We start from the raw sequence: 53,991 nt of genomic DNA on the forward strand, positions 1-53,991 counted from the left end.
GGCGTACGCCACCGGGTGGCCGAGCGACTGCAGATGGGTCGGCGGCTGGGAGCCGACCCATCTGCAGTCGCTCGGCCACCCGGTGGCGTACGCCGCGTCCGCGACGGCGGTGTACTGGCTGATGATGACCGCGGGCCGGTTCCTCGTCGTCCCGCTGGCCCTGCGCTACCCGGCGCCGCGGATCCTGCTGGTGTGCTGCGCCGGGATGACGGGCTGTCTGGCCCTGGCGGCCGTGCCCACGCTCGCGCCGTACGCCTACGCGGGCGTCGGCCTGTTCATCGCCCCGGTCTTCCCGACGGGGCTGCCGTGGCTGGCCCGGGCCGTGCCCGGGGCGCGGCGCGCGGGGGCGTGGGTCATCGCCGCGTCGATGATCGGCGGTGTGGCCGTTCCGCCGGCGCTCGGCAAGGGCATCGAGGCCTCCGGCATCGGCGCTGTCCCCCTGCTGCTGCTCCTGCTGTCGGCGGCGAGCCTGGCGGCAACGGCCTGGCTCACGCGGGCGGCGGGCGACGGCTGACGGCTGACCGCCCGTGCGGGAGGGGACGGGTACGGCAGGCGCCCCGCCCCCTCCTCGCTCACGACCGGCTCACGACCCGCTCACGCCGGGGCGCTGTCCGGCTGCGGGGCGGCCGGCCGCGGGTCGTCGGTGAGCGCGGGCCAGGTGCGGGCGGCGGCCCCGTGCGCGATCGCCCGCCACCAGGGGTCGAGCGGTACCCCGGCCGCGGGCTCGAAGGGCTCCCCGGGGCGCGGCACGGCGACCCGGGCCCCCACGGCGCGCGCCGCGGCAACAGTGCCCTCGGCGGGCTCCTCCCACGGGTGCGGGGCCAGGTTGAACGTGCCCCAGTGGATGGGGAGCATGAGCCGGCCGCGCAGGTCCTGGTGGGCGCGGACGCCCTCCTCGGGGGTCATGTGGATGTCAGGCCAGAAGTCGCTGTACGCGCCGATCTGCACCATGGTGGCGTCGAACGGCCCGTAGGCCTCGCCGATCTCCGTGAAACCGGGGAAGTATCCCGTGTCGCCGCTGTGGAAGACGCGGTGCTCGGGCCCGGCGACGACCCAGGACGCCCACAGGGTGTGCTGGGTGTTGCGGATCGCCCGGCCGCAGAAGTGCCGCGCCGGGGTCGCCGTGAGGGTGAGCCCGGCGACCTGCGTCGACTCGTGCCAGTCCAGCTCGGTCATGCGGTCCGCGGGGACGCCCCAGCGTTCCAGGTGGGCGCCGACGCCCAGCGGCACGACGAAGCGGGTGCCGGTCCCGGCGAGCGCCTTGATCGTGGGCATGTCGAGGTGGTCGTAGTGGTCGTGCGAGATGACGATCGCGTCGGCCTCGCCCAGCTCCTCCAGCGGTACCGGCGGCCGGTGGAGGCGCTTGGGGCCGACGAAGGAGAAGGGGGAGCACCGCTCGCCCCAGACGGGGTCGAACAGGACGCGGCGCCCGTCGATCTCGGCGAGCACGGTGGAGTGGCCCATCCAGGTGAGGCGCAGGCCCGAGGCGGGCGGTGCGGCCAGGTCGGCGAGGGTCGTGGCGTGCAGCGGGATGTCCCCGGCGGGGGCCCTGCGGACCCGCTCCTCCTTGCGGAAGTACGTCCGGGCGAACCGCAGCATCGATCCGGAGGGCGCCGTACGTGCGCCCAGGGGGTTGGTGAACACCCCGTCGGCGAAGTTCGGCGACCGCCGGATGCGCTCCATCCTCTCCCCGTAGGGGTTGTCTCCGAAGGCGGGGATGAGGCTGGAGAGCAGGGAACGCTTCGGACTGGAGCCGGACACGGCACCTCCCGTTGGTCGGCGGTCACGAACGTGCCGTGAGCCGTCCGGGCCCCGGCAGAACCAGTATGTACAGCGACAACTCCTACACCGGTCATTCCGGTTCCGCGCCCCTTTGTGGGATCGGCCGCCGGCGGCCCACCGGCTCCCGCCCACGACCGGCGGGACGACTGTGACCAGGCGGTTCCCCGGTGCGGGAGACCGTCCCCGCAATGTCGCGCAGTCTCGCGCAGTGTCGATGCTGCCACCGTCGCGGGCCGCATGCCGCCCGCCCCCACGGGGAGCGGGCGGCGGGGGCGCACCGGAGGGGCGGCTACGCGCCGCGCGGCTGGCCGTACGCGCGCTCGACGTGGAGCTTCAGCACGAGGCGCTTGTCGGCGACCATGGCGCGGCGGTAGTCGTCCCAGTCCGGGTGCTCGCCCTGCAGGGCTCGGTAGAGGTCGACGAGCTCCTCGACCGTCGCGTCGTCCCGGTCCGCCGCGACGGGGGTGAGTTCTGCGGTGCCCTCCGCGACCGTCCAGGCCCAGCGGTCGTCCGTGGTGACGTGGTAGCTCGCGCGGGGGTCACGGCGCAGGTTGCGGGTCTTGGCGCGGTCGTCGGTGAGGGAGACCCGCAGCACCCCCGTGTCCGGGTCGTAGTGGTGGATGACGTTGGACATCTGGGGGCGGCCGTCACGCTTGATGGTGACGAGCACGCCCCCCTTGGTGTCGGCGAGCAGGCGGAGGAGGTCTTTGTCGCTCATGGCAGCCTCAACGAGCGTCCGGGGGCGAGGATTCCACGACCGCGTCCGCCGTGGTCAGCCGCGCCCGGTGCGTGGCTCCGTCGGCCCAGGTGACGGTCACCTCGTGGACCCCTGACGGCGACACGGCGACCTCCGACCGGACGAGGGCGGACAGCGGCTCCGCGTCGGCGGCGCTGGTGAGCCGGGCCGCGCAGAGGAAGAGGTCGCCGCGGCTGCCGCCGCCTTCGGTGGTCTCGCCGGTGAGGACGGGGGTGACCGCGCGTCCGGTGCACGCGGTCGGGGCGGGCGGCAGGCCGGGGGCGGCCCGCAGGCCGTGCTGGGGCAGCAGTTCCGAGGTCAGGCCCTCGCCCGCGGGCCAGCCGGTCTGTCGTACCTTCGAGCCGGGCGGCGCCCCGCTGACCAGGTGGGCGCGGATCTCGGCGGCACCCCTGGCCATCACGAGGCTCACGACGCGGACCCGGTCACCGGCGCGGGAGCGTGAGGCGGCCCATCCCTCGCCCGCGCCGAGCGGGGTGAGCCCGGTGCGCGCGGTGACACCGCCGTCGCCGTCCAGGAGGCCGAAGTGGTTGTCGGGGGGCGTGTCCCCGGTCAGCGGAGCGGTGGCCGTGGAGTAGGCGAACCGCGTGTAGTGGGCGGCGTAACGGGTGTCCTCGCTGCCGTGGTTGTGCAGACGTACGAGGCCGTCGGCGGTCGTCGACTGGATCAGCCAGTTGGGCGCGGGCAGCGTGGTCAGGGCGTCGCCGCGTTCGACGGGGGCGGGCTCCTCGGGCGCCGTCCACACCGCGTGTCCGGGCGGCAGCAGCAGGCCGAGGAAGCCCTTGCTCGCCCAGTACGGGGAGCCGGGCCCGGAGTAGTCCTGCAGGACACCCGCGTAGGGACCGTGCCAGCCCAGGGACAGCAGTCCGTCGGGGCCCGCCGCGCCGCGGTCCAGGAAGTGGCGTAGGGCGCCGGAGGCCAGCCGCCGTGTGGTGCCGGGGGCGAGCGGGGTGTGTCCGGTGAGGGCGCCGAGCCACAGCGGCGCGGCCGCGGCGACGCGGTAGGTCAGCGAGCGGCCCTGGTGGAGGGGCGAGCCGTCGGCGCCGAACAGGCGGGACTGATCGGCGAGATGGATCCGCAGCCGCTCGCCGTAGCGGTCCAGCAGGTCGGCGTCGCCTGAGAACCAGGCCTCCAGCACGGGGTAGAGGTGCAGCGCCCACCCGTTGTAGTGGTCAAAGGCGGGCAGGTCGCCGTCGGTGTACCAGCCGTCGCCGACGTACCAGCGCTCGATCCGCCGCAGTCCGCGCGCCACGGCGTCCCGGTCGCCGAGGAAACCGCCGACGGTGGCCGGGAACATCTCCCAGTTGTTGGGCCACGCCTGCGCGGCGGCCGCCCGGGCGAGCCAGGCGGTGGCGCGTTCGCGCACGGGCCCGTCGAGCCGGTCCCACAGCCAGCGGCGGGTCAGCCGGAGCCCGATGGCGATGGACGCGGCCTCGACCAGCGGCTGTGTGCGGTCGGCCACGACGGGCCAGTCCTCCGGCCCGTCCCCGCCGGGCCGCGCGGTGCCGGCGGCCAGGCCGTCGGCGTACCGCTGCAACAGTCCTGATGGATCGTCACCGTTCGCGCCCGCCACGCGGATCGCGGCGAGCAGGAACGTCCGCGCGTACCCCTCCAGGCCGTCCGAGCGGGCGCCAGAGGCGCTGTTGCGGTCACCGGGGAGGTGGTAGAGCGCCCCGCCGGGGGTGGCGTGCGGGGCGACGGCGGCGAGCAGCCCGTCGGCGACCGCCTCCCAGTGGGCGCGGGTCCACCCCGTGTACGGGCTCAGCTCCCGGTCCTCGGGGGGCAGTTGGAAGGGGTGCGCCGGCGCTTTCCGGGTCACGGTTCGCATACGGCCTTTCCGGGGTCGGGGAACGGCTTCTGCGCCGGACGCCGGGCCTCCCGGCGGCGCCCGGCCGGCGGGCGACTCTACCGCCGCGCCGCAAACGCTTTCCAGAGCGCGTCGGCCTCAGCCGGGGCCGTCAGGGCCCCTCCGGGTCCGTGGAGAGCGTGCCCGGACGGATCACGGCACGCCCCACGCCGAGGGCACGCAACAGGACGTCCAGTGCCTCCTCGTGGTCGTCCACGGAATGGTGGACCCAGGCGTATGTGCCGTACGAGCCCCCGTCGAACTCGTGCAGCGCGTACTCCGTCCTGCCGATGCGGAAGACGGCGACCCCCACGTCGCCGAGGTCCTGCCAACTGCGTTCGACGGACAGCCTCAGCCGCGCGGCGAACGCCTCCAGGGGCGGATCCAGCCTCGCGAGACATCGGAAGTCACAGGCGACCCAGTCCCACAGCCCGATCTGGAGGGCGGGGTTGCGCTTGCCGCCCTGGTACTGCGGCGCGGGCTCCCAGTCGGCCTCGGGGCCGGGCACCTCCATGCGACGCTCCTCTCCCACCGGCGGCACACCGCGATCCTCTCAGCCCCCGGCCGTCGCCGGCGCAGACGTCCCGCGTCCCAGGTACGTCAGGGGGCCGGGGTCCGGGACCGGGAGCTCACGGAAGCCCATCCGGTCGTAGAAGGCGCGGGCCGCGGTGTTGGCGGTCACCATGCCGAGGTGGACGGCGCCGACGCCCCGGGCGGCCAGCGCGGCCAGGAGACGCCCCATCAGTTCCCGCCCGTAACCGCGCCGCTGGTACTCGGGCAGCAGGTCGATGTGCAGGTGCGCGGGGTACCCGGCGAGTTCCGGCACGATCATGCGCTCCGGGCGGTGGAGCAGGTCCGCCATCTCCTCGTCCGGGGTGAAGGGCGGCCCGGACGGCTTGGGGTGGCGGTGTTCGAGCCGGGGCAGCCACTCGGCGCGGAAGCGCCGCACGAAAGCGGCGGTGTCCGCGGTGCCGACGATGTAGCCGACGGCGCGCGCGCCGTCGTCGACGACGAAGGCGAGTTCGGGCTCGAGGTGGGCGTAGGGCCCGGCGAAGTTGTCCGGCAGCAGGTCGTGGTCGGTGTAGAGGTGCCGCGCGTCGCCGCCCTCGTGGCCGGTGCGCACGCAGATGTCGTAGACGGCGGCCCGGTCCTCCGGGCGGTACGGGCGGATCACGGCGCGTGGGGTCATGCGGGCATGATGACGGCCATGGGAGCGCTCCCACAACCCCTGTGACGTACCGCGTTAGGCTGAACCACATGGGGGCCCACAGGCCGAGGGAGGTCGCCATGGCCCCGGCCGCCGAGGCGCTGCCCGTGTCGCACGGCCCCTACCGGTTGCACGCCGAGATCACGCCGGGCCCCGGCGCGCCCGCGGTCCTGATGCACGGCTTCCCCGACAGCAGCCGGCTGTACGACCGCCTCCTGCCCCACCTGGAGGGCAGGCTGCCGGTGGTGCGGTTCGACTTCCTCGGGTGGGGACGCTCCGACAAGCCGTCCGGCCACGCCTACACCGTCGCCCAGCAGGTGGACGACCTCGCCGCGGTGGCCGACGCCCTCGCGGCGGGCCGCACCGCCCGGCGCCTGGTGCTGGTGGCGCACGACGCCTCGGGACCGCCGGCGATCGACTGGGCGCTGGAGCACCCCGACCGCGTGGCCCGGCTGGTGCTGCTCAACACCTACTACCACTGGACCCCCGCGCTGCGCCGCCCTCCGGCGATCGCCCTGTACTCCACCCCGTTGCTGCGCTCGGCGGCCCGCGCCGTCGCCAGGCGCCGGCCCGGCCTGGACCGCAGGCTCTACGCCTGGCAGGTGGGTGCCTTCATCCGCGACCCGGAGCTGCGCGGGACGTACGTCGAGCGGCTCTACGCGCAGTACCCCGCCGCACGCCCGGCGTTCTGGGGGCTCAACGACGAGCTGCTGCACGCGGTGCTGAGCCGCCGGCGGCGCATCCCGGAGATGCGGGAGTTCCAGCCACCGGTCCGGGTGGTCTTCGGCACCCGGGACCGGTGGCTCAACACCCGCGTCGCCCGGCAGTTCTCCGTGATCTTCCCCCACAGCGAACTGCGCCTGCTGATGCGCGCCGGGCACTACGTGCAGGTCGACGAGCCCGAACGGGTCGCCGACGCGATCACCGCCCCGTGAGCGGGGCTGCCGGGTGACGCGGGCCGGGCCCCTTTCCCGCCCGGCGCCCGACCCGCGGGGCGCCGCGGGCTACGCGCCGGGGCACTCCTTCCACGCCAGGTGGTACGTGGTCCTGATGCTTCCGTCCGTGGAGTCCATCGTCATGAAGCTCGTGGTCCGCGACGGGTCCGAACTGCCGGCACTGACCCGCAGTTCGGTGTTGATGTTGAAGTTGCGCAGTTCGCCGCAGGGCGCCCAGACCAGCGCGGCGACGTCGACGCTGTCCGTGGTCTGCCAGTTGTCGTCCAGCGCGCCGCGGAAGGTGTGGCTGATGGCGTTGGTCTCGGGCGAGCCCTGGAAGTAGTAGCTGGCCTTCTCCACGCCGGAGGCGCCGCGCTCCAGGTGCGCGAAGCCGCGGTAGTCGGCCGCGGCGATCGCGTAGGTGAAGCCCTGCGGCACGTGCACGTTCAGGTTGAGCTGGCAGTTCTTGCGGAAGTCGGTCGGCTTGGAGCCGACGCCCACCTGGGCGACGTAGGCACTGTACGTGACGGTGAAGGCCTCGTTGTCCGGCGAGACGGCCACGGCGGCGGTGCCGGCCGGACAGCCGGAACCGTTGACGGTGGCGACGTCGATGACGATCCGGTCCGGCGGCGGCAGGGTGGCGCCGCCCGGCTCCCAGGCCTGCGGGCCGAGCAGCGAGGCGGCCGCCACGCCGCTCATGGCCAACGCACGTAACGTCATGGGGGGGATTCCCTTCAGGTCGTTGAGGGGTCGCGACACCGGGTCGTGCACCCCGTTCCGGTGTCGCGTACACGACACCATGCGTCACCGTTCACGTACAGGATCCCCACAGGTTCCCCACAGGAATGGCCGACCGCCGTCACCCCTGGCGCGGAAGTGACGCATGAGATCCGGACAGTCACCCGGCGTGACGAGAGTCGGCTTCCCGCCATTCCCCCGCCGCGGCCGCCTCGCGCGCGAAGCCGCCGAAGTCGCGCGGCCCGCGCCCGCCCCGGCACCCGCCGTACGTCGTCGGTGACATGGGCGTTGCGGCCGTCGAGCAGGTCGCCGAAGAGCCCGGTGAGGAAGCCGGCGACCTCGCCCGGCAGGCCGGACCGCTCGAGCAGCGCCCCGTGCTCCCGGGGCGGGACCGCGGTGTAGCGGACGTCCCGGCCCGTCGCCGCGCCGATTTCGGCCGCCGCCTCGCCGAACGTCAGCAGGCGCGGTCCGGTCAGCTCGTACGTGCGGCCCGCGTGGCCGTCCCCGGTCAGGGCGGCCACGGCGACGTCCGCGATGTCCCGGGTGTCGACGAAGGGTTCGCCGACCGTGCCGGCCGGGAAGACGATCCCGCCGTCGAGGACGCCGTCGCGGAGCACGCCCTCGGTGAAGTTCCGGCAGAACCGACTGGCCCGGAGCACCTTGCAGTCGGCGCCGCCGTCCCGTACCGCGCGCTCGGCCGGCAGCGCCAGGTCCTCGCCGCGGGCGGAGAGCAGGACGGCCTTGCGCACCCCGCGCGCGGCGGCGAGGGCGGCGAAGTCGCCCAGGGTGGCCGCGGCCGCGGGGTCGCCATGTCGGGGTGGTAGGCGAGGTAGGCCGCGTCCGCGCCGTCGAGCGCGGGCTCCCAGGTCTCGCGGTCCGCCCGGTCGAAGCGCGGCACGCCGCCGCGGGAGGCGGTGCGCACCGCGAAGCCGTGCGCCGCGAGGGCCGTCGCGAGGCGGCGGCCGGTCTTGCCGGTACCGCCGAGGACGAGTGCGGTCCCGGTCCGGTGCCGTGCGGATGTCGGTGTCATGGCCTCAGTCAAGCCGCGCCGCCTGAGACGGACCATGGGTGAACGGCCCGTTCCCATACGCGGATGTCTACGCTGGGGGACATGGACGCACTCTCGGGCCTGCTCGACGGACCCCGTGCGCGGGGTGCCTTCCTGCTGCGCATGGTCATGGAACCGCCGTGGTCGGTGCGGATCGAGGACCGGGCGCCGCTGTGCGTGATGACGGTTGCGCGCGGCGGCGCCTGGGTCGTGCCCGAGGAGGGCGCGCCGGTGCGGCTGCGGCCCGGGGACGTGGCCGTGGCGCGCGGCCCCGTGCCGTACGCGGTCGCCGACCTCCCCTCGACCCCGCCGCACGCCTGGATGCTCCCCGGTGCGGTGTGCCGCACAGCGGACGGCCACGACCTGGCCGACGCGATGGCGCTGGGGGTGCGGACCTGGGGCAACCGGGCCGACGGCTCCGACGTCATGCTGGTCGGCACCTACGAGGTGGACGGCGCGGTCGGCCGCCGGTTGCTGGACGCGCTGCCCCCGCTCCTGGTGCTGCCGGCGCGCGAGTGGGAGAGCCCGCTGCCGCCGCTGCTGGCCGAGGAGATCGTCAAGGACGATCCGGGGCAGGAGGCGGTGCTGGACCGGTTGCTCGACCTGCTGCTGATCTCCGTGCTGCGGGCGTGGTTCGCCCGGCGCGGCGAGGCGGCCCCCGCGTGGTACCGGGCCTTCGCCGACCCCGTGGTGGGCCGGGCGCTGCGGCTGCTGCAGAACAACCCGGCCCACCCGTGGACGGTGGCGGGGCTGGCCGCCGAGGCGGGCGTGTCGCGGGCCGCACTGGCCCGGCGCTTCGGCGAACTGGTGGGCGAGCCGCCCATGGCGTACCTGACCGGCTGGCGGCTGGCGCTCGCCGCCGATCTGCTGCTCGAACCGGACGCCACGCTCGGGGCGGTCGCCCGCCGGGTCGGCTACGGCAGCCCCTTCGCGCTGAGCGCCGCCTTCAAGCGGGTGCGGGGGGTGAGCCCCCAGGAGCACCGCGTCGGCGCGGCCCGGGCGGAGTGACACTGGAGAGAGGAGTCATGAACGGTTCGGTCGTTGTGGGACGCGTCTTCGGGGTTCCGCTCCGGATGCACTGGAGCGTCCCCGTCCTCGTCGTGCTGCTCGCCTACGGGCTCGGCCGCGAAACGCTGCCCGCCTGGGTCCCGGGCCTGTCGGCGACCGCCTACACCGTCGCGGCGGCCGTGGGCGCGGTCCTGCTGATGGCGAGCCTGCTCGCGCACGAGGTCGCCCACGCGGCGACGGCCCGGCGCGAGCACCTGTCGGTCGAGGACGTCACTTTGTGGGCCATGGGCGGCATGACGCGCATGGGGCGGCCCGGCTCCGCGGGCGCGGCCTTCCTGGTGGCGGTCAGCGGCCCGCTGGCGAGCCTGGTCATCGGCGGCGCCGCGCTCGGCGCGGGCATCGGCGTCGACGCGGCGGCCCACCGCTCGGTGCCGGGGGCGCTGCTGATCTGGCTGGGCTGGGCAAACCTGCTGCTCGGCGTCTTCAACCTGCTGCCCGCCGCGCCCCTGGACGGCGGCCGGGTGCTGCAGGCGCTGCTGTGGTGGCGGACGGGGGACCGTGACCGCGCCGACCGGGTGGCCGGGCGCGGTGGGCAGGTACTCGGCTTCCTCTTCGTGGTGGCCGGGTGGCTCGCCTTCGCCCGCGGCATGGCCGGCGGCCTGTGGCTCGCCCTGGTCGGGCTCTTCATGGCCCTCACCGCAGGCGCCGAGCGCCAGCGCGCGGTCATCAGCGCCGCGTTGCGCGGCGTACGGCTCGCGGACGCCATGTCGGCCCCCGTCGTGACCGGCCCCGACTGGCTGCCGGTGGACCGCTTCATCGACGAGGTCGCGGTGGCCGCCCGCCATTCCACCCTGCCCCTGGTCGACTTCGACGGCCGCCTCAGCGGGGTGGTGCAGCTGCGCCGGCTCACGTCGGTCCCCGCGGACCGCCGCGCCGACGTGCGGGTCCGCGACGTCGCCGTCCCGCTGTCCAGGACCACCACCGGCACGCCGGAGGAACTCGTCAACGACGCGCTCGACCGCCTCCAGCCCGGCGCCGGCGGCGTCCGGGTCGTCGTCGTCGACGGCGGCCGCCCCATCGGCATCGTCACCGGCACCGACGTCACCCGGCTCGTCGAGCACCGCCGCATGACGGGCGGACGGCCCCCCGTCTGACCCGCCCGACGGCTGCGCGCCCGGCGCGGGCGGTCCAGGATGGAGCCATGCTGCTCGCGGAGCTCGCCCGGACGTCCCGGGAGGTGGCGGCCACGTCCGCCCGGTCGGAGAAGGTGGCGGCGCTGGCCCGGCTGCTGCGTACCGCGGAGCCCGACGAGGCGCCCGTGGTGATCACGTACCTGGCGGGGCGACTGCCCCAGCGGCGCACCGGGGTGGGCTGGAGCACCCTGCGGGAGCGGCAGGAGCCCGCACCGGTGCCCCGGCTGACGGTGCACGAGGTCCACGGGACGCTCGATCGGATCGCCGCGGTCACCGGCATGGGGGCGGCGGCCGAACGCAAACGACTGGTGGCGGAGCTCATGGGTGCGGCCATGGAGGAGGAGCAGGCGTTCCTGCTGGGGCTGATCGGCGGGGAGCTGCGGCAGGGGGCGCTCGACGCGCTCGCGGTCGAGGCACTCGCCGTGGCGGCGGAGGCGCCCCCGCAGGACGTGAGGCGCGCGGTGATGCTGGGCGGTTCCCTGGGCGCCGTCGCGCGGGCGCTGCTGGCCGGGGGGCCGGAGGCGCTCGCGGCGTTCCGGCTGGAGGTGGGGCGGCCGGTGCAGCCGATGCTCGCGCAGACCGCGAAGGACGTGGACGAGGCCCTGGACCGGCTGGGCCCGTGCGCGCTGGAGGAGAAGCTGGACGGCATCCGCGTCCAGGTGCACCGCATGGGCGAGGACGTGCGCGTGTACACCCGCACGCTGGACGAGATCACCGGCCGGCTGCCGGAAGTCGTCGCCGCCGCGCGGGAGTTGGCCGTGGAGGAGGCCGTGCTCGACGGCGAGGTGATCTCCTTCGGCGAGGACGGCCGCCCCCGCGCCTTCCAGGAGACCTCCTCTCGGGTGGGCTCGCGGCTGGACGTCGCGGCCGCCCAGGAGTCGCTGCCGGTGGCCCCGGTCTTCTTCGACCTGCTGTCGGTCGACGGCCGCGACCTGCTGGAGCTGTCCACCGCCGAGCGCCACGAGGAACTGGCCCGGGTCGCCCCCGCACCGCGCAGGGTGCGCCGGCTGGTGGCCGCCGACCCGGCCGACCCGGCCACCCGGCAGGCGGCCCGCGACTTCGCGGAGCAGGTGCTGGAACGGGGCCACGAGGGGATCGTCGCCAAGGCGCTCGACGCCCCGTACAGCGCCGGGCGGCGCGGGGCGGCCTGGCTCAAGGTCAAGCCGGTGCACACCCTCGACCTGGTGGTCCTCGCGGCCGAGTGGGGCCACGGCCGCCGCACCGGCAAGCTGTCCAACCTCCACCTGGGCGCCCGCCGCCCCGACGGCACCTTCGCGATGCTGGGCAAGACCTTCAAGGGCCTGACCGACGCCATGCTCGCCTGGCAGACCGGGCGCCTGCGGGAACTGGCCGTGAGCGACGACGGGTGGGTGGTCCGGGTCCGCCCGGAACTCGTCGTGGAGATCGCCTTCGACGGCCTGCAGCGCTCCACCCGCTACCCCGCGGGCGTCACGCTGCGCTTCGCCCGCGTCCTGCGCTACCGCGAGGACAAGACGGCCGCCGAGGCGGACACCGTCGAGACGGTGCTGGCCCTGCGGCCCTGAGCGTGGCCCGGCGCGGTCGGGGTGACCGCGGCGGGCCGGGATCACCGGTGGGCCACCAGGGCGAGCCTCTCCACCAGTTCGTCGAGAACGGCGTCCACCGTCTCCCGCTGGGCGCGGCTCAGCCGGGGCAGCGCGGTCCGCTCGCCGTCCGGGGCGGACGCTGCGAGGGCCCCCTCGGCGTGGCCCGGCTCACGGTCGGGCTCCGGCAGGTCCCCCCGGGTGCCGTCGGGGGTCGCCCGGGCGGTGGTGCCGAGGTCGCCGCCGCTGCCGAAGCCGGTCCGTCCGGTCAGCTCGAACTGCACGTGTTCTCCAGGATCTCGTGTGCCCGCGGCCCCGGTCGGGCCGGACCCATGCGGGCCTGTGACCAGTCCGCGCCCAGGATCCGGGCGAGTACGCCCGGACGCGAGAGCCGCGGCCCGGGGCCGGACGACGGTATTGCGGGCCGCCCCCGGGGTCGTACGGTGCGTGATCACCTCATGCTAGGCAGGGCTTGCGGTCCCGGAGCTTTCCCAAAGGAATCGATGACCAAGAGTTCCGCCCCGGTTAACCCGCACCACGGGCCGGGCACCGCTCCGCGCTCCGCTCCCGGATGCCGAGGTCACCGTTCACCGAGCCCTTCTCCGGGAAGTCGCGCCGCGAACGCGGCGTAGGCCGCGTCGTCGAAGAGGACGAAGCGGACCTCCTCGACCTCGGTGTCCGTGTCCTGGACGGTGGCGACGGCGATGCGCGCGGCGTCCTCGACGGGCCAGCGGTAGACACCGGTGGAGATCGCGGGGAAGGCGACCGTCTTCGCGCCCACCTCGTCGGCGATCCGCAGCGCCTCGCGGTGGCAGGAGGCCAGCAGCTCGGAGCGGTCCTCGCCGGCGCTGTGCACGGGGCCGACGGTGTGGATCACCCAGCGGGCCGGTAGCCGGCCGGCCGTGGTGGCGACGGCCTGTCCGGTCGGCAGACCGCGCCCGTACCGCGAGGCGCGCAGCGCACGGCACTCCTCGAGGATCTCCGGGCCGCCGCGGCGGTGGATGGCGCCGTCGACGCCGCCGCCCCCGAGCAGCGAGGAGTTGGCGGCGTTGACGACGGCGTCGACGGACTGCTGCGTGATGTCGCCCCGGACGAGGGTGATGCGTGCCATACCCGTGATCCTGCCACCGCGAGGTGCCCGGGCGCCCGGCCGTTCCCAGCGGGTCACCAGTCGCAGGGCACCCGCAGGTCGAGCAGTGAGTCGCAGAACTCCGCGGCGGGCTTCGGCCAGCCCTCGCGGTGCCAGTGCGCGATGCGCCAGCCCAGCCGTTTGGGCCACAGCGGCAGGTGCCGCAGGTCGTCGACGGGGACCCAGACGGGGGCGGCGGCCTCGCCCAGGTCGAGGGAGGAGCGGGGGCCGATCTTGCCGTGCGCCTCGACGAGGAAGTAGTGCCCGGGGTGCGAGCCGCGGTGCACCCGGTTCACCCGGGCGATCTCCTGCCCGACGGTGCCGCTCAGTCCGGTCTCCTCCGCGAGTTCGCGCAGGACGGCCGTCTCGGGGGTCTCCCCCGGCTCGACCCCGCCGCCGGGGATCTCGTAGTAGTCGCCGCGCCGGTGGCGGTAGCGGATCAGCAGCATGCGCCCGTCGCGGATGATCACCGCGCCGGCCCGGGTCCGTTTGGGCGGCCGGCCGAGCGGCTCCTCCAGTACGAGGCGGCCCCGCCACCAGGGCGGGCCGTCCCAGGACCGCAGGATGGCCTCCCACGCCGTCCAGGGCGCGAGCGGCAGGTGCAGGGCCTCGGACCTGTTGAGCAGCCGGGTGGGCGCGGGGCCGGACGGCAGCGGCACGGCGGCCCGGTAGTACAGATGGGTGCCGCCGGTCGCGCGGACCTCCAGGCAGGGCCGGACATCGGTCCTGACGTCGATGCCGAGGCCGTCGCGCGCCGCCGCGCGGGCGGTTTCCGCGGGGTCGCCGCGAGGCGGGACGGGGGCCTGCGGCAGGCTCAAGTCGCTGTGTACGGCGAGGCGTTGGTCGTGGAAGAGGATCACTCCCGCATGCAGTGAGGACATCCCGCCGACGCTAGCAGCGCCCACTGTCCGGGCCCCGCGATTATTCCGGGACATTGCCCTGCGCTCCCCGGCGCGGGTTGCGGCGGCCGTCTGGTGGTCGGCCCGCGCGCGTCGCACCCTGGAGGGGAGGAGGCGAGCTGACATGACACGTCCGGTCGGTATTGACCTCGGCACCACCAATTCGGTGGTCTGCGCCCTGGAGGGCGGCGAGCCCACCGTCATCACCAACACGGAAGGGGCACGGACCACACCCTCGGTGGTGGCCTTCAGCAAGGGCGGCGAGGTCCTCGTCGGCGAGATCGCCAAGCGCCAGGCCGTGACCAACGTGGAGCGGACCGCCCGCTCGGCCAAGCGGCACATGGGCGACCCCGGCTGGCGGTTCCCCGATTCCGGCACCATCGACGGCAAGCGCTTCACGGCCCAGGAGATCTCGGCCCGGGTGCTGCAGAAGCTGAAGCGGGACGCGGAGGCGTACCTGGGCGAGGACGTCACGGACGCGGTGATCACCGTGCCCGCGTACTTCGACGACGTCCAGCGCACCGCGACCAAGGAGGCCGGGGAGATCGCCGGCCTGAACGTGCTGCGGATCATCAACGAGCCCACGGCCGCGGCCCTGGCGTACGGCCTGGACAAGGAGAACGACCAGACGATCCTCGTCTTCGACCTGGGCGGCGGCACCTTCGACGTCTCCCTGCTGGACATCGGCGAGGGCGTGGTGGAGGTCAAGGCCACCAACGGCGACACGGAGCTGGGCGGCGACGACTGGGACCAGCGGGTCGTCGACCACCTCGTGGAGCGCTTCAAGAACGCGTACGGGCTGGACCTGGCCAAGGACAAGATGGCGCTGCAGCGGCTGCGCGAGGCGGCCGAGCGGGCGAAGATCGAGCTGTCCTCGTCCACCGAGACGACGATCAACCTGCCCTACATCACGGCCTCCGCCGAGGGCCCGCTGCACCTGGACGAGAAGCTCACCCGCGCCCAGTTCCAGCAGCTGACCGCGGACCTGCTGGAGCGCTGCAAGGGTCCCTTCCACCAGGCGGTGAAGGACGCACGGATCAACGTCGCCGACGTCGACCACGTGATCCTGGTGGGCGGTTCGACCCGGATGCCGGCGGTGACGGAGCTGGTGAAGTCGCTGACCGGCAAGGAGCCGCACAAGGGCGTCAACCCGGACGAGGTCGTGGCGATCGGCGCCAGCCTCCAGGCCGGGGTGCTCAAGGGCGAGGTCAAGGACGTCCTGCTGCTGGACGTCACCCCGCTGTCCCTCGGCATCGAGACCAAGGGCGGCATCATGACCAAGCTGATCGAGCGCAACACGACCATCCCCACGAGGCGCTCGGAGATCTTCACGACGGCCGAGGACAACCAGCCGTCGGTGCAGATCCAGGTCTACCAGGGCGAACGCGAGATCGCGGCGTACAACAAGAAGCTCGGGGTGTTCGAGCTGACCGGTCTGCCGCCGGCGCCGCGCGGCATCCCGCAGATCGAGGTCTCCTTCGACATCGACGCCAACGGCATCATGCACGTGACGGCGAAGGACCTCGGCACCGGCAAGGAACAGAAGATGACCGTGACCGGCGGCTCCGGGCTGCCGAAGAGCGACATCGACCGCATGATGCGCGAGGCCGAGCAGTACGCGGAGGAGGACCACAAGCGCCGCGAGGAGGCCGAGACGCGCAACAACGCGGAGAGCCTGGTCTACTCCACCGAGAAACTGCTGCGTGACAACCCCGACAAGGTCCCGGGCGACCTGAAGTCGGAGGTCGAGTCGGCGGTGGCGGACCTGAAGGAGCAGCTGAAGGGCGAGGACTCCGCCGGCATCCGCCGGGCGACCGAGCGGCTGACCGCCTCGGCGCAGAAGATCGGCACGGCGATGTACGCCCAGGCCCAGGCGGAACGGTCCGCGGCGGGCGAGGGCGGGGCCCCACACGCGGCGCCGCCGGAGGGCGACGAGGACGTGGTGGACGCCGAGATCGTCGACGACGACAAGCGGGAGGGAGGCACGGCGTGAACCGGGCCGGTCCGCCTCCGGGCGGCGGGCTGCGGGCGCGGCTCGTCGAACGCACGGCGGACCTGCAACGGCTCAAGGCCGAGTACGACAACTACCGCAAGCGCGTGCACCGGGACCGGCTGGCGGTGCGGGAGATCGCCGTCGCGAACGTGCTGCACGGACTGCTGCCGGTGCTGGACGCCGTCGACCGGGCGCGGGAGCTGGGCGAGGTGACCGGCGGCTTCCGCGCCGTGGTGGACGTGCTGGAGGCGCGGCTGGCGGAACTCGGCCTGCGGTCGTTCGGCGAGCCCGGGGATCCCTTCGACCCGGCGCGTCACGAGGCGGTCGGCTCATCGGGCGCCTACGGCGCGGACCGACTCGTCTGCGGCACCGTCGTACGGTCCGGCTACCGGGTCGGCGGGCACCTGCTGCGCCCCGCGGAGGTGGTGGTCACCGGACCTGCGGGGGCACCGGCCCGGGTGCACCCTGGAGGCATGGAGACAACCCACAAGGTCGACGTGGCCCCGCTCGGGGCCGACCACCGTTACCGCAGGGTGCACATCCGGGGTGTGGGCTGGGAGCAGTTGGAGCGGGAGGAGTTCGAGCTAAGGGTGCGCGGGACCTTCCCGGACATCGACGTGTCGGACCCCGACCAGGTGCACTGGGCCGACCACCCCGGCGAGTGGCCGGACTGGCAGCCGGGCGAGGCCTGAGCACGGCGGTCCGGGGGCGGTCGGGCCGCGGCCCGGCGGCGGTTCAGCGGCGGTTCAGCGGGCGCCGGCGTCCAGGAGCGCGGCGATCCGCTCGACGGCGAAGGCGTAGCCCTGGACGCCGCAGCCCGCGATCACGGCGTCGGCCCGCGCCGAGACGTAGCTGTGGTGCCGGAAGGCCTCGCGCCGGTGGATGTTGGAGATGTGGACCTCGATCACGGGGAGGCCGTCGCAGGCGCCCAGGGCGTCCAGGATCGCCACCGAGGTGTGCGAGTAGGCGCCGGGGTTGATCACGATGCCCGCGTGGTGCTCGCGGGCCTCGTGGATCCAGTCGATCAGCTGTCCCTCGTGGTTGCTCTGCCGGCAGTCGGCGGTCCCGCCGAGCCGCGCCGCCGTCGCGGCGCACAGGGCCTCGACGTCGGCGAGGCTCTCGAAGCCGTAGATCTCGGGCTGCCGCCGGCCGAGGAGGTTGAGGTTGGGACCGTTGAGGACCATGATCGGCGCGCTCGCGAGGGTGCGGGTCATGGCCCCAAGGTCTACCACGTGATCACCCGAAGCTGACGGCGGCGTCCATCTCCCAGACCAGCACCTCGGCACCCTCGGCGCCGGCGGTGAGCCGCTGGCCCTCGGCCCCGGTGACGCGCACGGCGTCGCCCTTGGCGAGCAGGCCCGCGCCTTCGACGGCGACCTCGCCCTTGGCGACGTACAGGTGCACCAGGGGGGCGGTGGGCAGGGCCAGGGTCTGCTGCGGCGCCATGCGCGCGGCCTGCAGCGCGGCGTGTTTCTGGGCGATGGAGATGGCCCGCTCGTCGCGGTCGCGGTCCATTCCGGAGGCGACGGTGACCCAGCCGCCGCGGGCGAGTTCGTCGTTGATGTCGAGCTGCTCGTAGCCAGGCTTGATGCCCTGCTCGTCGGGGAAGACCCACATCTGCACGAAGTGCACGGGGTCCTTGTGCTCGGGCGCGCCGGTCAGCTTCCAGCTGTCGTTCTTCTCGCTGTGCAGGATGCCGGTGCCCGCGCTCATCCGCTGGGCGAGGCCCGGGTAGATGACGCCGTTGTGGCCCTCGGAGTCCTGGTGGACCAGGCCGCCGTCGAGCACCCAGGTGACGATCTCCATGTCCCGGTGCGGGTGCGTGTCGAAGCCGGTGCCGGGGGCGACGACGTCGTCGTTGGAGACCAGCAGCAGACCGAAGTGGGTGTTCTTCGGGTCGTAGTGGTGGCTGAAGGAGAAGCAGTGGTGCGAGTCGAGCCAGCCGGCGCGGGTGTGGAACCGCTGGCCGGCGCGGCGGACATCCAGCTGGGTGGCCATCGGGGATCTCCTTCTGCGGGGTGTGTCTCTGTCGCCCAACCTAACATGTTGAATCTCGAACTATATTCCTTGGATGCCGTAGCTCCGCAGCTTGCGGTAGACCGTGGCCCGCGCGATGCCCAGCGCCTTCGCCGCCCGCGCCTTGTTGCCGCCGTGGGTGCGCAGCGCCTCCAGGATCGCGTCCCGTTCGGCCCGCTCCAGGCTGCCCAGACGGCGGCCGCCGGCCCCGCCGCGCACGGCGTCCGGCAACTCCTCCGGGCGCACCGGACCGCTCAGCCGGCGCTCGTCCGCGAGGGTCCTGACGACCGTCGCCAGCTCGGCGACGTTGCCCGGCCAGGTGTGCCGCTCCAGGGTGCGCCGGGCCTCGACGGTCCAGGTCAGCGGCGGGTGGCCGGGAGCCGGTCGCGGGCTGAGGGCGGCGAGCAGCACCGGGAGGTCCTCGGGGCGCTCGCGCAGCGGCGGTACGGACAGCGAGCGCGCCGCCAGCCGGCCCAGCAGGCGGTCCAGGCACGGGTCCGTACGGTCCCCGGGGGTGTGGGTGGCGGTCAGCCGCAGGACGGGGCGCTGTTCGAGGAGCGCCACCAGCGCGGCCGCGGCACCGCCGTCCAGCGCCTCGACGTGGCGCACGAGCACCCGGCCCGGCACGGGGCGCACGGCCAGCCGCCGCACCCAGTCACGGGCCGCCGCACCGCTCACCAGCGCCGCGTCCAGCTCCACGTCGCCGGCCCGGACGGCCCGGGCCAGCGTCGTCTTGCCGGTGCCGGGCTCTCCCGTCACCAGCAGCGGCCCCTGCTCGCCCCCGAGCCGCACCGCGCGGGCCACCGCCGCGCGCCAGGACAGCGACGCGCCCACGAGCCCGGGCAGCCTCGGCTCGGGGACCGCCGGCGGCCCGCCGGAGCCCTCCGCCGCCGCGGACAGGACGGCGACGGCACCGATGACCTCGCCGGAGTCCAGGACGGGGCTGAGCCGGGCCCGCCAGCCGCCGTCCGGCAGGGGCAGCTCGTACCCCTCGGTCCGGCCGTCGCGGACCATGCCGCCGGCCCGGCGCTCCAGCAGCGCCAGCGACTCGTCGGACAGCCGCCGCGCGGCCTCGGCGCTCACGATCCGCGTCCTGCCGTCGGCCGCGACGACCGCCCGGCCGTTCGGCCGCTCGCGCAGGTAGGCGCCGAGCAGCAGCTCTTCGGGGGATGTATCGGATTGAGACACGCCGGCGGTCTCCCTCTGATCCACGATCGGTTCGTTGCCATTTCAATTATCCGTCAAGGAGCCGCGTTGATGGAGACCGTCGAGACCGACGTGCTGATCGTGGGCAGTGGGCCGGCCGGCGCGAGCGCCGCGCTCGCGCTGAGCACGTACGGGGTGCCGAACATCGTCGTCACACGCTACGACAGGCTGGCCGACACCCCTCGGGCCCACATCACCAACCAGCGCACCATGGAGGTGCTGCGCGACCTCGGCGTCGAGCAGGAGGTCGTCGCCAAGGCCACTCCCCAGCACCTGATGGGGAACACCGTCTTCTGCACCAGCCTCGCGGGCGAGGAGCTGGGGCGGCTGCGCTCCTGGGGCAACGACCCGCTGGTGCAGGCCGCGCACGACCTGGCCAGCCCGAGCCGCATGTGCGACATGCCGCAGAACTGGATGGAGCCGGTGCTGGTCGAGGCGGCCGTGGCGCGCGGCACCCGGCTGCGCTACGGCACCGTCTACACGTCCTTCGAGCAGGACGCCGACGGCGTGACGGCCGTGGTGGAGGACCGGCTGCGCGGCGACGAGTACGCCATCCGCGCCAAGTACCTCATCGGCGCCGACGGCGGACGCAGCAAGGTCGCCGAGGACGCGGGGCTGCCCATGGGCGGCAAGATGGGCGTGGCGGGTAGCGTCAACATCGTCTTCGAGGCCGACCTGTCCCGGTACGTCGCCCACCGCCCCAGCACCCTGTACTGGGTGCTCACCCCCGGCGCGACCGTGGGCGGCATCGGCGCGGGCCTGGTGCGCTGCGTGCGGCCGTGGAACGAGTGGCTGATCGTGTGGGGCTACGACGTCGAGGGCGCGCCCCCGGACCTCACCGAGGAGTACGCCCTGTCGGTGGTCCGGCAGCTGATCGGCGACGACGACGTCCCGGTGACCATCCGCTCCTCCTCGGCGTGGACGGTCAACGAGATGTACGCCGAGACGTACTCCCACGGCCGGGTCTTCTGCGCCGGCGACGCCACCCACCGGCACCCGCCGTCCAACGGCCTCGGCTCCAACACCTCCATCCAGGACGCGTACAACCTGGCCTGGAAGCTGAAGCTGGTCCTGGACGGCACCGCCGCGCCCTCGCTGCTGGACACCTACACCGCCGAGCGGGCGCCCGTCGGCAAGCAGATCGTCACCCGCGCCAACAAGTCGATCGGCGAGACCGCCCCGGTCTTCGACGCGCTGGACCTGCTCACCCCGCAGAGCCCCGGGCAACTGATCGCCAACATGGAGTCCCGCAAGGACGCGACCCCGGCCGGCGAGAAGCGGCGCGCACGGCTGCGCGAGGCGATCGACTTCAAGCGGTACGAGTTCAACGCGCACGGCGTGGAGCTCAACCAGCGCTACGCCTCGGCCGCGGTCGTCCCGGACGGCACCGCCGACCCGGGCTTCGACCGCGATCCCGAGCTGTACCACCAGCCGAGCAGCCGCCCCGGCGCCAAGCTGCCGCACGCATGGCTGACGGCGGGCACCCGCACGCTGTCCACCCTCGACCTCGGCGGCGGGGGCCGGTTCGCGCTGCTGACCGGCATCGGCGGCGAGGCCTGGGTGTCGGCGGCCCGCGCTGCGGGCGCCGAGCTGGGGCTGGACATCGCGACCGCGGTGATCGGCCCCGGCCGGGAGTACGAGGACCCGTACGGCGACTGGGCGCGCGTGCGCGGCATCGGCGACACGGGCGCGCTGCTCGTCCGGCCGGACCTGTACGTGGCCTTCCGGCGCGCCGACGGGGCCGCCGACGACGCCGAGGCGCGGGCCGTGCTCGGCTCCGCGCTGCGGCGCATCCTGGGACGGGACTGACGAGGAGAGAGCATGGACTTCACCGAACAGAGCGCGACGCCGGCCGTCGTGGAGAGCTTCGCGCGGACGCCCGACCCTCGGCTGCGGGAGATCCTGGGCAGTCTGACCCGGCACCTCCACGACTTCGTCCGGGACGTCGAGCCGACGATGGAGGAGTGGGAAGGGGCGATCGGCTTCCTCACCCGCACCGGCCAGGCGTGCACCGACACACGGCAGGAGTTCATCCTCCTGTCCGACGTGCTCGGGGTGTCGATGCTGGTCGAGACGATCAACCAGCGGAAGTCGGCCGGGGAGGGGGCCACCGACTCCACCGTGCTGGGCCCGTTCCACATGGTCGGCTCCCCCGCGCGGGAGTTCGGCGACGCGATCGACATGATCGGCTCGGGTGAGCCCTGCGTGGTCACCGGGCGCGTGGTCTCCGTGGACGGCACACCGCTGCCGGGCGCCACGGTGGACGTCTGGCAGGCCGACGAGCACGGCTTCTACGACGTCCAGCAGCCGGGCGAGCAGCCCCAGGGCAACGGGCGCGGGCTGTTCGAGGCCGACGGGGAGGGCCGCTTCCGGTTCCGCACCGTCGTGCCCGCGCACTACCCGATCCCGACCGACGGCCCGGTGGGCGACCTGCTGGACGCCACGGAGCGCCATGCGTACCGGCCCGCGCACATCCACTTCATCGCGGCCGCCGCCGGCCACCAGCCGGTCACCACGCACGTGTTCGTCCAGGACAGCCCGTACCTGGACTCGGACGCGGTCTTCGCGGTGAAGAAGAGCCTGGTCCAGGAGTTCGCCGAGGTGGACGACCCGGAGCGGGCGGCCGGGTACGGGGTTCCCAACCCCTTCCGGCTGGCGACCTTCGACATCGTGCTGCAGCGGTCATGAGCCTGGAGTTCGTCCACGAGGCGCTGCCGATGCGGGTCGTCTTCCGCGCCGGGGCCGCCACCACGGCCGTGGCGGAGGAGACCGGCCGGCTCGGCCTGCGCCGCGTGCTGGTGCTGTCCGGCCGGCACGGTGAGGACACCGCGCGCTCCGTCGCCGCGTCGCTCGGGGCGGTCTGCGTGGGCGTCCACCCGGGCGCGGTGATGCACGTGCCGGTGAAGGTGGCCGACGAGGCCGTCGCGGTGGCGCAGGAACTGGACGCCGACGGGCTGGTCGCGGTCGGCGGCGGTTCCGCGGTCGGCCTGGGCAAGGCGGTGGCGCTGCGCACCGGGCTGCCGCTGCTGGCCGTTCCGACGACGTACTCGGGCTCCGAGATGACCCCGGTCTGGGGCCTGACGGAGGACGGCGTCAAGCGCACCGGCCGCGACCGCCGTGTCCTGCCGCGCAGCGTCGTCTACGACCCGGAGCTCACCCTGTCGATGCCGCCGGCGCTGTCCGGCACCAGCGGCGTCAACGCCCTCGCCCACGCCGTCGAGGCGCTGTACGCCCCCGACGCCACCCCGATCGTGTCGCTGATGGCCGAGGAGGGGGTGCGCGCCCTGGCGGACGCGCTGCCCCGTGTCGTCGCCGACCCGGGCGGCCTCGACGCGCGCGGACACGCCCTGTACGGGGCATGGCTGTGCGGGGCGTGCCTCGGGGCCACCACGATGGGCCTCCACCACAAGCTGGCCCATGTGCTCGGCGGCGCCTTCGACCTGCCGCACTCCGCGACGCACACGGTGCTGCTGCCGTACGTCCTCGCCTTCAACGCCCCGGCCGCCCCGGCCGCGACGGCCGCGCTGCGCCGGGCGCTGGGCACCGGGGACGCGGCGCGCGCACTGTGGGAGCTGGGCGGGCGGCTCGGCGCGCCGCGCTCGCTGGCCGAGGTCGGTCTGCCGGCCGACGGCATCGGCCGCGTCGTGGAGCTGGTGGGCGCGGCCTCGTACGCCAACCCGCGCCCGGCGGACGCGGAAGAGCTGCGCGCGCTGCTGACGGCGGCGTACGAGGGGGCGCCGCCGACGGGCTGACCGGATTCCGGCCCGGGCATTCCCCGTACACACGCGAACACCTTTGCGCTTTTCGACCGTGCGGCCGAGCGCATTCCCCGGCAACGGTCCCGGAATTCCCGGCGGAACCCGTGTTCCGCCGGCGCGCGGGATTCCCTCAGCCCCGGCGCCGGGCCTCCCGGTCCGGCGCCGCGGGCGGCCCGCCGCCGTAGTCCAGCCGCTCCGCCGTCCTCACCAGCCGTTCCAGTGCGGCACCGTCCCGCGGCCCGCCGTGCAGGGCACGGCGGGCCCGCTCCACAACGCCGCACAGGCGTACGGAAAACAGGCGTTTCGCGCTCCAAAACGCCATCCCCCGCCACCCCTTCCGCCGGTTAGAAATATCTACCAAGGTTGAGCGTATGAGAAATGCGGCACCGAAACAGGCAATGGAGTGGCTGGCCGCCGCCGCGGCGGATCCGCGGGCGTGCAAGCGGGAATGGGAGCACGGCGAGAGCGGGACCGTCCTGCTGCCCGCCGGGCGTTTCTGGGACGTGCTCAGCGTGCCCGAGGACCTCGGCCTGCTGGCCCTCGACGCCCTGCTGCGCCTCCCCCGCACGGAACCCGGGCCCACCCTCGCCGACACGGCCTCCCGCCGGGTCGGCTTCTTCCTCCCGCCGGACCCCGTCAGCAGATGGGTGGGCACCGGAATCCGCTACGCCGGCAGGGGCGCCTGGATCGCCGTCCCGCCCCCGTACCGGGCCGCGGGGGCCCTGCGGTGGCTGGTACCCCCCGACGGAACGGGCACCCTCCACACCCCTACCGTGGTGGAACTGGCCCTGTTCCAGGCAGCAGTTGCGGCAGACTGCCGCCGCTGAAGGAGGCCGCGCGCGGTACGTCCGGCCCCGCATAGCCGGGGACGGCGCGCCCGTGGGCCCGCCAGTCGGCGAGGAGTTCCGTGTAGATGGGCGGGTCCATCCAATAGGCGCCGGTGAGTTCGGCGAAGGTCCGGTGGTGGTCCGGGTGGCCCTGGAGAAGGCATCCACGGGTCGAGGATGTGCTGCTGTCCATGTCCCCTTGCAACGCCGCTCGTGCGCCGGTGGTACGTCCGGAGCGGGCAGTGCCACTGGAACGAGTGAGCGCGCCCCCCTCGTTAGGGGCCTTCCACTCACCCTCTGACCCGCTCATCGTCTCATCGTCACGCGACGGCAGGTCCCGGCAGCCCGAGCGCGTGGGCGAGCAGCGGCCACGCCATCGCGAACTCCTGTCGCCAGTATGCCCATTCGTGTCGGCCGCCCTCGTAGTAGTGCGTCGTCACCGGGATGTCACGGAGTTCCAGCGCGGTGGCGAAGACGTGCGTGGCGGGCCACAGGGTGCTCTCCAGCACCTCCGGCAGCAGCTCGGTGCCACCGCCCGCGGCCGGGGCGGCGGCACCGCTTCCGCAGGACACGTACAGCGCGGTGCCGCGCAGCCCTCCCGCGCGCGCCGTCGGGTTGAAGGACCGCCAGGTGTCCCACCGGTCCACGGGGTCGCCCCACAGGGAGCCGGGGCAGAGGCTCTCGCGGAGCAGGAGGGCGTCGAGGGCGGTGGGCACCCCGGCGAAGGTGGTGTCCAGGACACCGCTGAAGGAGGCGGCGGCGCGGAACGCCCCCGGGTGGCGGGCGGCGTGGGCCATGGCGCCGTGGCCGCCGGTCGAGACGCCCGCCACGGCCCGTACGCCGGAGGCCCGGTAGTCGCGGCGCAGCAGCGCGTCGACTTCGCCCAGCTGGAAGGTCTCGTAGTCGGAGCCGTCGAGCCAGTGGCTGGACAGGCCCGCGGGGCCGCAGTCCGGCATGGCGAGGATGAGGCCGCCGCCCTCGGTGAGCCGCTCGACGCCCGCCTGCCGGCTCCAGGCGGTGTGGTCCTCGTGCGGCCCGTGCAGCAGGTACAGCACCGGCCAGGTGCGCCCGGGCGCACGCGCGAAGTCCGTGGGCAGGACGATCCGCACCGCCGCCGGGCGGCCGAGCGCTGCCGAGGCGACCGTCAGGTCCCAGGTGCGTGCGTCGACGCGGGTCGCGGAGGGCACCTCGGCGGCGGTCCCTCCGGGCGCGCGTGCGGTGCTGGGGGTCATGGGGTGGCTCCTCACAGGACAGGTGCGCGACGGGGCGCGCACGGACCGGGCGCACTCCCTTTACCCGGGGTAACGGACGGCGGCCGGGAGTGGTTCAACCGCCGCCGCGGTTCCCCTCGGCGCGCCGCAAGCCCGCGACGCACCGGGGGCGAAGTGCGATGACCGACCGGTAGGTTCGGTGCCGGGGGCCCCGCCGCGGGGGCCGGAACCGACGAGGGAGCACTCACGCATGACCTGGTTGCTGTACGGAGCCACCGGCTACACCGGCCGCCTCGTCGCACGGGAGGCCGTGGCCCGCGGGGAACGCCCCGTGCTCGCGGGCCGGTCGGCCGCCGCGCTGGCCCCGCTCGCGGCCGAACTGGGCCTGGACCACCGGGTGGTCGGCCTCGGCGACGCGGCGGCGTTGCGCGCGGCGCTCGCGGACGTGGACGCCGTGGCCCACTGCGCGGGGCCCTTCTCCGCGACGGCGCTGCCGATGGCCGAGGCGTGCCTGGACACCGGCACGCACTACCTCGACATCACCGGCGAGATCGACGTGCTCGAGGCGCTGCACGCGATGAGCGCCCGGGCCCGCGCGGCGGGCGTGGTCCTGCTGCCCGGGGCGGGGTTCGACGTCGTCCCCACCGACTGCCTCGCCGCCACCGTCGCCGCCGCGCTGCCCACCGCCACCCACCTGGACATCGCCTTCGTGGCCGGCGGGGGCGCGAGCCCCGGCACGGCACGCTCCGCGCTCGAGGCGCTCGACAAGGGCGCCGGCGGCCGTGCCCGCGTCGACGGGGTGATCCGCGACGTCCCGCTCGGGCACCCCCGGCTGACGGCGTCCTTCCGCAGCGGCCGGCGCCAGGTCGCCGGCATCGCCTGGGGCGACGTCAGCACGGCCTACCACTCGACCGGCATCCCCAACATCTCGACGTACACCTGGCTGCCGGGCGCCCCGCTGGTGGTACGCGTGCTCGGGGTCGGCCCGGTACGGCGACTGGCCCGCGCGGGGGTCGACCGTCTCCTGACGGGCCCCGGCGAGCGCGCGCGGGCGCGCACCCGTTCCCAGGTGTGGGCCCGCGCCCGCGACGCGCACGGCGGTGAGGCCCAGGCGGCGCTGTCGGCCCCCAACGGCTACGCGCTGACCGTCGATTCGGTGCTGCGGATCGTGACCCGGCTGCCGCGGCTCCCGCACGGCACCCAGACCCCCTCCTCGGCCCTCGGCGCCGACTTCGTCCTGGAACTGGACGGAGTACGCCGGGACGGACCCCACGTCAGCTGATCCCCCGCGGCTACGACGGACGCGGCCGAGGCGCGCGCCGGCCGAGGCTCCCGCTACGACGGATCCGCCGCCGCGGGACGCGGTCGCCAAGGCCGACCCGCGCCGCGGTCGGCCGGTCCCTGAAGGGCTACGGCAGAAGGGCGCCACCACGCGCCCACTCCCGCGACCGGGCGCACGCACCCGCGCCGCAGCAAGGTCCGGACGACGTTGGCCTCCGACAGCCCTGCGGTGAGTCGCAACCGCGGCCCCCGACCCTGCCGCCGAAACCGCGGCACCGGTCCGCGACCGGACCCCCGGGCCGGCCGTGGCTCCCGCTACGACGGACGCGCCGTCGAGGCGCGCGCCGTGGCGGCGGTGGCCGCCGCCACCGCCCAGCCCTCCAGGCTCGTGACGAACTGCGCCGCGCAGTCGGGCCAGTGCAGCCCGCCACGGGCGGCGGCGTGGCCGCGGGCGCCCATCGCGCGGCGCAGTTCCGGGTCGTCGCGCAGCCGTCGGACCGCGTCCGCGGCGGCCGCGGGGTCCTCGAAGGGGACGAGGAGGCCGCAGTCGTGCCCGCGGACCAGCTCGGCGGCGAGGGGGTTGGGGGTGCTCACGACGGGGATGCCGTAGGCCATGTACTCGACGACCTTGGTGGGCCGCGAGTGGCGGTAGTTCGCCTCGTCGCGCAGCAGCGACACCCCGGCGAGGGCGCCGCGCAGCCGGCCCAGGGCCGCGTCGTTGGGCAGGAAACCGTGCCAGCGCAGCGCGCCGTCGCGGTCGGCCGCCGCGAGCAGTCCGCGGACGTCCCCGTCGGCGGCGCCGATGAGCTCGACATGGACGTCCGGGGCCAGCAGCCGTGCCATGGCGACCAGTTCCTCGGCGCCGCGGGCCCGGGACAGCTGCCCGAGGTAGACCACGCGGTCGTCGCCCGGCGCCGGCGGGGGGTCCGTGGGGACGGTGACCAGGTTGGGCACCACGGGGTGCGCGCGGCGGAAGCGCCGCTGGTAGGCGTCCTCGGCGAGCAGCAGGTGCAGATGCCGCTCGGCGGCGAGTTCGGCCGCGCGGACCACGAGGCGCAGCGGCGGGCGCAGTGGCCGCGGAACCCAGCCCTTCATGGTGAGGGCGGCCGCGGTGTCCTCGTGCACGTCCCACACCACGGCCGGCCGCCGGGCGCCGGTGCGGTGCCAGTGCCGCAGCGCCCGCGGCAGGGCGAGCAGCAGTTCGGGGTCGTGGAGCAGGACGGCGTCGACGGTGGGCCCGCGCCGCACCAGCAGGCGCCGGGCCGCACGGACGGCCGCACGCCGGTCCCGTCCGGTGGCCCGGGGCAGGTCGACGCCCTCGACCCCGGGGCGGGGCGGGGTCGCCCGCGCGGTGAAGGGCGCGGCGTAGGTGACGGTGTGACCGTGGGTTATGAGGGCGGCTATCTGACGGTGCAGGATGCGCGCGTCCTCGGGGTGGTGCACGACGGTGACGACCAGTACGTGCATCACAGCACCTCGACGTCCGGCCGGAAGATCCGTCCGCGCGTGTCGAACAGCAGGCGGGCCCGGTCCGCCACCACCTGCAGGTCGTAGGCGCTGTGGTCCTGCAGGAGGACCGTCAGGTCGTGATCGCGCAGAGCGGCGGCCAGGTCGCCGGCCCGGGGGACGGGCTCGCCGTCGACCTCCCAGGCCTCCACGAACGGGTCGTGGAAGGAGATCCCCGTGCCGAGCCGGCGCAGCAGCCGCGCCACGGGGACGGCGGGGCTCTCGCGCCGGTCGGCGATGTCGGGCTTGTAGGTGACGCCGAGCAGCAGCACCCGTGAGCCGTGCAGCGCCTTCCCGGCCGTGTTGAGCAGGTCCTGCGCCCGGCGCACCACGTACTCCGGCATCCGGTGGTTGATCTCCCGGGCGAGTTCGACGAAGCGGAACTCGTAGCCGAGCGTACGGACCTTGTACGAAAGGTAGTTGGGGTCGATCGGGATGCAGTGGCCGCCCACGCCCGCGCCGGGCCGGAAGGCCTGGAAGCCGAAGGGCTTGGTGGCGGCGCAGTCGATGACGTTCCAGATGTCGACGCCCAGTTCGCGGCAGAGTATGGCCAGCTCGTTGACGAGCGCGATGTTGACGTGGCGGTAGGTGTTCTCCAGCAGCTTGGCCATCTCGGCCTCGCGGGTGCCCTTGGCCCGCACGACGGTGTCGACGAGCTTGCCGTAGAACGCGACGGCGCGCGCCGCGCACCCGGGGGTGTGCCCGCCGACGATCTTCGGGGTGTCGCGGAAGCCGTGGGTCCGGTTGCCCGGGTCGATCCGCTCGGGCGAGAAGGCGAGGGCGAAGTCCGCCCCGGCGCGCAGCCCCGAGCCCGCCTCGAGGAGGGGCCGGACGACCTCGTCGGTCGTGCCGGGGTAGGTCGTCGACTCCAGCACGACCAGGACGCCGGGGCGCAGCCGCGCGGCGACCGCCTCGGCGGCCCCGGTGACCGCGGTCAGGTCTGGTCCGCCGTCCTCGGACAGCGGGGTGGGGACGCAGATGACGATGGCCTGGGCCTCCCCCAGGCACTCCTGGCCGGTGGTCGCGGTGAACCCGGAGGCCAGCATGCGCCGCAGGTCGTCGTCGCGGACGTCGTCCACGTGCGAGCGGCCGGAGTTGAGGGCGTCCACGACCGCGGGGTCCAGGTCGTGTCCCACGACGCTCAGTCCCACCGCCGCGGCTTCCCTGGCGAGGGGCAGCCCGACGTACCCGAGGCCTACGACTGCGAGATCCACCGTCATGCCGCACCATCCAGAGCGCTATACGGCCCCCAGACCGCGGTAGGCGTCGCGCGTCCGCCCCGCGATGTGGGCCCACGTACGGTCGCGGGCCACTCGTGCGCGGGCGGCGTCGCCCATCATCCGCCGTTGATTTGGACTATAGAGCAATATTTCGAGCGTATCTGCCCAGGCATTTACGTCTCCTGACGGAATTAGCCGTCCGTTCACCTGGTCTTCGACCAGCTCCCCCATCGCCGTGACATCACTTGCTGCAAGGGGAAGACCGCTCGCCATCGCCTCCACCGGCTTGAGAGGGGTCACGAGATGGCACACCCGCTCTCCCGTCCGGGGCACCGCGAAGACGTCCAGCACGGCATGGTGGGCCCGCACCTCGGCGTACGGCACACGGCCCGTGAACAGGGCGCTCCCGCCGAGGCCGAGCCCCGCCGCCTGCCGCTCCAGCGCGGGCCGCTGCGGGCCGTCTCCCACGATCAGCAGGCGCAGCGGCACACCCCGGCGGCGCAGCACGGCCCCGGCGCGCAGCAGGGTGCCGATGCCCTCGTGGGGGGTGAGCGTGGAGACCGTGCCGACGACCAGCTCGTCCGGGCCGATGCCGAGACGGGTGCGCAGGTCACCGGGGTCGGGCAGCGGCTGGAGGAAGACGTCGTCCACGGCGTTGGGCACGACCCGCACCCGTTCCTCGGGGACCCCCCGGGAGACGATCTCCGCCTTCATCGCCTCGCCGAGGGTGAGCACCAGGTCGGCGGCCTTCATGCAGTGCGTCTCCAGGGCGCGCCGCTCCCGGTACGACGCGCTGTCACGGTCACGCCCGGGTCCCTGCGTCAGCCAGGTCTCCTCCAGGAAGCCGCGCACCTCGTAGACGACCGGCAGGCCGAACGATTCGCGCAGTGCGAGCGCCACTCGGCCGTTCGGGTGATCGGTGGCCGCGTGCAGGACCGCGGGGCGGAGCCGTTCGACGAGCCGGGCGGCGAGCTCGGCGTTGCGGGCGAGGGCGGCCGCGGGCGTCCCCGGCATCCGCACCGGCAGCAGGCGGTGGTACGGCACCCCGTCCACGACCTGCGCCGGCCGTCCGTCCCAGACGCCCTGCGCCACGGGGAAGCCCAGCCGTGTGACGACCTGCGGGTCCAGGCCCGCCTCCCGCTGGGCGCGCGCGATGGCGTGCGTCCTGACGGTGTAGCCGGCGTTGCGGTACGGCAGGGAGTTGGTGACCAGGTGCAGCACCCGCCCCGGCACCGCCGTCCCCGGCGCACCGGCCGGGGCGGGCACACCCCGCGGCCCATAGGCGGTGGCGCCGCCGCGCACGCGGTGCGGATCGCGCTCGGGCAGCCGGGCCAGCGCCCACCGGGCGGGTCGCCGGGCCGGCCCCGGGGCGACCCGCAGGGCCAGGGACGCCGCACGCACCGGGTCGTCCCGCAGATGACGGACCGCCACGGAGGCGGCGAGAATCAAGGCACGAAGAGTACGACGACGCACAATCCCACCCTAAGCACGGCAAGTGAACGGGAGGCACCGTGCTCGGCTCGGTAGTCCACGTGGTCGGTGCCCGGCCCAACTTCGTCAAGGCCGCCCCGGTCGTCGCCGCGCTGCGCGAGGCCGGGCAGCCGCAGTCGGTGGTGCACACCGGACAGCACTACGACGAACGCCTGTCGCACGTCTTCTTCCGGGAGCTCGGCCTGCCCGAGCCGGACGTGGACCTCGGCGTCGGCTCCGGCAGCCACGCCCGGCAGACCGCCGCCCTGCTGACCGCCCTGGAGGACGAGCTGTCGGCCCGGGCGCCCGCCCTGGTCACGGTCTACGGGGACGTCAACTCCACGCTCGCCGCCGCCCTGGTCGCCGCCAAGCTGGGGCTGCCCGTGGCGCACGTCGAGGCGGGCCTGCGCAGCTTCGACATGACGATGCCGGAGGAGGTCAACCGGCGGCTGACCGACCAGCTCGCCGACCTGCTCTTCGTCACCAGCCCGGAGGCGGTGGGCCATCTGGGGGACGAGGGCGTGGACACCGCCCGGGTGCACTTCGTCGGCAACCCGATGATCGACACCCTGATGGCCCACCTGCCGCGCTTCGACCCGGAGGCCGCCCGCGCCGCCCACGGGCTGCCCGGCCGCTACGGCGTCGTGACGCTGCACCGTCCCGCCAACGTCGACGACCCGGCCGCCGCGGCCGCCGCCGTGGCGGCGTTGCGCGGGGCGGCGGAGCACCTGGAGCTGGCGGTCCCGCTGCACCCGCGCGGGCGGGCCGCGCTGGAGGCGGCGGGGCTCGGCGACACGCCCGGCATCCGGATCCTGGAGCCGCTCGGCTACCTGGAGTTCATGGGGCTGCTGCGGGGCGCCGCCGCGGTGGTCACCGACTCGGGCGGGGTGCAGGAGGAGACCACCGTCCTGGGCGTGCCCTGCCTGACGCTGCGGCCCAACACCGAGCGGCCCGTGACGGTCACCCACGGCACCAACCGCCTCGTGGCCCCCGACGGGCTGGTCCCGGCCCTGCTCAAGGCGCTGGACGGCGAAGCCCGAGCCCCCGAAGGCCCCCCGTTGTGGGACGGGCGTTCGGGGCCCCGCATCGCCCGCGTCATCACCGAGTGGCTGGACCACCATGTCTGAGCCGCGCCTGGACGACCCCCTCGCGTACTGGGACAGCCGCCACCGCGAGCACGACGACCTCGCCTCCGGCGGCCACATCGGCCTCGACCGGCCGGGCAACGAGATCTTCTACGCGCTGCGCTTCGCGGAGGTACTGCGCATCACCGGCGACTTCGAACGGGCCAACGACCCGCTGCTCGTACTCGACGCGGGCTGCGGCAAGGGCCACTTCGCCCGGGCCCTGGCCCGCTGCGGCCACCTCGTCGACGCGGTCGACGCCAGTCCCTCGGCGGTGGACCACGGCCGCGCGCTCGGCGGCGGCCCCCGCTACGCGGTGGCGGAGCTGTCGGCCTGGCGCAGCCCGTGGCTGTACGACGTGGTGCTCGCCGTGGACGTGCTCTTCCACGTGCTCGACGACACCGCCTGGCGGGCCGCGCTGGTCAACCTCGCCTCCCTCGTCCGGCTGACCGGCCGGCTGGTCGTCACCGACGAGGACGCGCCCGGGCGCGTGGCGCGCGGCGACTACATCCTGCACCGCCCTGCCGCCGAGTACCGCGCCGCCGTCGAACCGCTCGGACTGCGGTACGGCGGCTTCACGCCGTACGGTTTCCGGGAGAACAGGGTCGGTTTCCACGTCTTCACGAGGACCTCCTGATGCGCCTTCTCGATCTGCTCCACCCGCACCTGGACGGGGTGACCGAGGTCGTCGACGCGACCGGCGGCGGCATCCCGCTCGAACCGTACCTGCACCTGCCGGGCGGCGTCCGGCTGTGCCCCTCCCCGGCCGGTGACCAGGACCCGGTCGGCGAGGGACGGCTGGCCCTGCTCAGTTTCGGCCCCGACCCCGCCCGGCACGGCGACGAGGACGCGTGCCTCGCGGCGCTGCGGCGCATGCGCCCGGGCGGCAAGGGCCTGATCGTGTTCGGCCACGCCGGTGCCGAACTGCCGTACCACCGGCTGCTCGACGCCCTGGTGGCGCACCGCTGCCAGGTGCTGCGGGCGGCCGGCCTTGACTACCTGCACCTGCACGGCGGCGCGGTGTTCACCTGCACCGAGGCGCTGCTCCCGCTCCTGGACCCGGCCGGGCGGCCCGTGCCCGGCCGGGAGACCACCGCGCTGCGGGTGGCCGGCGAGTACGTGCTGGCGGAGTTCGTCTCGCGTGCCGGGCGGGCGCGGGTGCTGGAGCTGGAGCGGCGGCACGAGGAGGACCGTCGCGCGCTGGAGGCACTGCAGGACGGCACGGACGGCGAGCGGACGGCGGCCGTGACGCACGAACGCGACCGGCTCGCGGCCGAGCTGCGACGCGCCAGGGAGCGGATCGGGGTGCTGGAGACCCGGGTCGCCATGCTGCAGGGCTCGACCTCGCTGCGGGTCGGCCAGGCGCTGGTCTCGGCCGCGCGCTCCCCCTTGCGCGGCTCGACGCGGCTGCCGCGCGAGCTGTACGGGATGTGGCGCGGCCGCGGCAAGGGCGGTCGCCCCGCGGCAGCCCGGCCGGGCGCGCCGGCCGCGGCCTCCCCGGCACCGGACGGGGGCGGTCCGGCGGCCGACGGACACCTGCACCTGGCCCACCGGGCGTTCACGGCCAGCCCCCGCGACCGGCTGGTGATCGCCGGCGTCCTGGACGCCACGACCGCCGCCGACTTCGCCCACGACGCCGTCGTCAACCGCGTGCTGCCGCACGACGCACGGCAGGTCGCCGAACGCACCGACCCGGACGTGCTCGTCGTACAGCTCAGCGCCTGCCTTGCCGGGCCGTGGGCGCACACCGGCACGGGCACCGCCCCCGACCTGGACCGGCGGCTGGCCGAACTCCTCGCCACCGTCCACGCGCTCGGCCGTACCGCCGTGCTGTGGCGGGACGCCCCCGCCTCCGCCGCGCCGGGGCTGGCCCCGTTCCCCTGGGACGCCGTGCTCGACGGGGACACCGGGGTGCAGCCGGCCCGGCTGGACCCGGCGTCGGTGGACCGCGGCGACCTGCGGGAGATCTTCACCTCCCGGGCCACCCGGGTCCGGCTGTCGGAGCTCGCCCGGATCGCCGGGGCGGCGGACCCGCTGGACGCCCGGCGGGTGGCCGTGGTGGCCGACCCGCGTGACGGCTCCGAGGTGTCACGCCTGGTCGCGCAGGTGCTGGCGCAGCGGCTCCGCCCCGCCGAGGTGCTGGTGCCCGTTCCCGGGGCGGCCTACGCGGAACTCACCGCGGGCGGGGTCACCGTACGGGCCACGGCGGACGGGCCGGGCGCACCCTGGGTCGCGGACTGGTCGGACCTCGCCGAGGAACGGCCGGCGGTCCACCTGCTGGACCTGATGTGCGCCCAGGAGTGCTCCGGGGCCGACGCGGTGGGCTTCAGCGCGGACGCCCCGGGCTTCGTTCCGCACGTCAACGGCTTCCGCCCGGCCCTGCTGCGCAGGACGCTCTGGCCGTCCCCCGGGGCGGCACGGCTGTTCACGATCCGCCCGGAGGAGGTCCGATGACGGGCACGCGCACGGTCAGGGCGATGGTCTACGGGGACGTGGACCTCAACCTCATCGACGGTTCCGCGGTGTGGGCCCAGTCGACGGTGCAGGCGCTGGCGCGGGCCGGCTGCGGGACCCGGCTGGTGCTGAAGGCTCCGGTGCGCACCGGACGGCTGGTCGATCCGCTGGCGCAGCTGCCGGGGGTGTCCGTCGTACCGACCGGGCACGCCTTGTCCCCCGTCCAGGCCTCGCGGGTGCTGCGCGAGCAGGACGAACGGGAGCCGTGCGACCTGCTGGTGCTGCGCGGTCGCCGGCTGGTGGCGCAGGTCGTCGCCGACGGCGCCTTCGACGGCCGGATCTGGGCGTACCTCACCGACATCCCGCAGTCGGCGGCGCAGATGTCGGACGAGGCGGTCGACGAGCTGACCCGGATCGCCGAGGCCTCCCGCTACCTGCTGTGCCAGACCGAGGAGTTGCGCTGCTTCATCGAGGCCTGGGTGCCGGCCGCGTGCGGCAAGTGCGTGCTGTACCCGCCGAGCGTGCCCGTCCCGGACTTCGCGGTGCCGGGGCACGACGCGGCGCGCGACCCCGTCCGCCTGGTGTACACGGGCAAGTTCGCACCGCGCTGGAACACCCTGGAGATGACGGAACTGCCGGCCGCGCTGGCCACCCGCGGGATCCGGGCCGAGCTGCACACCGTCGGCGACAAGGTCCACGACGACCCGCGGCACCCCGGCTTCCACGCGGCCATGGAGCGTGCGCTGCGGAGCGCAACCGGCGTGGTGCACCACGGCGGCACCCCCCGCCAGGCGGCCATGCGGATCGCCGCGGGATGCGACCTGGGGCTGGGCTGGCGTCATCCGGAACTGGACGCGAGCCTGGAACTGTCCACGAAGGTGCTGGAGTTCGGGACGCTCGGGCTGCCCGTCGTGCTCAACCGCACGCCCGCGCACGAGGCGCTGCTCGGCGCCGACTACCCGCTGTTCGTCCCCGGTCGCGGCACCCTCGACGACGCGGCGGAGGCGGTCGCCATCGCCGCCCGTTCCCCCGAGGCCTACCGCACGGCCGCCCGGCGCTGCCGCGAGGCCGCCGCGCACTTCTCACTGGACCGGGCCGCCGAACGGCTGCGCGGCCTGGTCGAACGGGCGCTGCCGGCGGCGCCGGTCGCGCTGGCCGGACGCGGCCGACCGCTGCGGGTCGTCGTCGCCGGGCACGACCTGAAGTTCTTCACCCGTCTGCTGGACCACCTCCAGGCCCTGCCCGGGGTCGAGGTGCGGGTCGACGCCTGGGAGGCACTGGCCCGGCACGACGCGGCCGCCGGCCGCGAACTCGCCGCCTGGGCCGACGTCGTGGTCGTGGAGTGGTGCGGACCGGCGGCCGTCTGGTACAGCCGCCACAAGCGCCGCGGCTCCCGCCTGCTGGTACGCCTCCACCGCTTCGAGCTGTACGCCGGTTACCCCGCGCAGGTCGACATCGACGCCGTCGACCGCGTCGTGTGCGTCAGCCCGCACTACAACCGGCTCACGCGGGAACGCACCGGCTGGCCGCAGGAGAAGCTCGTCACCGTCCCCAACTGGGTCGACGACCGGCAGCTGGACCGCCCCAAGGTCCCCGACGCCCGCTACCGCCTCGGCATGATCGGCATCGCGCCCTCGCGCAAGCGGCTCGACCTGGGCCTGGACGTGCTCGAGGCGCTGCGGGCCAGGGACCCGCGGTGGCGGCTGTCGGTGAAGTCCAAGATGCCCTGGGACTACTGGTGGATCTGGAACAAGCCCGAGGAGCGGGCGCACTACGACGCCGTGCTGCGCCGTGTGCAGTCCGGTCCGCTGGAGGACGCCGTGGTCTTCGACGACTTCGGCCCCGACGTGGCGAGCTGGCTGCGGCGCGTCGGCTTCGTGCTCTCCACCAGCGACGACGAGAGCTTCCACCTCGCGCCCGCCGAGGGCATGGCCTCCGGCGCGGTGCCCGCCCTGCTGCCCTGGCCGGGCGCCGACGCGATCTACGAACGCCGCTGGATCCACGACTCCCCCTCGGCCATGGCGGACGCGATCGCGGCGCTCGCGGCCGACGGCTGGCAGGAGGCGGGCGAGCAGGCCCGCGACTGGCTACGCGCGTCCTTCGGGCTCGACACCGTCCGCGCGGCGTGGACGGAACTGGTCACCGGCTCAGCGCCGTGACGCCCGCGGCGACCTCGCCTTCTACGGGCGGCTGACCCTGGAGTGGGGGCTGCGCTTCAGCAGGATGCAGCAGGAATGGGGCGCCTGGGCGGCCGAGCACATCAGTGACCGGACACCGGGGGACACCGGACGGCCGTAACATGGCGCCGGGGTGGTGACTGGAGGTGCACATGACCACGGAAGAGTCGCCGTACGACGTGCTCGTCGTGGGCGGTTCCGGGGTGGACACCGTCGTGCGGGTGGACAGCCTGCCCGTACCGCTCGTGGACTCCCTCGGGGTGGAGCCGGTCCGGGAGTGGCCCGGCCAGACCGGCGGCAACGTGGCGCTGGGCTGCCGCGCGCTCGGCATGACCGTGAAGTTCCTCGACTTCGTCGGCGACGACTGGATCGGCACCCTGCTCAGGGAGCGCCTGGCCAAGGGCGACGTCGACTTCGAGCCGCTGATCTCCCCCGCCGGGACCCGGCGGGCCGTCAACCTCGTGGACGCCACGGGCCGCCGGATGTCCTTCTACGACGGACGCGACCCGGAGCACCTGCGGATGCCGCGCGAGTTCTACCTGCCGCACCTGCGCCGGGCCCGGCACGTGCACCTGTCGATCTCGCACTTCACGCGCTTCCTCTACGACGACATCGAGGAACTCGGCCTGCCCGTCTCGACCGACCTGCACGACTGGGACGGACTGGCCGAGCACCAGCGGGAGTTCGCCCGCCGCTCCGACCTGGTCTTCCTCAGCGCGGCAGGAGCGGGCGAGCGCATCGCGGACATCATGCGCGCGATCCTGCGCGACGGCCGCGCCCAGGCCGTGATCGCCACCGCGGGCGCGGGCGGCGCCTACCTGCTCGCGCGCGACGGGGGCAGCACGCCCCGGCACATCCCGGCCGTCACCCCGCCCGGCCCGGTGGTGGACTCCAACGGGGCGGGCGACGCCTTCCTCTGCGGCTTCCTCCACGGGCGCATGCGCGGACTGGACTTCGAGTCCTGCGCCCGCCTCGGCGCGACGGCTGGTGCCCACACCTGCACCGCTGGCGGCAACCTCGCCCTCATCGACGCCGCGACGCTGGAGTCCGCTCAGGTCTCCCTCTCCGGCACGTAGTCGGCCTCCTCCAGTCCGAAGGTCCAGGCGACGCCCTCGCGGGCGGTCCGGGTCCGCGGCGGCACCCGCAGCCAGTAGGTGCGGTGGGTGCCGTCCGGCTCCGGCGTGGAGTTGACGACCTCGACCATCACCAGCGGCTCGTCCCCCTCCAGCTCGATCCGCCACAGCACGCCGGCGGCGTCCCGCTGCACGGGCTCGGCCCCGGACTCCTCCAGGTAGCGCTCGTAGCCGTAGTGCTCCAGCATCACCCGGCGCAGCTCGGCGTTCTCCTCCTCGCGTATGCGGCGCGGGGTCAGCCCGGCGAGCCCGTCGAGGAACTCGGCGGGGACCGGCATGCCCCGCCAGGCGTGCAGCGCGAAGCCGTCCGCGTAGGCCAGCGCGGGGCCGTCGCCGCGGTCCAGCCGGCCCGCCTCGTCCCGGTGCAGCTCCAGGGGGCGTTCGGCGACGACCGCCGTCCGCTCGTACGGCCACCACCAGCCGGCGTTCCGGGCGACCGCAGCGATCCCGGCCAGCTCCCGCGTGCCCTCCTGCCCGTCGAAGGCGGCCAGCCACGCCGCGTCGTGCTGCCCGAGCACGGCGTCGAGCAACGCGAGCCGCACGGCCTGCCCGCCGCCGGGCACCCTCGGTCCGGCGTCCACCACGGCGGTCCGTATCCGCTCGGTCAGCAGCACCGTCGTGTCCCACAACTGCGCGCCCGTGACGGCCCAGTGGTCCGCCCACCCGGCCGGTCCGAGCCGGTCGGCGACCCGCTCCCGCGCGGCCGCCCACGGCCGTGTCCGCACGGCGTCGCGGACGCTGCCGCCCGCCGTGCCGTCCGCCGTCAGGCGCACGGCCAGGACCACCGCCTCCAGGGGCGAGGCCGCCCACACGATCCGTTCCGGCTCGGGCAGCCCGGCCAGCCGGTAGGCCAGGCGCACCCCCTCCTCCGCCGCCGCCCGGTCCGCGGGTCCGGTCGCCGCGACGACCTCGCGCCACAGCGCCGTCGTGTCCACCGCCGGCTCCGTCGCCGTACCCGTGCCCGAACCCGTCACCGCGCTCGTCACCGCGCTCGCCACCGTCGTCATCGCTCCGCTCCCCCGTCCTGGTCAGTCCGCCACGACGCGGACCGCGCCGGGCACGTACTCGCGCTGCCGCACCACCCGGTACCACCCCTTCGGCAGCGGTATCGCGGCGTGCTCCTCGTGGACCACCCGCCCGCCGTCCGGGAGATGGAGGTACGCCGCCCCGAACGGCCCGGGCTCGCGCACCAGCGTCCCCGGCCCGACCACCGCGTGGGCGTGCCCGGTCACCTCGCCGAGGGCCAGCACGAGCCTGCCCCGCGCGTCCCTCGCCTGCCGCGGCATCCGGTCCGTGCCCGGCGGCACGGCCGCTTCCGCGACGGGCACGATCAGGACGTCCCCCTGCCGGTACATGCGTGTCTCCCTCCGCCGTCGGCACCCGCCGACCCGATGTCCACGACGCTACGCGCGGGGTGTGACAACGCCCCCGACGGCTTGTGCACAGCCCGCGGCAGGCACTGTCGGAGCGGCTTGGTAGAACTCTTCGCGAGCGAGGCACCACCGCCTCGAAGCACCTCCACGTCAAGGCACCACCACGTCAAGGCACCGCGTCCGTCCACCTCGGGAGACCACCGATGTCCCACGTCGAACATCTGCAGGAACTGAACGGCCTGCCGGCCTTCGACTTCCCCGCGCCCGGCGCGCGGCAGGAGCTCCCGGCGGCGGGCGCGGTGGCGTGGCGGCTGGCCGTCAACCCCTGGGAGGACGACGCGAAGGAGACCTTCGCGCAGTTGTGGGACCGCTTCCTGGAGACGGTCGAGCCCGCGGGCGTGCGGGCCCTCGTCCTGGGCCAGTGGGGCGAGCCGTACGACAACGACTCCGGTGTCCTCGTGCGGCTGCTCGTGGACGCGCGCGAACGGCTGACCGCGCTGGAGGCCGTGTTCCTCGGCGACCTGGAGATGGAGGAGGCCGAGATCTCCTGGATCGAGCAGTCCGACGTGACGCCGGTGCTCGAGGCCTATCCGCGGCTGGAGGAGTTCGGCGTCCGCGGCGGCACCGGACTGCGCTTCCCTGCGACCCACCACCAGCGGCTGCGCACGCTCCGTTTCGAGGCGGGCGGCCTGCCCGGTGAGGTGGTCCGCGGTGTCGCCGCGAGCGAACTCCCGGCGCTGGAGCACCTGGAGCTGTGGCTGGGCGTGGAGGAGTACGGCGGCGACGCCACGGTCGCCGACCTCGCGCCGGTCCTGGCCGGCGGCCGCTTCCCTGCGCTGCGCCATCTCGGCCTGCGCAACAGCGAGATCCAGGACGAGATCGCCGCCGCCGTCGCCGCTGCCCCCGTCGTGGCCCAGCTCTCCTCGCTCGACCTGTCCCTGGGCGTGCTCACCGACGACGGTGTGACCGCCCTGCTCGCCGGCCAGCCGCTGACCCACCTCAACTGGCTGGACCTGCACCACAACTTCGTCACCGAGCCGGTCGCCGAGCGCGTGCGGGCCGCCCTCGAGCCCTCGGGCGTCGAGGTCGACCTCTCCGAACCCGGCGACGAGGACGAGTGGGACGGCGAGGTCCACCGCTACACCGCCGTCGCGGAGTGAGGCCGTCATGACCGTCACACGTCACCTGGAGACCTTCCACGGGCTGCGCGTGCACACGCTGCCCGAGGCCGGCACGGCCGAGCTGCCCGGCCCCGACGCCGTGGCCTGGCGGCTGGACTGCTTCGAGGCCGGCGAGATCCCCTTCCCCGAGCTGTGGGGCCACTTCACCGCGGCGGTCGACACCACGCGGGTGCGCGCGCTGGTCCTCGGCCCCTGGTGGGACGACGAGTACTCCGAACTGCGTCCCGCGCTGGAACTGGTGCTCGCGGACGCGGAGCGTTTCCCCGCGCTGCGCGCCCTGTTCCTCGCCGACGTGACCGGCGAGGAGTGCGAGGTCTCCTGGCTGCAGCTGACCGACGTCACGCCCGTCCTCGAACGCTTCCCGCTGCTGGAGGAGTTCGGTGTCCGTGGCGGCGACTCGCAGGGGCTGGGCGAGGAGCCGCTGTCGCTGCGTCCCGTCCGTCACGAGGCGCTGCGCGTGCTGCGCCTGGAGTCCGGCGGGCTCCCCGGCACGGTGGTGCGGGCGGTCGGCGCCTGCGAGCTGCCCGCGCTGGAGCGGCTGGAGCTGTGGCTCGGCGTGGAGCAGTACGGAGGGGACTCCACGGTCGCCGACCTCGCGCCGGTCCTGGCCGGCGGCCGCTTCCCCGCGCTGCGCCACCTCGGCCTGCAGGACAGCGAGTTGCAGGACGAGATCGCGGCGGCCGTGGCCTCCGCTCCCGTCGTCGCGCAGCTGGAGACGCTGAGCCTGTCCATGGGCACCCTCACCGACACCGGCGCCGAGGCACTGCTGGGCGGCCAGCCGCTCACCCACCTCAAGCGGCTCGACCTGCACCACCACTACCTGAGCGAAGCCGTGGCCGAGCGGCTGCGCGCCGTCGTGGGCTCCGCGGGCACCGAGGTCGACCTGTCGGAGCACCGCGAGCCGCATCACTGGCGGAACGAGGAGTGGCGCTATGTCGCCGTCTCCGAGTAGCGGTACCGGCGGTGCGCTCCGCATCGCCGTCGTCGGCAACCCCGGCAACCGCAGGACGACCCTCTTCGCCGACGCGGTGCGTGCCGCGGGCCATCCCGCGCCCCGTGTGCTGGCGTGGCGCGACGTGCTGCGCGGCCGGTACGCCTTCGCGCCCGGTGAGTTCGTGCGCGTCGACTCGCCCGGCGAGGACGCGGAGGTCGACCGCCTGCTGCGGGGCGCCGACGACCCGGCCAGGGTCGAGGGCACCGCGTTGTGGTACCGCCGCTTCACCGCCGCCGTGCACGAGGTGACGGAGGCGGCCCGCCGGGCCGGCGCGGTGCCGTCGGCGGACGCCGGGGAGGTCGCCGTGCTGTTCGACAAGCGGCGCTGCCACGCCCGGCTGACCTCCGCGGGCGTCCCGGTGCCGCCCGCTCCCGACGGGCCGCCGGTGCGCGGCTGGGCCGAGCTCAGGGAGCGCTTGCGGTCCGCCCGGATCTCCCGGGCGTTCCTCAAGCCCGCGCACGGCTCCTCCGCCTCCGGGGTGGTGGCGCTGGCGATGGCGGGCCCCGGCCGGGTCAAGGCCACGACCTCGGTGGAGACCACCGCCGACGGACGCCTGTTCAACTCGCTGCGGGTCCGCGAGTACCGCACGGAGCAGGAGGTCGCCGCCCTCGTGGACGCGCTGGCCCCGGACGGGCTGCACGTCGAGCGCTGGCTGCCCAAGGCGTCCCAGCACGGGCGGGCGGCCGACCTGCGGGTGGTGGTGGTCGCGGGCCGCGCCACGCACGCCGTCGTCCGCACCAGCCCGCACCCCATGACGAATCTGCACCTCGGCGGCGCCCGCGGCGACCTGGACACGGCCCGCGCGGCGATCCGCGCCGCGGGCGGCGACTTCGGGGACGTGCTGACGACCGCCGAACGGGCGGCCGCGTGTTTCCCCGGCACGCTCTGCGTGGGCGTGGACGTCCTGCCCGCGACCGGCTGGCGCCGCTTCGCCGTCGGCGAGGTCAACGCCTTCGGGGATCTGCTGCCCCGGCTCACCGGCCTCCCCGGCAGCGGCGCCGAGGGCCTGGACACCTACGCCGCCCAGGTCGCCGCCGTACCGGCCGCGATGCACGGCGCGCGACGCGAGGAGCACCACCATGACGCCACCGCTTGACATGAACCAGATCGTGGGCAGCCACGACATCCTGCTGGTCACCCTGGACACCCTCCGCCACGACGTGGCCGAGGAGCTCGCCGCGGCCGGCCGCATCCCCCACCTGGCCCGCCATCTGCCCGGTGGCCGGTGGGAGCGCCGGCACGCGCCCGGCAGCTTCACCTACGCCTCCCACCAGGCGATCTTCGCGGGCTTCCTGCCCACACCCACCACGCCCGGTCCCCACCCGCGGCTGTTCGCGGCGCGCTTCGCCGGCAGTGAGAGCACCGCGGACGGCACCTTCGTGTACGACACCCCCGACCTGGTGTCGGGCCTGGCCGGGGCCGGCTACCGCACGGTGTGCATCGGCGGCGTCGGTTTCTTCAACAAGCAGGCGCCGCTGGGCTCGGTGCTGCCCGGGCTCTTCCAGGAGAGCCACTGGGAGCCGGAGTTCGGGGTGCCCTCCCCGACCTCCTTCGAGGCCCAGGTGGCCCGCGCCGAGGAGGTCGTCGCCGCCCTGCCGCCGCAGCAGCGGCTCTTCCTGTTCGTGAACGTGTCGGCGCTGCACCAGCCCAACTGGTTCCACCTGCCGGGTGCCACCCGGGAGGCGGGCGACTCGCGCGCCACCCACGCCGCCGCCCTGGAGTACGTCGACCGCCACATCGGCAGGCTCTTCGCCGCCGCCTCCAGCCGCCGTCCGTGCCTGGCCGTCGTATGCTCCGACCACGGCACGGCGTACGGCGAGGACGGCCACACCGGCCACCGCATCGGCCACGAGGTCGTGTGGACGGTGCCCTACGCCCACTTCCTCCTCGACGGGGCCGCCCGATGACCCTCACCGACGTGACGCTCTCCGCCACGCCCCCGGCCACGGCCGCCGTGCGCCCGTACCGGCACTACGTGTACGCGTACCCGCACAAGACGGCCTACCGCGCGCTGCCCCGCGAGCACGCCCGGCTGCGCGACCTGTGGGCGGACGAGCCGAAGGACGCGCTGTCCCTCTACTTCCACATCCCGTTCTGCGAGGTCCGCTGCGGCTTCTGCAACCTCTTCACCAGGATCGGGGCGCCCGACGGCCTGGCGACCGCCTACCTGGACGCGCTGGAGCGCCAGGCCACGGCGGTGCGGGAGGCGCTGGGCGAGGGCGCGCGGTTCGCCAACGCCGCCTTCGGCGGCGGCACCCCCACGTACCTGGAGGCTGCCGAGCTGGAGCGGCTCTGCGATCTCGCCGAACGTGGCCTGGGGGCCGACCTGCGGGCGATACCGCTCTCCGTGGAGGCCTCGCCGGCCACCGCGACCGCCGACCGGCTGTCGGTGCTGGCGGAGCGCGGCACGACCCGGCTGAGCCTGGGGGTGCAGAGCTTCGTCGACGCCGAGGCGCGCGCCGCCGTCCGTCCCCAGCGCCGGGCCGACGTCGAGGCGGCGCTGGGCAGGATCCGGGAAGCGGGCATCCCCGTCCTCAACATCGACCTGATCTATGGCATCGACGGCCAGACCGAGGGTTCCTGGACGCAGTCCCTCGACGCGGCGCTCGCCTGGCGGCCCGAGGAGCTGTACCTGTACCCCCTGTACGTCCGCCCGCTCACCGGCCTCGGCCGCCACGCGGCCGACGCCGCGCGGGGCGAAGCGGCGTGGGACGAGCAGCGGCTGCGGCTGTACCGGCACGGCCGCGACCATCTGCTGGCGCACGGCTACGAGCAGGTGTCGATGCGCATGTTCCGCCGTGCGGGCGCGCCCACCACGGGCGGCGGGGACTACGCCTGCCAGACCGACGGCATGGTGGGCCTGGGCTGCGGCGCCCGCTCGTACACCTCCTCGCTGCACTACTCCTTCGACTACGCCGTCGACATGCACCACATCCGCGGCATCATCGACGAGTACACGGCGCGCACCACGCAGGAGTTCGCCCACGCCGACTTCGGCTGGGCGATGGACGCCGAGGAGGCCCGCCGCCGTCATCTGCTGCAGTCCCTGCTGCAGGCCGAGGGCCTGCCCGTCGCGGAGTACCGGACCCGGTTCGGCACGGCTCCCGGGGAGGATTTCGCCGGGGAGCTGCAGCGCTTCGCCGACCGGGGCTGGCTCGACGCCGCCGCGGGGCCGGAGGTGCTGCGGCTGTCGCCCGAGGGGCTCGCCCACTCCGACGCGGCCGGACCCGAGCTGTTCTCCGCCGCCGTCCACCGGCGCATGGCCGCCTACGAGCCCAAGTGAGCGCCCCCGCCATGGACCTGACGATCCTCTACCGCGGCCCGCTGGCCTCGTGCGACTACGACTGCCCGTACTGCCCCTTCGCCAAGCGCCGTGACAGCCGCGCCCAGCTGACCGCCGACCGCGTCGCGCTGGAGCGCTTCGCGGGCTGGGCGGCCGGGCAGACCGACGACCGGCTCTCCCTGCTGTTCACCCCGTGGGGCGAGGGACTGGTGCGCTCCTGGTACCGGCGGACGCTGGCGGAGCTGAGCCGGCTTCCGCACGTGCGCCGGGTGGCGATCCAGACCAATCTGAGCTGCCGCACGCAGTGGCTGGACGAGGCCGACCTGGACACGCTGGCCCTGTGGTGCACCTTCCACCCCGGCCAGACGCCCTACGACCGTTTCCTGGCCAGGTGCCGCGAGCTGGCGGACCGCGGCGTCCGCCACAGCGTGGGCGTCGTCGGGCTGCCGGAGCACCTGGGACTGGCCGGCCGGCTGCGGGCCGACCTCCCGGACCACGTCTACCTGTGGGTCAACGCCGCGGAGGGCCACACCTACACCGACGCCGAGGCGGCGCGGTGGACCGCGCTGGACCCGCTCTTCCCGTACAGCCGGCATCCGCACCGCAGCGCGGGCCTGCCGTGCCGCACGGGCGAGTCGGTCATCTCGGTGGACGGCGAGGGCACGGTGCGCCGCTGCCACTTCGTCCCCGAGGAACTGGGCAACCTCTACAACGGCTCCTACCGCGCGGCGCTGCGCCCGCGCGCGTGCCCGCTGGCCGTCTGCGACTGCCACATCGGCTACGTCCACCTGGAGACGCTGCCGTTGTACGACGTGTTCGCGGGCGGGGTCCTGGAGCGGATCCCCGCCGCGCCGCCGCCGGGGCGGACACCGCTCCCGCTCCTGCCGCTCCCGCTCCCTTAGCGGGCGGCCGACGCCCCCGCGTCAGCCCTTGCGGCCGACCCCTCCCCAGAAGGCGGCACGGGCGTGCTCGCCCTCCTGCGCGGACGGGGAGTCCGGGCGCCACCGCGGCACCTGCACCAGGCCCGGCTCGACCAGGGAGAACCCCTCGAAGAAGGGCTCGATCTGCGGCTTGCTGCGCAGGTTGAGGGTGGAGGTGGCGTTCTTGTACGCCTCACCGGCGTCGGCGTCGACGTCGCGGTGGAAGTCGGTCGTGCCGTGGCTGAGGATCAGGAAGCTGCCGGACGGGAGGTTCTTGGTCAGGGTGCGCACGATCCCGGCCGGGTCCTCGTCGTCGCGGACGAAGTGCAGCAGCGCGACGAGCATCAGGGCGACGGGCTCGTCGAAGTCGATCAGCTCCCGGATGGTGGCGTGCTCCAGGATGGTCTCGGGCTCACGGACGTCGCCGAGGAAGAAGCCGGCGTTGCCGGTGTTGGTGAGCCGCGCGCCGGCGTGGGCGGCCACGATGGGGTCGTTGTCGACGTAGGCGACCCGGGCCTCGGGGACGACGGAGCGGGCGACCTCGTGGGTGTTGGGCGAGGTGGGGATGCCGGTGCCGATGTCGACGAACTGCCGGACGCCCTGCCCCGCCGCGTAGCGCACCGCGCGCTGCATGAAGTCCCGGTTGGCGCGGGCGCTGGGGCGCGCGTCGGGGGTCATGCGGATCACCATCTCGGCCGCCTCGCGGTCGGCCTCGTAGTTGTCCTTGCCGCCGAGGTAGTAGTCGTACATCCGGGCCGGGTGCGGCCGGCTGGTGTCGATCTCCTCCGCGGGGAAGCCCTTGTCGGTCAACGCCCTGCTCCGTTCGGATTCCGGTGACCCTTGCGGGTCGAGGTCGGTGCGGTCATCTCGTCGCCGTCGTGGGTCCGCTCCATGGTCACGTCTCCCTCTGGATGCCGACGAGGATCCGCTCGGTGCTCTGGGTGGGCGCGGCCTGTGCGCACATCCGGTCCAGTGCCTCCAGGAACGCCGAGACGTCGTCGCGGTCGTCGAAGTAGACGCCCCCGACCAGGCTTTCCGAGTAGACGACGTCCGGGAGCTCGTGCGTCTGGAACCGGAAGATGTGGAACGGGCCGTACATGGCGGGGTGCGGTCCGGCCGTGAACGGCATGATCTGGAGCCGTACGTTGGGCAGCGCGCAGGAGTCGATCAGCTTGGCGATCTGGGCGCGCATGACCGCCGGACGGCCGATGGGTCTTCGCAGCACCGTCTCGTCGATGACGATCCAGACCAGCGGCGCGTCCTCACGGGTGAGCAGGGCCTGGCGCTCCATGCGCAGCGCGACCCCGCGTTCGATCTCCGCGTCGCCGGCGCCCGGGTTCCCCGCCCGCAGCACCTCGCGCGCGTAGTCCTCGGTCTGCAGCAGTCCGGGGACGTAGTGCGGCTCGTAGGCGCGGATGACGCCGGCCTCGCCCTCCAGGCTCACGAAGGCGCTGAACCAGTCGGGCAGGACGTCGCGGTAGCGGTGCCACCAGCCCGGCTGGTTGGCCTCGCGGGCGAGCGCCAGGAACCCCTCGACCTCTTCCGGGTCGCCGACCCCGTAGGTGCGCAGGAGCTTCTCGACGTAGGGGATCTTCAGGCCGACCTCGGCCTTCTCCATGCGGCGGACGGTGGCGTGGGTGACGTCGAGCGCCCGGCCCGCGTCCTCGAAGGAGAGTCCGGCCTTCTCACGCAGGTCCTGGAGCCGTTTTCCGAGCACCACACGGAGGACGGTGGGGGCACCGGCTGACCGCGCGTCCGTCACGACCACTTCCCCAACTCCCCTCTGCCACAAGCAGTGTGTCATGCCGTCAACGAAAACCGACAGTGCGCATCGGCCGTTCTGTAAATTACAGATCGCATCTTGCCAACAGTGAGAACGGGACCGCATAGTTAGCGACGTGGCCTCCTCACCAGACGCTCTGCGGTTAGAGCGCCGTGGCGACCTCGACGCCCTTCGCTGCCAGGACCTCTTCCGTTTGCCCGCTCACGGGTCCTCGGTCGCCGACGCACGCCACCGCGTGCGGGCACGGTTGCGGGAGTGGGACGCGGACGAGGGACTCCGCGACGACGCCGAGATGATCGTCTCCGAGCTCTTCACCAACGCCGTCATGCACACCGGCAGTGAGTTCATCACCTGCGGGCTGCGCTACGACGGCACCCGGCTGCGTCTGGAAGTCAGCGATCAGGGGCACGCGCCGACTGCGCCCCGGCCGCGGGCGGCGGGCGTCGACGAGGAGGGCGGCCGCGGGCTGCTGCTGGTGGGCGCGCTCTCGCAGGCATGGGGCGTCCGGCCCACCGACGACGGTGGCGGCCGTGTCGTGTGGGCCGAACTCGCCTCCGGGGCCTCGCCCTTCTGACGCCGCGCGCGGTGCGCCCCGGGCCCGCCGGCTACAGCGGCAGCAGGTCCGGGCGCTTGGGCTCCACGTTGTCGCCGGAGGACTCCCCGCGCAGCCGCCGGCCGATCCAGGGCACGAGGTACTCGCGCGCCCACTGGATGTTGTCCCGCCGGATCTCGGCGGGCGCGCGGAACGGCTCCGGCGGCCACGCCTGGTCGGGGTCGGCGGGCACCTCGAGGCCCAGCACCTGCGCGGCGCGCAGCGCGACCCTGGTGTGTCCCTCGGGCGACAGGTGGAGGCGGTCGGAGTCCCAGGCCCGGCGGTCCTGGACGGAACGGAGCGACCACAGGTCCAGCACCGGGGAGTCGTACCGGTCGGCGATGGCGCGCACATGGGCCGTGTAGGTGGCGATCTTGCCGCGCAGATGGCGCAGCACGGGGATGCCGCGGGTGTCGAAACCGGTGCACAGCACGACGGTGCCGACGGACGCGGTGAGGCGGGCGACCGCCGCCTCGTAGCGCTCCGCGACGTCGTCCGGGTCGCTGCCGGGGCGGAGGATGTCGTTGCCGCCCGCACAGAAGGTCACGAGGTCGGGCGCGAGCTCCACGGCCCGCGGCACCTGCTCCTCGACGATCTGGTCGAGTAGGCGGCCGCGCACCGCGAGGTTCGCGTACCGGAAGTCGTGCTCCGGGCGGCGGTCGGACAGGAGGACCGCCAGCCGGTCGGCCCAGCCGATGAACGTCCCGTCGGGACCCGGATCGCCCACACCTTCGGTGAAGCTGTCCCCCAGGGCGGTGTACGACCCGATGGCGGCACTGTTGTTTCTCTTCGAATCGTCTGGCACGTCAGCACATACTTCACCTCCTCAAGTGACCTACGCCACCGTAACCAAGGGTTGACGGGGGGTGATGTATCCCACCCGGCCGGATCCGCCGGAAGCGGAATACGGCGGTGCCGCGCCCGCCGCGCACAGCCCCCTCCCGCGATCACATACCGCGCGGTACGGGCCGCCACGGGTGTCGTAAGGTCGGGAGTGGTCCGGCCGCCGGTGATCCGCACCGTCCGGCCCCTGAGCGAAGGAGCCCCGGTGACCGAGCAGACGCCGCAGACCGCCCCGTCGGAACCCGAGCTGACCGGGGTGCGCAACTTCCGCGACGTGGGCGGCCTCCCGACGACGGACGGCCGCCGGGTGCGGTACGGACGGCTCTTCCGCAGCGGCCACCTGGCGCACGCCACCGCCGCCGACGCCGCCTTCCTCTCCACCCTCGGGCTGCACACGGTCTTCGACTTCCGCAACGCCTCCGACATGAAGCTGGAGGGCCCGGACGTCGAGCTGCCCGGCGTGCGCAACGTCAACATGCCGCTGAGCGACCCGGCCTCGGGCGCCGAGTTCTGGACGACGGTCCGCGACGGCGACATCGCGGCGCTGCGCCAGATCCTCGGGGAGGGCCGCGCCGCCGCGCGCATGGTGCAGGCCTACCGCCGCATCGTGCTGGACCGCACCGCCGAGCACGCCCGCATGCTGGAACTGCTCGCCGAGGACGAGTCGGTGCCGGCGCTGCTGCACTGCGCCGCGGGCAAGGACCGGGCCGGGACCTCGGTCGCCGTCATCCTGCTCGCCCTCGGGGTCGAGCGCGACGCGATCGTGGAGGACTACCTCAAGAGCAACGAGGCCCACCGCCGCTACCGCATCAAGCGCGGCGACGACGCGGAACCGGCGACCACCCCCGAGGTCATGGAGCTGCTCGGCCCGCTCTTCGACGCGCGCAAGGAGTACCTGGAGACCGCCTTCGACACCATCGAGGAGCACTGGGGCTCGGTGGACCGCTACCTGGAGGAGGGGCTCGGCCTCACCCCCGGGCGTCGCGAGCGGCTGCGCGCGCTCTTCCTGGACGGCGCGCAGCCGGCCTGACACGAGGCGGCGGGGCCGCCCTACTTGGCCCCGGCCAGGTGGAAGATCAGGAAGAAGAACGCGGCGATGACGTGGACCCCCACCAGGTAGATGAAGGTGCGCACCTTGAAGCCCATGGGGGCCTTGCCCCCGGAGTTGCCGGACACGGTCAGTCCTCTCGTCATGCGCCGTGGGGGCGCGGGGAACGGCCGTCGCCCAGGCACAGCTCTACGACGGAACTCCGCAGCAGCGTGTGGACGAACAGCAGATCGACACCGTTCGGCGAGGCCGCCGCGATGCGGTGCGGGGTGAGCGAGTCGAAGTGGGCGCTGTCGCCGGGCACCAGCCGGTGCACGGCGTCCCCGAGGGTGAGCCGCAGCTCGCCCCCCAGGACGTGCAGCCACTCCTCGCCGGCGTGGACGCGGACCAGCCCCTCCTGGGGGCCGGGCGGCACGTGCAGCCGCAGCGCCTGCATGGCCCGCCCGGGGTTCCCGGCCGGCCAGTACGTCCAGCCGCCGGCCTCCGCGGGCGGCACGGAACCGCCACGGACGACCGGATCGCGCTCGGGGGAGGTCTCGCCGAGCAGGTCGGACACCGTGGTGCCGTAGGTGCGGGCGAGGGTCAGCAGCATGGGGAGCGAAGGCTGCCGCTGCCCGGTCTCCAGCCGGGACAGGTGCGCGGGCGACAGCCCGGCGCGGGCCGCGGCCGCCTCCAGCGTCAGCCCGCCCCTGCGGCGCAGCGCGCGCAACTGGGGGGCGACGTCCGGCAGGGGCGCCTCGTCCGCAGATGGTGAGGTCATGCCTCAGGTATAGACGTGGTTCGCCCCTGAGGCAAAAAGTTTGCCTCAGGGGCAAGGCACCGTGGGCCGGACGCGGGCCCGGGTCAGCGGTTGGCGACGGCCTGCTTCACCAGTGTCCTGCCGAACTCCCACATCAGGCCACCGCCGCCGTGTGCGTCGTCCATCACGGCGGTGAAGGCGTCCACGAAACGGTCCACCTCGCGCTCCCCGATGACCAGCGGCGGGATCAGCTTGATCACCTCCAGGTGGTCCCCCGAGACCTGGGTGAGGATACGGTGCCGCTGCAGCAGCGGCACCACCACCATCTGCGCGAACAGGCCCTTGCGGGCCGCCTGCAGCATCGTCCAGCGGCTGCGCAGCCCCAGCGACTTCGGCCGGCCGAACTCGATGCCGATCATCAGGCCCCGGCCGCGGACCTCGTGCAGCAGCTCGTAGCGGTCGACGAGGGCGGCGAGGCGGTCGCGGAGCAGGTCCCCGGTGGCCCGCGCGTTGGCGACGACCTTCTCGTCCTCCATCACCGTGAGGGTGGCCAGCCCGGCGGCCATGGCCTGGGCGTTGGAGCCGAAGCTGGCGGAGTGCGCCAGCACCCGGTCCATGGAGGAGTAGACCTTCTTGAAGATCCAGTCCTTGCCGAGGGTGGCGCCCACCGGCACGTAGCCGCCCGACAGCGCCTTGGCCACGCACACCAGGTCCGGCTCGACGCCCTCCTCGTGCCGGTAGGCGAAGAAGTCGCCGGTGCGGCCGATGCCGGTCTGCACCTCGTCGGCGATGAGCAGCGCCTTGTGCCGGTGCAGCAGCTCCTGCGCCGCCCGCAGGTAACCGGGCGGCGCGGCGTGCACGCCCTTGCCCTGGATCGGCTCGACGATCAGCGCGGCCACGTCGCCCTTGGCCAGCTCCCGCTCCAGGGCCGCCAGGTCGCCCAGGGGCACGGCGGTGTCGGGGAGCAGCGGGTCGAAGCCCTCGCGGAAGCCGACCTCGCCGTTGACGGACAGCGAGCCGGTGGTCAGCCCGTGGAACGCGTGGTCGCAGTAGAGCACGCGGGGCCTGCCGGTGGCGTAACGGGCGAACTTCAGGGCCGTCTCGACGGCCTCGGTGCCGCTGTTGCCGAAGAACACCCGGTCGAGCCCCGGCGCGTACGACAGCAGCTTCTCCGCGAGCAGGCCCGGCAGCGGCTGGCAGTCGAAGCGGGTGAGGTCGGCCAGCCCGGCGTCCAGGACGTCGTGCAACGCCTTGCGGACCACGGGGTGGTGGCGGCCCAGGCCCATCACCCCGAAGCCGGCGAGCATGTCGAGGTAGTCCCGGCCCTCGTCGTCCCAGAAGTACGCGCCCTCGGCCCGCTCGTAGACCTTGTCGAAGCCGATGGTGTGCAGCATCCGCGGCAACTGGTGATTGAGGTACCTGGCGTGCAGGTCGTAGCGCTCGGCTCCGCGCTCGGCCAGCAGCGTCGCCAGATCGAACCCCTTGGGCTCAGGTTCGGGCGATGTCATCGCTCACGTGCCTCTCGTTCGGGTGCTGCTCGTTCACCGCGAGACGGGTCAGGGTGGCCCCGATCCGGCCGGCGATCTCGGCCGGGGTGAGCCCGATGTCGGCCAGCACCTCGCCGCGCTTGGCGTGCGCCAGGAACTGCTGCGGGATGCCGAAGTCCCGGACCGGCACGTCGGTCTCCGCGTCCCGCAGGGCCTGCGCCACCGCAGAACCCACGCCCCCGGCCCGGCCGTTGTCCTCGATGACGGCCACCATGCGGTGCCGGGCGGCGAGCGCGGGCAGCTCCGCGTCGAGCGGCTTGACCCAGCGGGGGTCGACGACCGTGACGCCGACGCCGCGTTCGCGCAGCAGGGCGGCCGCGGCCAGGGAGACCGAGCCCAGGGCGCCGACGGACACCATCAGCACGTCCGGCCGGTCGCCGCGGTGCAGCACGTCCATGCCGCCGACCCGGTCGATGGCCGGCAGGGTCTCGCCGACGGTCTCCTTGGGGAAGCGGACGACGGTGGGCGCGTCGTCGACGTCGATCGCCTCGCGGAGCTGGGCGCGCAGTTGGTCGGCGTCGCGCGGCGCGGCGATCCGCAGGCCCGGGACGACCTGGAGGATCGACATGTCCCACATTCCGTTGTGCGAAGCGCCGTCGTCGCCGGTGACGCCCGCCCGGTCCAGCACGAAGGTCACACCGCACTTGTGCAGCGCGACGTCCATCAGGACCTGGTCGAAGGCGCGGTTGAGGAAGGTCGCGTACACGGCGACCACCGGGTGCAGCCCGCCGGTCGCCAGGCCCGCCGCCGAGACCGCCGCGTGCTGCTCGGCGATCCCGACGTCGTAGACGCGGTCGGGGAACGCCTTGGCGAACTTCTCCAGCCCGACCGGCTGCAGCATGGCCGCCGTGATCGCCACGACGTCCGGGCGCTCGGCGCCGATCCGGACCATCTCGTTGCCGAAGACCGAGGTCCACTTCGGGCCGCTCGACGGGGTGAGCGGTTCGCAGGTGAGCGGGTCCATGGCGCCCACGGCGTGGAAGCGGTCCGCCTCGTCGCGCTCGGCGAAGGCGTAGCCGCGGCCCTTCTCGGTGAGGCAGTGGACGAGGACGGGGCCGTGGAAGCGCCGGGCCCGGCGCAGCGCCGACTCGACCGCGGTCACGTCGTGGCCGTCGATCGGGCCGAGGTACTTCAGCCCCAGGTCCTCGAACATGCCCTGCGGGGCGAAGGCGTCCTTGAAGCCCTTCTTGGCGCCGTGCAGGGACTCGTACAGCGGCTTGCCGACCACGGGCGTCTGCTGGAGCACCTGCTTGCCCCAGGCCAGGAAGCGCTCGTAGCCGTCGGTGGTGCGCAGGGTGGCCAGGTGGTTGGCGAGGCCGCCGATGGTGGGGGCGTAGGAGCGCTCGTTGTCGTTGACGACGATGATCAGCGGACGGTCCTTGGCGGCGGCGATGTTGTTCAGCGCCTCCCAGGCCATGCCGCCGGTGAGCGCGCCGTCCCCGATGACGGCCACGACATGGTCCTGCCGGCCGAGCACCTGGTTGGCCTTGGCCAGGCCGTCGGCCCAGCCGAGCACCGTGGAGGCGTGGCTGTTCTCGATGAGGTCGTGCTCGGACTCGGCGCGCGAGGGGTAGCCGGACAGGCCCCCCTTGCCGCGCAGTTTGGAGAAGTCCTGACGGCCGGTCAGGATCTTGTGGACGTAGGACTGGTGACCCGTGTCCCACAGGATGCGGTCGGCCGGCGAGTCGAAGACCCGGTGCAGGGCGACCGTCAGCTCGACCACGCCCAGATTGGGTCCCAGGTGCCCCCCGGTCCTGGCCACCGCCTGCACCAGGAATTCACGGATCTCCACGGCGAGTTCGCCCAGCCGCTCCGGCGGAAGGGCCTTCAGGTCGCGTGGACCACGGATGTTCTCGAGCAGCGACACTTTCCCACCTCGCTCCCCTGCCGGGGATTGTTTCGCTTTAGCTCACACTGATCTGGGGCTCTCCTGACGGCACTCCGTCGGCCTGCATGCGCTCGGCGAGCTTCATGGCCTCCTCGATGAGGGTCTCCACGATCTTCGACTCCGGCACGGTCTTGATGACCTCGCCCTTGACGAAGATCTGCCCCTTGCCGTTGCCCGAGGCCACCCCCAGGTCGGCCTCGCGCGCCTCGCCGGGACCGTTGACGACGCAGCCCATCACCGCGACCCGCAGCGGGACCTCCATGCCCTCCAGGCCCGCCGTCACCTGGTCCGCCAGCTTGTACACGTCCACCTGCGCACGACCG

52 protein-coding genes and 1 pseudogene are annotated in these 53,991 nt (G+C 74.2%); 25 read left to right on the top strand and 28 right to left on the bottom strand.

All coding sequences use genetic code 11. The features are described 5' to 3' along the window. The coding region (locus PV341_RS09000) for an MFS transporter (RefSeq protein WP_500357300.1) at window positions 1-514 on the top strand (514 nt) is incomplete at its 5' end. 80 nt (window positions 515-594) lie between these two features. On the opposite strand, the gene PV341_RS09005 is transcribed toward PV341_RS09000, so the two are convergent. The 5 genes from PV341_RS09005 to PV341_RS09025 all read right to left on the bottom strand — a co-directional run bounded on the left by PV341_RS09005 (window position 595) and on the right by PV341_RS09025 (window position 5,571). Continuing rightward, window positions 595-1,761, bottom strand: coding sequence for an MBL fold metallo-hydrolase (locus PV341_RS09005; protein WP_500323909.1), 1,167 nt, complete (start codon window positions 1,759-1,761; stop codon window positions 595-597). A gap of 310 nt (window positions 1,762-2,071) precedes the next feature. Beyond that, window positions 2,072-2,500, bottom strand: a complete 429-nt coding sequence (locus PV341_RS09010) for a PPOX class F420-dependent oxidoreductase (RefSeq protein WP_500323908.1) — start codon at window positions 2,498-2,500, stop codon at window positions 2,072-2,074. A 7-nt stretch (window positions 2,501-2,507) separates the two neighbouring features. After that, window positions 2,508-4,355: a DUF2264 domain-containing protein gene (locus PV341_RS09015; protein WP_500323907.1), complete on the bottom strand. Its 1,848-nt coding sequence runs from the start codon at window positions 4,353-4,355 to the stop codon at window positions 2,508-2,510. Window positions 4,356-4,494: 139 nt separating this feature from the next. Then, window positions 4,495-4,896: a hypothetical protein gene (locus PV341_RS09020; protein WP_500323906.1), complete on the bottom strand. Its 402-nt coding sequence runs from the start codon at window positions 4,894-4,896 to the stop codon at window positions 4,495-4,497. A gap of 39 nt (window positions 4,897-4,935) precedes the next feature. Beyond that, entirely contained in the window at window positions 4,936-5,571 is a 636-nt protein-coding gene (locus tag PV341_RS09025) for a GNAT family N-acetyltransferase (protein ID WP_500323905.1), read from the bottom strand. Window positions 5,572-5,639: 68 nt separating this feature from the next. Here PV341_RS09025 and PV341_RS09030 point away from each other — a divergent pair, with 68 nt between their 5' ends. Further along, window positions 5,640-6,524, top strand: a complete 885-nt coding sequence (locus PV341_RS09030; protein WP_500357302.1) for an alpha/beta fold hydrolase — start codon at window positions 5,640-5,642, stop codon at window positions 6,522-6,524. Between the two features lie 69 nt (window positions 6,525-6,593). Here PV341_RS09030 and PV341_RS09035 read toward each other — a convergent pair whose 3' ends face one another. Both PV341_RS09035 and PV341_RS09040 read right to left on the bottom strand, forming a co-directional pair. After that, on the bottom strand, window positions 6,594-7,244 hold the full coding sequence (locus tag PV341_RS09035; protein ID WP_500323903.1) for a DUF4360 domain-containing protein: 651 nt from the start codon (window positions 7,242-7,244) through the stop codon (window positions 6,594-6,596). A 14-nt stretch (window positions 7,245-7,258) separates the two neighbouring features. Continuing rightward, on the bottom strand, window positions 7,259-8,011 hold the full coding sequence (locus PV341_RS09040) for a Rossmann-fold NAD(P)-binding domain-containing protein (protein WP_500357303.1): 753 nt from the start codon (window positions 8,009-8,011) through the stop codon (window positions 7,259-7,261). 362 nt (window positions 8,012-8,373) lie between these two features. Between PV341_RS09040 and PV341_RS09045 the strand changes: the two genes are divergently transcribed. The 3 genes from PV341_RS09045 to PV341_RS09055 are packed head-to-tail and all read left to right on the top strand — an operon-like array spanning window position 8,374 to window position 12,055. Continuing rightward, window positions 8,374-9,318, top strand: coding sequence for an AraC family transcriptional regulator (locus PV341_RS09045; protein ID WP_500357305.1), 945 nt, complete (start codon window positions 8,374-8,376; stop codon window positions 9,316-9,318). A 17-nt stretch (window positions 9,319-9,335) separates the two neighbouring features. Continuing rightward, window positions 9,336-10,472 carry a site-2 protease family protein gene (locus PV341_RS09050; RefSeq protein ID WP_500323900.1) on the top strand — a complete coding sequence of 379 codons (1,137 nt, stop codon included), beginning with the start codon at window positions 9,336-9,338 and terminating at the stop codon, window positions 10,470-10,472. Between the two features lie 47 nt (window positions 10,473-10,519). Then, a complete protein-coding gene (locus PV341_RS09055) occupies window positions 10,520-12,055 on the top strand; it encodes an ATP-dependent DNA ligase (RefSeq protein ID WP_500357307.1) in 1,536 nt (511 codons plus the stop codon). 41 nt (window positions 12,056-12,096) lie between these two features. Here PV341_RS09055 and PV341_RS09060 read toward each other — a convergent pair whose 3' ends face one another. The 3 genes from PV341_RS09060 to PV341_RS09070 all read right to left on the bottom strand — a co-directional run bounded on the left by PV341_RS09060 (window position 12,097) and on the right by PV341_RS09070 (window position 14,083). Further along, window positions 12,097-12,357 (bottom strand): hypothetical protein, encoded by a 261-nt coding sequence (locus PV341_RS09060; RefSeq protein WP_500323898.1) that lies wholly within the window; start codon window positions 12,355-12,357, stop codon window positions 12,097-12,099. A 296-nt stretch (window positions 12,358-12,653) separates the two neighbouring features. After that, the gene (locus PV341_RS09065) at window positions 12,654-13,184 is read right to left on the bottom strand and encodes an O-acetyl-ADP-ribose deacetylase (RefSeq protein ID WP_500323897.1); all 531 of its coding nucleotides are present in this window, start codon (window positions 13,182-13,184) and stop codon (window positions 12,654-12,656) included. A gap of 53 nt (window positions 13,185-13,237) precedes the next feature. Then, the gene (locus PV341_RS09070; protein ID WP_500357309.1) at window positions 13,238-14,083 is read right to left on the bottom strand and encodes an NUDIX domain-containing protein; all 846 of its coding nucleotides are present in this window, start codon (window positions 14,081-14,083) and stop codon (window positions 13,238-13,240) included. Between the two features lie 142 nt (window positions 14,084-14,225). Here PV341_RS09070 and dnaK point away from each other — a divergent pair, with 142 nt between their 5' ends. Next, the gene (gene dnaK, locus PV341_RS09075; RefSeq protein WP_500323895.1) at window positions 14,226-16,094 is read left to right on the top strand and encodes a molecular chaperone DnaK; all 1,869 of its coding nucleotides are present in this window, start codon (window positions 14,226-14,228) and stop codon (window positions 16,092-16,094) included. Continuing rightward, the gene (gene grpE / locus PV341_RS09080) at window positions 16,091-16,786 is read left to right on the top strand and encodes a nucleotide exchange factor GrpE (RefSeq protein ID WP_500323894.1); all 696 of its coding nucleotides are present in this window, start codon (window positions 16,091-16,093) and stop codon (window positions 16,784-16,786) included. The genes dnaK and grpE overlap by 4 nt, the downstream gene beginning before the upstream one ends. Before the next feature lie 54 nt (window positions 16,787-16,840). Here the strand turns inward: grpE and aroQ are convergent, their stop codons facing one another. The 3 genes from aroQ to PV341_RS09095 are packed head-to-tail and all read right to left on the bottom strand — an operon-like array spanning window position 16,841 to window position 19,298. Continuing rightward, complete coding sequence (gene aroQ / locus PV341_RS09085) at window positions 16,841-17,308, bottom strand: type II 3-dehydroquinate dehydratase (RefSeq protein ID WP_500323893.1); 468 nt, start codon at window positions 17,306-17,308, stop codon at window positions 16,841-16,843. A 22-nt stretch (window positions 17,309-17,330) separates the two neighbouring features. Next, the gene (locus PV341_RS09090) at window positions 17,331-18,092 is read right to left on the bottom strand and encodes a pirin family protein (RefSeq protein ID WP_499515240.1); all 762 of its coding nucleotides are present in this window, start codon (window positions 18,090-18,092) and stop codon (window positions 17,331-17,333) included. Between the two features lie 60 nt (window positions 18,093-18,152). After that, a complete protein-coding gene (locus PV341_RS09095; RefSeq protein ID WP_500323891.1) occupies window positions 18,153-19,298 on the bottom strand; it encodes a helix-turn-helix domain-containing protein in 1,146 nt (381 codons plus the stop codon). 69 nt (window positions 19,299-19,367) lie between these two features. Here PV341_RS09095 and PV341_RS09100 point away from each other — a divergent pair, with 69 nt between their 5' ends. Genes PV341_RS09100 through PV341_RS09110 form a run of 3 tightly spaced genes read left to right on the top strand, consistent with a single transcriptional unit; the run spans window position 19,368 to window position 23,068 of the window. Continuing rightward, the gene (locus tag PV341_RS09100; protein WP_500323890.1) at window positions 19,368-21,125 is read left to right on the top strand and encodes an FAD-dependent oxidoreductase; all 1,758 of its coding nucleotides are present in this window, start codon (window positions 19,368-19,370) and stop codon (window positions 21,123-21,125) included. A gap of 12 nt (window positions 21,126-21,137) precedes the next feature. After that, entirely contained in the window at window positions 21,138-22,004 is an 867-nt protein-coding gene (locus PV341_RS09105) for a dioxygenase family protein (RefSeq protein WP_500323889.1), read from the top strand. Next, a complete protein-coding gene (locus PV341_RS09110; protein ID WP_500323888.1) occupies window positions 22,001-23,068 on the top strand; it encodes a maleylacetate reductase in 1,068 nt (355 codons plus the stop codon). The genes PV341_RS09105 and PV341_RS09110 overlap by 4 nt, the downstream gene beginning before the upstream one ends. 136 nt (window positions 23,069-23,204) lie before the next feature. Here the strand turns inward: PV341_RS09110 and PV341_RS09115 are convergent, their stop codons facing one another. Further along, a complete protein-coding gene (locus tag PV341_RS09115; protein ID WP_500323887.1) occupies window positions 23,205-23,396 on the bottom strand; it encodes a hypothetical protein in 192 nt (63 codons plus the stop codon). Window positions 23,397-23,445: 49 nt separating this feature from the next. Between PV341_RS09115 and PV341_RS09120 the strand changes: the two genes are divergently transcribed. Next, complete coding sequence (locus tag PV341_RS09120; RefSeq protein WP_499515234.1) at window positions 23,446-23,901, top strand: hypothetical protein; 456 nt, start codon at window positions 23,446-23,448, stop codon at window positions 23,899-23,901. 320 nt (window positions 23,902-24,221) lie between these two features. Here PV341_RS09120 and PV341_RS09125 read toward each other — a convergent pair whose 3' ends face one another. Continuing rightward, window positions 24,222-25,133, bottom strand: a complete 912-nt coding sequence (locus PV341_RS09125; RefSeq protein WP_500323886.1) for an alpha/beta hydrolase — start codon at window positions 25,131-25,133, stop codon at window positions 24,222-24,224. Window positions 25,134-25,362: 229 nt separating this feature from the next. Here PV341_RS09125 and PV341_RS09130 point away from each other — a divergent pair, with 229 nt between their 5' ends. Next, window positions 25,363-26,394 (top strand): saccharopine dehydrogenase family protein, encoded by a 1,032-nt coding sequence (locus PV341_RS09130; protein WP_500357311.1) that lies wholly within the window; start codon window positions 25,363-25,365, stop codon window positions 26,392-26,394. Window positions 26,395-26,708: 314 nt separating this feature from the next. Here PV341_RS09130 and PV341_RS09135 read toward each other — a convergent pair whose 3' ends face one another. The 3 genes from PV341_RS09135 to PV341_RS09145 are packed head-to-tail and all read right to left on the bottom strand — an operon-like array spanning window position 26,709 to window position 30,568. Then, the gene (locus PV341_RS09135; protein ID WP_500357313.1) at window positions 26,709-27,860 is read right to left on the bottom strand and encodes a glycosyltransferase; all 1,152 of its coding nucleotides are present in this window, start codon (window positions 27,858-27,860) and stop codon (window positions 26,709-26,711) included. Next, window positions 27,860-29,119 (bottom strand): nucleotide sugar dehydrogenase, encoded by a 1,260-nt coding sequence (locus PV341_RS09140; RefSeq protein WP_500323883.1) that lies wholly within the window; start codon window positions 29,117-29,119, stop codon window positions 27,860-27,862. Before PV341_RS09140 ends, PV341_RS09135 begins: the two co-directional genes overlap by 1 nt. An 18-nt stretch (window positions 29,120-29,137) precedes the next feature. Further along, the gene (locus tag PV341_RS09145; RefSeq protein WP_500323882.1) at window positions 29,138-30,568 is read right to left on the bottom strand and encodes a glycosyltransferase; all 1,431 of its coding nucleotides are present in this window, start codon (window positions 30,566-30,568) and stop codon (window positions 29,138-29,140) included. A gap of 62 nt (window positions 30,569-30,630) precedes the next feature. Between PV341_RS09145 and wecB the strand changes: the two genes are divergently transcribed. From wecB to PV341_RS09170, 5 genes are all read left to right on the top strand, one after another. Continuing rightward, a complete protein-coding gene (wecB, locus tag PV341_RS09150) occupies window positions 30,631-31,716 on the top strand; it encodes a non-hydrolyzing UDP-N-acetylglucosamine 2-epimerase (RefSeq protein WP_500357315.1) in 1,086 nt (361 codons plus the stop codon). After that, a complete protein-coding gene (locus PV341_RS09155; RefSeq protein WP_500323880.1) occupies window positions 31,709-32,350 on the top strand; it encodes a class I SAM-dependent methyltransferase in 642 nt (213 codons plus the stop codon). The genes wecB and PV341_RS09155 overlap by 8 nt, the downstream gene beginning before the upstream one ends. Then, a complete protein-coding gene (locus tag PV341_RS09160) occupies window positions 32,350-34,167 on the top strand; it encodes a hypothetical protein (RefSeq protein ID WP_500357316.1) in 1,818 nt (605 codons plus the stop codon). The genes PV341_RS09155 and PV341_RS09160 overlap by 1 nt, the downstream gene beginning before the upstream one ends. Further along, window positions 34,164-36,326 (top strand): glycosyltransferase family protein, encoded by a 2,163-nt coding sequence (locus PV341_RS09165; protein ID WP_500323878.1) that lies wholly within the window; start codon window positions 34,164-34,166, stop codon window positions 36,324-36,326. Before PV341_RS09160 ends, PV341_RS09165 begins: the two co-directional genes overlap by 4 nt. A gap of 170 nt (window positions 36,327-36,496) precedes the next feature. Continuing rightward, window positions 36,497-37,420: a carbohydrate kinase family protein gene (locus PV341_RS09170; protein ID WP_500323877.1), complete on the top strand. Its 924-nt coding sequence runs from the start codon at window positions 36,497-36,499 to the stop codon at window positions 37,418-37,420. Here the strand turns inward: PV341_RS09170 and PV341_RS09175 are convergent. Continuing rightward, window positions 37,396-38,484 (bottom strand): DUF6745 domain-containing protein, encoded by a 1,089-nt coding sequence (locus PV341_RS09175; protein ID WP_500323876.1) that lies wholly within the window; start codon window positions 38,482-38,484, stop codon window positions 37,396-37,398. The two genes, PV341_RS09170 and PV341_RS09175, sit on opposite strands and share 25 nt — an antisense overlap. A gap of 21 nt (window positions 38,485-38,505) precedes the next feature. Continuing rightward, window positions 38,506-38,832 (bottom strand): DUF8820 family protein, encoded by a 327-nt coding sequence (locus tag PV341_RS09180; protein ID WP_500323875.1) that lies wholly within the window; start codon window positions 38,830-38,832, stop codon window positions 38,506-38,508. Between the two features lie 221 nt (window positions 38,833-39,053). On the opposite strand from PV341_RS09180, the gene PV341_RS09185 reads away from it, so the two are divergent. From PV341_RS09185 to PV341_RS09210, 6 genes are read left to right on the top strand one after another with little or no spacing between them, the layout of a single operon-like run. Next, the gene (locus PV341_RS09185) at window positions 39,054-40,010 is read left to right on the top strand and encodes an STM4015 family protein (protein ID WP_500323874.1); all 957 of its coding nucleotides are present in this window, start codon (window positions 39,054-39,056) and stop codon (window positions 40,008-40,010) included. 7 nt (window positions 40,011-40,017) lie between these two features. Continuing rightward, window positions 40,018-40,983 (top strand): STM4015 family protein, encoded by a 966-nt coding sequence (locus tag PV341_RS09190; protein WP_500323873.1) that lies wholly within the window; start codon window positions 40,018-40,020, stop codon window positions 40,981-40,983. Continuing rightward, window positions 40,964-42,121 (top strand): STM4014 family protein, encoded by a 1,158-nt coding sequence (locus tag PV341_RS09195; protein WP_500323872.1) that lies wholly within the window; start codon window positions 40,964-40,966, stop codon window positions 42,119-42,121. The genes PV341_RS09190 and PV341_RS09195 overlap by 20 nt, the downstream gene beginning before the upstream one ends. A 1-nt stretch (window position 42,122) precedes the next feature. Continuing rightward, window positions 42,123-42,932 carry an STM4013/SEN3800 family hydrolase gene (locus PV341_RS09200; RefSeq protein WP_500323960.1) on the top strand — a complete coding sequence of 270 codons (810 nt, stop codon included), beginning with the start codon at window positions 42,123-42,125 and terminating at the stop codon, window positions 42,930-42,932. Beyond that, the gene (locus PV341_RS09205) at window positions 42,929-44,308 is read left to right on the top strand and encodes an STM4012 family radical SAM protein (RefSeq protein WP_500357318.1); all 1,380 of its coding nucleotides are present in this window, start codon (window positions 42,929-42,931) and stop codon (window positions 44,306-44,308) included. The genes PV341_RS09200 and PV341_RS09205 overlap by 4 nt, the downstream gene beginning before the upstream one ends. 11 nt (window positions 44,309-44,319) lie before the next feature. Continuing rightward, on the top strand, window positions 44,320-45,210 hold the full coding sequence (locus PV341_RS09210; protein WP_500357324.1) for an STM4011 family radical SAM protein: 891 nt from the start codon (window positions 44,320-44,322) through the stop codon (window positions 45,208-45,210). A gap of 21 nt (window positions 45,211-45,231) precedes the next feature. Here PV341_RS09210 and PV341_RS09215 read toward each other — a convergent pair whose 3' ends face one another. Both PV341_RS09215 and PV341_RS09220 read right to left on the bottom strand, forming a co-directional pair. Further along, the gene (locus tag PV341_RS09215) at window positions 45,232-46,038 is read right to left on the bottom strand and encodes an SAM-dependent methyltransferase (protein WP_500323870.1); all 807 of its coding nucleotides are present in this window, start codon (window positions 46,036-46,038) and stop codon (window positions 45,232-45,234) included. Window positions 46,039-46,123: 85 nt separating this feature from the next. Next, entirely contained in the window at window positions 46,124-46,990 is an 867-nt protein-coding gene (locus PV341_RS09220) for a Sco1979 family transcriptional regulator (protein WP_500357320.1), read from the bottom strand. A 214-nt stretch (window positions 46,991-47,204) separates the two neighbouring features. On the opposite strand from PV341_RS09220, the gene PV341_RS09225 reads away from it, so the two are divergent. Next, a complete protein-coding gene (locus tag PV341_RS09225) occupies window positions 47,205-47,585 on the top strand; it encodes an ATP-binding protein (protein ID WP_500323868.1) in 381 nt (126 codons plus the stop codon). Window positions 47,586-47,616: 31 nt separating this feature from the next. On the opposite strand, the gene PV341_RS09230 is transcribed toward PV341_RS09225, so the two are convergent. Then, on the bottom strand, window positions 47,617-48,408 hold the full coding sequence (locus PV341_RS09230) for an SGNH/GDSL hydrolase family protein (RefSeq protein WP_500323867.1): 792 nt from the start codon (window positions 48,406-48,408) through the stop codon (window positions 47,617-47,619). 243 nt (window positions 48,409-48,651) lie between these two features. Here PV341_RS09230 and PV341_RS09235 point away from each other — a divergent pair, with 243 nt between their 5' ends. Then, a complete protein-coding gene (locus tag PV341_RS09235) occupies window positions 48,652-49,476 on the top strand; it encodes a tyrosine-protein phosphatase (protein WP_500323866.1) in 825 nt (274 codons plus the stop codon). Window positions 49,477-49,496: 20 nt separating this feature from the next. Here PV341_RS09235 and PV341_RS09240 read toward each other — a convergent pair whose 3' ends face one another. The 5 genes and pseudogenes from PV341_RS09240 to PV341_RS09260 form a co-directional block, all read right to left on the bottom strand. Further along, complete coding sequence (locus PV341_RS09240; RefSeq protein WP_500357322.1) at window positions 49,497-49,640, bottom strand: DUF6126 family protein; 144 nt, start codon at window positions 49,638-49,640, stop codon at window positions 49,497-49,499. Then, complete coding sequence (locus PV341_RS09245) at window positions 49,637-50,254, bottom strand: helix-turn-helix domain-containing protein (protein WP_500323864.1); 618 nt, start codon at window positions 50,252-50,254, stop codon at window positions 49,637-49,639. The genes PV341_RS09240 and PV341_RS09245 overlap by 4 nt, the downstream gene beginning before the upstream one ends. 83 nt (window positions 50,255-50,337) lie before the next feature. Then, a complete protein-coding gene (locus tag PV341_RS09250; RefSeq protein ID WP_500323863.1) occupies window positions 50,338-51,741 on the bottom strand; it encodes an aspartate aminotransferase family protein in 1,404 nt (467 codons plus the stop codon). Then, complete coding sequence (gene dxs, locus PV341_RS09255) at window positions 51,722-53,647, bottom strand: 1-deoxy-D-xylulose-5-phosphate synthase (RefSeq protein ID WP_500323862.1); 1,926 nt, start codon at window positions 53,645-53,647, stop codon at window positions 51,722-51,724. The genes PV341_RS09250 and dxs overlap by 20 nt, the downstream gene beginning before the upstream one ends. A 37-nt stretch (window positions 53,648-53,684) precedes the next feature. After that, a pseudogene (locus PV341_RS09260) lies at window positions 53,685-53,991 on the bottom strand (flavodoxin-dependent (E)-4-hydroxy-3-methylbut-2-enyl-diphosphate synthase); the annotation flags it as partial.

The sequence above is a fragment of the Streptomyces sp. PA03-1a genome, assembly GCF_033792805.1.
Taxonomy (GTDB): domain Bacteria; phylum Actinomycetota; class Actinomycetes; order Streptomycetales; family Streptomycetaceae; genus Actinacidiphila.

Bases quoted from the DNA above. Each gene is read 5' to 3' on its own strand.
- PV341_RS09030 (WP_500357302.1), top strand. From the start codon at position 5,640: ATGGGGGCCCACAGGCCGAGGGAGGTCGCCATGGCCCCGGCCGCCGAG.
- dnaK (WP_500323895.1), top strand. From the start codon at position 14,226: ATGACACGTCCGGTCGGTATTGACCTCGGCACCACCAATTCGGTGGTC.
- PV341_RS09045 (WP_500357305.1), top strand. From the start codon at position 8,374: ATGGACGCACTCTCGGGCCTGCTCGACGGACCCCGTGCGCGGGGTGCC.
- PV341_RS09140 (WP_500323883.1), bottom strand. From the start codon at position 29,119: ATGACGGTGGATCTCGCAGTCGTAGGCCTCGGGTACGTCGGGCTGCCC.
- PV341_RS09240 (WP_500357322.1), bottom strand. From the start codon at position 49,640: ATGACGAGAGGACTGACCGTGTCCGGCAACTCCGGGGGCAAGGCCCCC.
- PV341_RS09010 (WP_500323908.1), bottom strand. From the start codon at position 2,500: ATGAGCGACAAAGACCTCCTCCGCCTGCTCGCCGACACCAAGGGGGGC.
- PV341_RS09125 (WP_500323886.1), bottom strand. From the start codon at position 25,133: ATGACCCCCAGCACCGCACGCGCGCCCGGAGGGACCGCCGCCGAGGTG.
- PV341_RS09120 (WP_499515234.1), top strand. From the start codon at position 23,446: ATGAGAAATGCGGCACCGAAACAGGCAATGGAGTGGCTGGCCGCCGCC.
- PV341_RS09130 (WP_500357311.1), top strand. From the start codon at position 25,363: ATGACCTGGTTGCTGTACGGAGCCACCGGCTACACCGGCCGCCTCGTC.
- PV341_RS09190 (WP_500323873.1), top strand. From the start codon at position 40,018: ATGACCGTCACACGTCACCTGGAGACCTTCCACGGGCTGCGCGTGCAC.
- PV341_RS09250 (WP_500323863.1), bottom strand. From the start codon at position 51,741: ATGACATCGCCCGAACCTGAGCCCAAGGGGTTCGATCTGGCGACGCTG.
- PV341_RS09170 (WP_500323877.1), top strand. From the start codon at position 36,497: ATGACCACGGAAGAGTCGCCGTACGACGTGCTCGTCGTGGGCGGTTCC.
- PV341_RS09165 (WP_500323878.1), top strand. From the start codon at position 34,164: ATGACGGGCACGCGCACGGTCAGGGCGATGGTCTACGGGGACGTGGAC.
- PV341_RS09195 (WP_500323872.1), top strand. From the start codon at position 40,964: ATGTCGCCGTCTCCGAGTAGCGGTACCGGCGGTGCGCTCCGCATCGCC.
- PV341_RS09090 (WP_499515240.1), bottom strand. From the start codon at position 18,092: ATGGCCACCCAGCTGGATGTCCGCCGCGCCGGCCAGCGGTTCCACACC.
- PV341_RS09105 (WP_500323889.1), top strand. From the start codon at position 21,138: ATGGACTTCACCGAACAGAGCGCGACGCCGGCCGTCGTGGAGAGCTTC.
- PV341_RS09160 (WP_500357316.1), top strand. From the start codon at position 32,350: ATGCGCCTTCTCGATCTGCTCCACCCGCACCTGGACGGGGTGACCGAG.
- PV341_RS09205 (WP_500357318.1), top strand. From the start codon at position 42,929: ATGACCCTCACCGACGTGACGCTCTCCGCCACGCCCCCGGCCACGGCC.
- PV341_RS09245 (WP_500323864.1), bottom strand. From the start codon at position 50,254: ATGACCTCACCATCTGCGGACGAGGCGCCCCTGCCGGACGTCGCCCCC.
- PV341_RS09100 (WP_500323890.1), top strand. From the start codon at position 19,368: ATGGAGACCGTCGAGACCGACGTGCTGATCGTGGGCAGTGGGCCGGCC.
- PV341_RS09065 (WP_500323897.1), bottom strand. From the start codon at position 13,184: ATGGCACGCATCACCCTCGTCCGGGGCGACATCACGCAGCAGTCCGTC.
- PV341_RS09035 (WP_500323903.1), bottom strand. From the start codon at position 7,244: ATGACGTTACGTGCGTTGGCCATGAGCGGCGTGGCGGCCGCCTCGCTG.
- PV341_RS09020 (WP_500323906.1), bottom strand. From the start codon at position 4,896: ATGGAGGTGCCCGGCCCCGAGGCCGACTGGGAGCCCGCGCCGCAGTAC.
- PV341_RS09055 (WP_500357307.1), top strand. From the start codon at position 10,520: ATGCTGCTCGCGGAGCTCGCCCGGACGTCCCGGGAGGTGGCGGCCACG.
- PV341_RS09175 (WP_500323876.1), bottom strand. From the start codon at position 38,484: ATGACGACGGTGGCGAGCGCGGTGACGAGCGCGGTGACGGGTTCGGGC.
- PV341_RS09050 (WP_500323900.1), top strand. From the start codon at position 9,336: ATGAACGGTTCGGTCGTTGTGGGACGCGTCTTCGGGGTTCCGCTCCGG.
- PV341_RS09155 (WP_500323880.1), top strand. From the start codon at position 31,709: ATGTCTGAGCCGCGCCTGGACGACCCCCTCGCGTACTGGGACAGCCGC.
- PV341_RS09185 (WP_500323874.1), top strand. From the start codon at position 39,054: ATGTCCCACGTCGAACATCTGCAGGAACTGAACGGCCTGCCGGCCTTC.
- PV341_RS09025 (WP_500323905.1), bottom strand. From the start codon at position 5,571: ATGACCCCACGCGCCGTGATCCGCCCGTACCGCCCGGAGGACCGGGCC.
- PV341_RS09070 (WP_500357309.1), bottom strand. From the start codon at position 14,083: ATGTCCTCACTGCATGCGGGAGTGATCCTCTTCCACGACCAACGCCTC.
- PV341_RS09110 (WP_500323888.1), top strand. From the start codon at position 22,001: ATGAGCCTGGAGTTCGTCCACGAGGCGCTGCCGATGCGGGTCGTCTTC.
- PV341_RS09200 (WP_500323960.1), top strand. From the start codon at position 42,123: ATGAACCAGATCGTGGGCAGCCACGACATCCTGCTGGTCACCCTGGAC.
- PV341_RS09180 (WP_500323875.1), bottom strand. From the start codon at position 38,832: ATGTACCGGCAGGGGGACGTCCTGATCGTGCCCGTCGCGGAAGCGGCC.
- PV341_RS09135 (WP_500357313.1), bottom strand. From the start codon at position 27,860: ATGCACGTACTGGTCGTCACCGTCGTGCACCACCCCGAGGACGCGCGC.
- PV341_RS09115 (WP_500323887.1), bottom strand. From the start codon at position 23,396: ATGGCGTTTTGGAGCGCGAAACGCCTGTTTTCCGTACGCCTGTGCGGC.
- PV341_RS09210 (WP_500357324.1), top strand. From the start codon at position 44,320: ATGGACCTGACGATCCTCTACCGCGGCCCGCTGGCCTCGTGCGACTAC.
- aroQ (WP_500323893.1), bottom strand. From the start codon at position 17,308: ATGACCCGCACCCTCGCGAGCGCGCCGATCATGGTCCTCAACGGTCCC.